General features: G+C 64.9%; 40 protein-coding genes (1 of these 40 cut by a window edge). 21 read left to right on the top strand and 19 right to left on the bottom strand.

Features of this window, described 5'->3' with window-relative positions; all coding sequences use genetic code 11:
• Window positions 1-586: 586 nt before the first annotated feature.
• The 5 genes from EBB56_RS19550 to EBB56_RS19530 all read right to left on the bottom strand — a co-directional run bounded on the left by EBB56_RS19550 (window position 587) and on the right by EBB56_RS19530 (window position 8,628).
• Window positions 587-3,502: an FAD-binding and (Fe-S)-binding domain-containing protein gene (locus EBB56_RS19550; RefSeq protein ID WP_124805098.1), complete on the bottom strand. Its 2,916-nt coding sequence runs from the start codon at window positions 3,500-3,502 to the stop codon at window positions 587-589.
• Between the two features lie 85 nt (window positions 3,503-3,587).
• A complete protein-coding gene (locus EBB56_RS19545; protein WP_124805097.1) occupies window positions 3,588-5,651 on the bottom strand; it encodes a hypothetical protein in 2,064 nt (687 codons plus the stop codon).
• Window positions 5,652-5,792: 141 nt separating this feature from the next.
• Entirely contained in the window at window positions 5,793-6,449 is a 657-nt protein-coding gene (locus EBB56_RS19540) for a lactate utilization protein C (RefSeq protein ID WP_108449986.1), read from the bottom strand.
• On the bottom strand, window positions 6,446-7,876 hold the full coding sequence (locus EBB56_RS19535) for a LutB/LldF family L-lactate oxidation iron-sulfur protein (protein ID WP_108449987.1): 1,431 nt from the start codon (window positions 7,874-7,876) through the stop codon (window positions 6,446-6,448). The genes EBB56_RS19540 and EBB56_RS19535 overlap by 4 nt, the downstream gene beginning before the upstream one ends.
• The gene (locus EBB56_RS19530; protein WP_045992224.1) at window positions 7,873-8,628 is read right to left on the bottom strand and encodes a (Fe-S)-binding protein; all 756 of its coding nucleotides are present in this window, start codon (window positions 8,626-8,628) and stop codon (window positions 7,873-7,875) included. The genes EBB56_RS19535 and EBB56_RS19530 overlap by 4 nt, the downstream gene beginning before the upstream one ends.
• Before the next feature lie 428 nt (window positions 8,629-9,056).
• On the opposite strand from EBB56_RS19530, the gene EBB56_RS19525 reads away from it, so the two are divergent.
• The 3 genes from EBB56_RS19525 to EBB56_RS19515 are packed head-to-tail and all read left to right on the top strand — an operon-like array spanning window position 9,057 to window position 13,117.
• Window positions 9,057-9,833, top strand: a complete 777-nt coding sequence (locus EBB56_RS19525) for a GntR family transcriptional regulator (RefSeq protein WP_045992225.1) — start codon at window positions 9,057-9,059, stop codon at window positions 9,831-9,833.
• 3 nt (window positions 9,834-9,836) lie between these two features.
• Window positions 9,837-11,732, top strand: a complete 1,896-nt coding sequence (locus EBB56_RS19520) for an ATP-binding protein (protein ID WP_124805096.1) — start codon at window positions 9,837-9,839, stop codon at window positions 11,730-11,732.
• Window positions 11,729-13,117, top strand: coding sequence for a sigma-54 dependent transcriptional regulator (locus tag EBB56_RS19515; RefSeq protein ID WP_045992227.1), 1,389 nt, complete (start codon window positions 11,729-11,731; stop codon window positions 13,115-13,117). Before EBB56_RS19520 ends, EBB56_RS19515 begins: the two co-directional genes overlap by 4 nt.
• On the opposite strand, the gene EBB56_RS19510 is transcribed toward EBB56_RS19515, so the two are convergent.
• The 3 genes from EBB56_RS19510 to EBB56_RS19500 form a co-directional block, all read right to left on the bottom strand.
• The gene (locus EBB56_RS19510) at window positions 13,081-13,764 is read right to left on the bottom strand and encodes a metal-dependent hydrolase (protein ID WP_045992228.1); all 684 of its coding nucleotides are present in this window, start codon (window positions 13,762-13,764) and stop codon (window positions 13,081-13,083) included. The genes EBB56_RS19515 and EBB56_RS19510 overlap by 37 nt on opposite strands.
• A gap of 152 nt (window positions 13,765-13,916) precedes the next feature.
• Window positions 13,917-14,504, bottom strand: a complete 588-nt coding sequence (locus tag EBB56_RS19505; protein ID WP_045992229.1) for a gamma carbonic anhydrase family protein — start codon at window positions 14,502-14,504, stop codon at window positions 13,917-13,919.
• A gap of 41 nt (window positions 14,505-14,545) precedes the next feature.
• Complete coding sequence (locus EBB56_RS19500) at window positions 14,546-15,886, bottom strand: sodium-dependent transporter (protein ID WP_045992230.1); 1,341 nt, start codon at window positions 15,884-15,886, stop codon at window positions 14,546-14,548.
• A gap of 111 nt (window positions 15,887-15,997) precedes the next feature.
• Here EBB56_RS19500 and prlC point away from each other — a divergent pair, with 111 nt between their 5' ends.
• From prlC to EBB56_RS19480, 4 genes are all read left to right on the top strand, one after another.
• Window positions 15,998-18,046, top strand: coding sequence for an oligopeptidase A (gene prlC, locus EBB56_RS19495; protein WP_045992231.1), 2,049 nt, complete (start codon window positions 15,998-16,000; stop codon window positions 18,044-18,046).
• A 60-nt stretch (window positions 18,047-18,106) separates the two neighbouring features.
• Window positions 18,107-18,355 (top strand): YheV family putative zinc ribbon protein, encoded by a 249-nt coding sequence (locus tag EBB56_RS19490; protein ID WP_045992232.1) that lies wholly within the window; start codon window positions 18,107-18,109, stop codon window positions 18,353-18,355.
• 277 nt (window positions 18,356-18,632) lie between these two features.
• Window positions 18,633-19,625: a TAXI family TRAP transporter solute-binding subunit gene (locus EBB56_RS19485; RefSeq protein WP_045992233.1), complete on the top strand. Its 993-nt coding sequence runs from the start codon at window positions 18,633-18,635 to the stop codon at window positions 19,623-19,625.
• Between the two features lie 73 nt (window positions 19,626-19,698).
• Window positions 19,699-21,885, top strand: a complete 2,187-nt coding sequence (locus EBB56_RS19480; protein WP_124805095.1) for a TRAP transporter permease — start codon at window positions 19,699-19,701, stop codon at window positions 21,883-21,885.
• Window positions 21,886-22,136: 251 nt separating this feature from the next.
• Here EBB56_RS19480 and metF read toward each other — a convergent pair whose 3' ends face one another.
• On the bottom strand, window positions 22,137-22,985 hold the full coding sequence (gene metF / locus EBB56_RS19475) for a methylenetetrahydrofolate reductase [NAD(P)H] (protein WP_045992235.1): 849 nt from the start codon (window positions 22,983-22,985) through the stop codon (window positions 22,137-22,139).
• Window positions 22,986-23,233: 248 nt separating this feature from the next.
• Between metF and EBB56_RS19470 the strand changes: the two genes are divergently transcribed.
• Window positions 23,234-24,169 carry an AEC family transporter gene (locus EBB56_RS19470; protein ID WP_124805094.1) on the top strand — a complete coding sequence of 312 codons (936 nt, stop codon included), beginning with the start codon at window positions 23,234-23,236 and terminating at the stop codon, window positions 24,167-24,169.
• Window positions 24,170-24,198: 29 nt separating this feature from the next.
• On the opposite strand, the gene EBB56_RS19465 is transcribed toward EBB56_RS19470, so the two are convergent.
• Window positions 24,199-24,852: a glutathione S-transferase family protein gene (locus EBB56_RS19465; RefSeq protein WP_124805093.1), complete on the bottom strand. Its 654-nt coding sequence runs from the start codon at window positions 24,850-24,852 to the stop codon at window positions 24,199-24,201.
• 144 nt (window positions 24,853-24,996) lie between these two features.
• Here EBB56_RS19465 and EBB56_RS19460 point away from each other — a divergent pair, with 144 nt between their 5' ends.
• Window positions 24,997-25,581 (top strand): TetR/AcrR family transcriptional regulator, encoded by a 585-nt coding sequence (locus EBB56_RS19460; protein WP_045992238.1) that lies wholly within the window; start codon window positions 24,997-24,999, stop codon window positions 25,579-25,581.
• Window positions 25,582-25,646: 65 nt separating this feature from the next.
• Here the strand turns inward: EBB56_RS19460 and EBB56_RS19455 are convergent, their stop codons facing one another.
• The 5 genes from EBB56_RS19455 to metK form a co-directional block, all read right to left on the bottom strand.
• Window positions 25,647-26,450, bottom strand: a complete 804-nt coding sequence (locus EBB56_RS19455; protein ID WP_124805092.1) for a UDP-2,3-diacylglucosamine diphosphatase — start codon at window positions 26,448-26,450, stop codon at window positions 25,647-25,649.
• A 194-nt stretch (window positions 26,451-26,644) separates the two neighbouring features.
• Window positions 26,645-28,072 (bottom strand): adenosylhomocysteinase, encoded by a 1,428-nt coding sequence (gene ahcY / locus EBB56_RS19450; RefSeq protein ID WP_124805091.1) that lies wholly within the window; start codon window positions 28,070-28,072, stop codon window positions 26,645-26,647.
• A 42-nt stretch (window positions 28,073-28,114) separates the two neighbouring features.
• On the bottom strand, window positions 28,115-30,037 hold the full coding sequence (ligB, locus tag EBB56_RS19445; RefSeq protein WP_221621213.1) for an NAD-dependent DNA ligase LigB: 1,923 nt from the start codon (window positions 30,035-30,037) through the stop codon (window positions 28,115-28,117).
• Between the two features lie 422 nt (window positions 30,038-30,459).
• A complete protein-coding gene (locus EBB56_RS19440) occupies window positions 30,460-30,927 on the bottom strand; it encodes a hypothetical protein (protein WP_124805089.1) in 468 nt (155 codons plus the stop codon).
• Between the two features lie 902 nt (window positions 30,928-31,829).
• Window positions 31,830-33,050, bottom strand: coding sequence for a methionine adenosyltransferase (gene metK / locus EBB56_RS19435; protein WP_045992242.1), 1,221 nt, complete (start codon window positions 33,048-33,050; stop codon window positions 31,830-31,832).
• A 371-nt stretch (window positions 33,051-33,421) separates the two neighbouring features.
• Between metK and tkt the strand changes: the two genes are divergently transcribed.
• Complete coding sequence (gene tkt, locus EBB56_RS19430) at window positions 33,422-35,413, top strand: transketolase (protein ID WP_045992243.1); 1,992 nt, start codon at window positions 33,422-33,424, stop codon at window positions 35,411-35,413.
• A gap of 165 nt (window positions 35,414-35,578) precedes the next feature.
• On the opposite strand, the gene EBB56_RS19425 is transcribed toward tkt, so the two are convergent.
• Window positions 35,579-36,631: a class I fructose-bisphosphate aldolase gene (locus EBB56_RS19425; protein ID WP_045992244.1), complete on the bottom strand. Its 1,053-nt coding sequence runs from the start codon at window positions 36,629-36,631 to the stop codon at window positions 35,579-35,581.
• Between the two features lie 174 nt (window positions 36,632-36,805).
• Between EBB56_RS19425 and EBB56_RS19420 the strand changes: the two genes are divergently transcribed.
• From EBB56_RS19420 to fba, 5 genes are all read left to right on the top strand, one after another.
• A complete protein-coding gene (locus tag EBB56_RS19420) occupies window positions 36,806-37,189 on the top strand; it encodes a CidA/LrgA family protein (protein WP_045992245.1) in 384 nt (127 codons plus the stop codon).
• Window positions 37,186-37,902 (top strand): LrgB family protein, encoded by a 717-nt coding sequence (locus EBB56_RS19415; RefSeq protein WP_045992246.1) that lies wholly within the window; start codon window positions 37,186-37,188, stop codon window positions 37,900-37,902. The genes EBB56_RS19420 and EBB56_RS19415 overlap by 4 nt, the downstream gene beginning before the upstream one ends.
• A gap of 136 nt (window positions 37,903-38,038) precedes the next feature.
• The gene (locus tag EBB56_RS19410; RefSeq protein ID WP_045992247.1) at window positions 38,039-39,067 is read left to right on the top strand and encodes a type I glyceraldehyde-3-phosphate dehydrogenase; all 1,029 of its coding nucleotides are present in this window, start codon (window positions 38,039-38,041) and stop codon (window positions 39,065-39,067) included.
• Between the two features lie 67 nt (window positions 39,068-39,134).
• Window positions 39,135-40,298, top strand: coding sequence for a phosphoglycerate kinase (locus EBB56_RS19405; protein WP_045992248.1), 1,164 nt, complete (start codon window positions 39,135-39,137; stop codon window positions 40,296-40,298).
• 145 nt (window positions 40,299-40,443) lie between these two features.
• Complete coding sequence (gene fba / locus EBB56_RS19400; RefSeq protein ID WP_045992249.1) at window positions 40,444-41,508, top strand: class II fructose-bisphosphate aldolase; 1,065 nt, start codon at window positions 40,444-40,446, stop codon at window positions 41,506-41,508.
• Window positions 41,509-41,614: 106 nt separating this feature from the next.
• On the opposite strand, the gene EBB56_RS19395 is transcribed toward fba, so the two are convergent.
• A complete protein-coding gene (locus EBB56_RS19395; RefSeq protein WP_045992250.1) occupies window positions 41,615-42,703 on the bottom strand; it encodes a hypothetical protein in 1,089 nt (362 codons plus the stop codon).
• A 268-nt stretch (window positions 42,704-42,971) separates the two neighbouring features.
• The gene (locus EBB56_RS19390; protein ID WP_045992251.1) at window positions 42,972-43,991 is read right to left on the bottom strand and encodes an AraC family transcriptional regulator; all 1,020 of its coding nucleotides are present in this window, start codon (window positions 43,989-43,991) and stop codon (window positions 42,972-42,974) included.
• A gap of 276 nt (window positions 43,992-44,267) precedes the next feature.
• On the opposite strand from EBB56_RS19390, the gene EBB56_RS19385 reads away from it, so the two are divergent.
• The 3 genes from EBB56_RS19385 (at window position 44,268) to EBB56_RS19375 (ending at window position 47,004) form a co-directional block, all read left to right on the top strand.
• The gene (locus EBB56_RS19385; RefSeq protein ID WP_045992252.1) at window positions 44,268-44,807 is read left to right on the top strand and encodes a 2,4'-dihydroxyacetophenone dioxygenase family protein; all 540 of its coding nucleotides are present in this window, start codon (window positions 44,268-44,270) and stop codon (window positions 44,805-44,807) included.
• A gap of 122 nt (window positions 44,808-44,929) precedes the next feature.
• On the top strand, window positions 44,930-46,015 hold the full coding sequence (locus EBB56_RS19380) for a zinc-binding dehydrogenase (RefSeq protein ID WP_045992253.1): 1,086 nt from the start codon (window positions 44,930-44,932) through the stop codon (window positions 46,013-46,015).
• 2 nt (window positions 46,016-46,017) lie between these two features.
• Window positions 46,018-47,004 carry a 3-hydroxyacyl-CoA dehydrogenase gene (locus tag EBB56_RS19375; RefSeq protein WP_124805088.1) on the top strand — a complete coding sequence of 329 codons (987 nt, stop codon included), beginning with the start codon at window positions 46,018-46,020 and terminating at the stop codon, window positions 47,002-47,004.
• Window positions 47,005-47,046: 42 nt separating this feature from the next.
• Here EBB56_RS19375 and EBB56_RS21945 read toward each other — a convergent pair whose 3' ends face one another.
• Window positions 47,047-47,334, bottom strand: a complete 288-nt coding sequence (locus tag EBB56_RS21945) for a DUF4235 domain-containing protein (RefSeq protein WP_052704310.1) — start codon at window positions 47,332-47,334, stop codon at window positions 47,047-47,049.
• Between the two features lie 250 nt (window positions 47,335-47,584).
• Here EBB56_RS21945 and EBB56_RS19365 point away from each other — a divergent pair, with 250 nt between their 5' ends.
• From EBB56_RS19365 to EBB56_RS19355, 3 genes are all read left to right on the top strand, one after another.
• On the top strand, window positions 47,585-48,277 hold the full coding sequence (locus tag EBB56_RS19365; RefSeq protein WP_045992255.1) for an HAD-IA family hydrolase: 693 nt from the start codon (window positions 47,585-47,587) through the stop codon (window positions 48,275-48,277).
• 258 nt (window positions 48,278-48,535) lie between these two features.
• Window positions 48,536-49,621 carry a LacI family DNA-binding transcriptional regulator gene (locus EBB56_RS19360; RefSeq protein ID WP_045992256.1) on the top strand — a complete coding sequence of 362 codons (1,086 nt, stop codon included), beginning with the start codon at window positions 48,536-48,538 and terminating at the stop codon, window positions 49,619-49,621.
• Window positions 49,618-50,353 carry the 5' portion of a sugar kinase gene (locus EBB56_RS19355; protein ID WP_108450004.1) on the top strand. Its footprint extends 227 nt past the window's final position, so the window shows 736 of its 963 coding nt (coding positions 1-736); the start codon lies at window positions 49,618-49,620; the stop codon falls past the right edge of the window. Before EBB56_RS19360 ends, EBB56_RS19355 begins: the two co-directional genes overlap by 4 nt.

The raw sequence follows: 50,353 nt of genomic DNA, 5'->3' as shown, positions 1-50,353 counted from the left end.
CAAGGTTCAAACGTCTCGTTTGACGAGTCGCTTGCCTTGATATTTCAGTGACAGTGTCACTGACTCATCGGCAAGCGCCCACATGAATTACCTGATCAAATTATTAAAGAGCGTGCTCTGGACTCTATAGAGAGCTTAAAGAGCATCTCGCTTTGCTGCGCCGCAGCCCGAAAGCTTGTCGCAGCGCCCTGCGAGGAAGGCGTATTCTACAGAATCGAAGCGCTTCGTCAAGGCTTTCTTTTTTCGCCGTGCAAGCGATGCCTGCATGACCCAAGAGAAAGCGAAGCGAGCCTGACGCGCATCCTGCGATGCCGTCCTGGCGACTCCGATCGAGCGGCGCGCATTTTACCGATTTCTCGTTGCCCGTCAAGTGGAGAATTTTTCGAAGACTTTAAAAAGCCTTTTCAAAACAATCACTTTTACCACCCTTCACCGCCTGTGACGTTTGCTCGTCGCCGGCAGCGGATGCGTACTTTACGCATCCCCTCCGCCCTTGGCAAGACCCTTATGCAAAAAAGTTCATCGAGCTGTCTTCGGGGCGTCATCGACAGCGGTTCAGGCTTCAGTCGCGACCTGGAGCAGGGCCTTACAGCGAGACGGTGCGTTCTTTCGATACGCCCCCTTGAGCAGTCGGCTGACTCGCGCGGTCCAGCAACTCCAGTATGGAGTGATAGGTAAGGCCGGAGTGCTGGGTCATGCCCATCTCGCAGGTTCTCGAATTGGAGACACCAAAGTCACAGCCCGCCACCTGCCCCGACAGATCGCGCAGCGATGAAGCCGTCAGTTCCGGTACGCGCAAGCCCTTGTCGCCGGCAAATCCGCAGCAACTGATACCATCCGGCACCACCACCTCCCTGGCACACGCACGCGCCAGCTCCACGAAGGAGTCGGTCAGCCCCTTGCGATGGCTGGAGCAGGTCACGTGCACCGCCACCTTGCAGTCCAGCGGCGTCACCTCCAGGCGCGGCAACAGGTGGTCATGGGCGAAGGCCACCGGCTCCTGCACCTTCAAGCGCTCATCCAGATGCCCCTCGACCTGCAAGCTGCAAGGACTGGTATCGAACAGCACCGGGAAACGACCGTTCTGGCTCGCGACCAGCAACTCCCGGTTGAGTTCGCGCGCCTTGTGCGTCGCCTCGTTATCCATCCCCTTGGAGGAAAACGCCATCCCGCAACACAGGTGGCCTGGCATTTCGGGAATGATGACGTCATACCCGGCTCTGTCGAGCAGACTCAGTACGATCTCCATCACCGCACGCGCCGAGTCGTCCCGCTTGTCGGCGCCAAACACCCGAGTGGCGCAGGAAGGGAAGTACACCACCGAATCGCGCGGCCCCTCGGTGGACGATGCGCCCGCCGATGGCCGCGACGACTTGAGCACCCGAATCGGGGCGGCGGCGGGTATCGCCGGTATCCACTGTGGGACACGCTTGCCGCTGGCCTTGTGAACACCCTGACTGGCTCGGGCCATCAAAGCGTCGCCGATGATCCCACGCCCCAGGCTGGCCGCACGCAGGCCGCCCCGGGCAATCTTGGTAGCCCCGGAGAAGTGACGCCCGATTCGCCTTGCCAATTCCTGCTTGCCGACATGACGTTCCTGGCGCATGGCGAGCACCATCTCGCCGGTATTGATACCGACCGGGCAGCGCGTCCCGCACATGCCATCGGCGGCGCAGGTGACATCGATATCGTAAAGCGCACTCTGCTCGAAGGCATCGCGACGCTCTCGCTCTTCATCGCTCAACTCATCCAGGGCTGCCAGGCGAGCTCGCTCGCGGGTCAGCACGATGCGCTGGCGAGGCGTCAGCGTCAGCTCGCGTGAAGGACACACGGCTTCGCAGAAGCCACACTCGATGCAGCGATCGACGATGGGGTCGGCCTCGGGCAATGGCTTCAGATTTTCGAGGTGCAGCGTCGGGTTGCGCGTCAGCATCACATCGGGGTTGAGCAGATGGCCCGGATCGAACAACGCCTTGATCTGCCACATCAGAGCATAGGCCTCTTCGCCCCACTCCAGCTCCACAAAGGGTGCCATGTTGCGGCCGGTGCCGTGCTCGGCCTTGAGCGAGCCACCGAAGTCCACGGCTACCAACTGGGCCACGTCGGCCATCAGCGCCTGGTAGCGCTCCTTCTCCCCCGGACGCTCAAAGCCCTGAGGGAAGACGAAGTGCAGATTGCCTTCCAGGGCGTGACCAAACAGCAGGGCGTCGTCGTAGCCATGGCGCTTGAACGCCTCGGTCAGGGCGGCGACACCCTCCTCCAGCCGTTCGATGGGAAAGGCCACGTCCTCGATCACCACGGTAGTTCCGAGATCACGCACAGCACCGACGGCGGGGAACAGTCCCTTGCGTACCTTCCAGTAGAGCGCGTAGCTGACCGGGTCTTCGGTGAAGGCGATGGGCTCGAGGGTGGTGATGCCTTCCAGCGCCTGGCCGACCTCCTCGATACGCGCCTCCAGCCGAGGCCCATCCTCCTCGCGGACATCCACCAGCAATGCCGTGGCGCCGTCCGGTAGCTCACGCAGCTGCTCCGGCATGCCCGGCTGCCGCTCCACCGAACGCAGCCCCGCACGATCCATCAGTTCCACCGCCGCCACGCCGGTGCCACGCAAGGCGATGGTGGCACGGCAGGCGCTGCCGAGATCCGGGAAGAAGATCAGGGCGGCGGCCTTGCGTGGCGGCTCCGGCACCGACTGATAGGTAATCCGCGTGATACAGCCCAGGGTACCCTCGGAGCCGATCATCAGGTGGGCCAGGATGTCCACACCGTCACGGAAATCCACCAGGCTGTTGAGAGCGTAGCCGGTGGTGTTTTTCAGGCGATACTTGTGGCGAATGCGCTTGGCCAGCTCGAGATCGGTGCGCACATTGGTCGACAGTCGCTCCAGCCCATCGAGCAGGGCCGCATGGCTTTGACGAAAGGCTGCCACGCTGTCGGCATCGGCGGTATCCAGTACCGTGCCATCGAGCAGCACCATGCGCAGGCTGTCCAGGGTCCGATAAGTATTCTGGGCGGTGCCACAGCACATGCCCGATGCATTGTTGGCGGCGATGCCGCCGATCATGCAACTGGCGATGGACGCCGGGTCCGGCCCGATCTTGCGCCCAAAGGGCGCCAGCAGCTCGTTGGCCCTGGCGCCGATAACACCGGGCTGCAGGTCAATTCTGGCACCGTCATCGAGCACCCTGGCATCGCGCCAGCCACGTCCCAGCTGGATCAGCACCCCATCGGTGATGGCTTGACCGGACAGCGAGGTACCTGCGGCGCGGAAGGTCATCGGCCAGTTGCCCTCGCGGCAGGCGCCAATGACTTCGACAAGCTCCTGTTCGGTCTCCGGCCTCACCACCAGGCTCGGCACCAGCCGATAGAAGCTGGCATCGGTACCGTAGGCCAGCCGGCGCAGCGGATCCTGGACCAATCGCTCGATGGGCAGGCGTTCGGTCAGCATCGCAGTCAACTCATCGATGGAAATGCTGGGCTTGGTGGTGGTGATGGCCGTCATGGTGCGCTCCCTGTCTGATTATTCGCTATTGCAGCCGTTCAGATACTAAAACGCCACTCCGAAGAGTGGCGTTTGGCGCTAGGGGTTAGCCCCTGACGTCGATCTGGACGATGCCGCCGCCCCCGCCATAGCCGCTGACGGTAACGTCATAGACACCTGGCTCCAGACGGGTTTCGATCAGCGACCCGAGTTGGGTACTGCCACCGTCGTCGTCCTGGAAGAACACGCCCTCACCCTCGAGCTCCAACAGCGTATCCACGGCGTCGGACTGAGTCTCGATGCTGATGACGCCAGCCTCTTCAACCACCAGCTGGTAGTTGAGCCTGCCGCTGGCATCGAGTTGACCGTAAAGGGTCTCGCCGGTGCGAATCTCACCCTCGGAGCGCAGTTCGCCGCTGAAGGGCGTCTGCGACAGGCTCAGCGAGTAGGTGCCGGAGCCACTGAAGCTTCGCGCATCGACACTGTAGGTACCAGCCTCGAGGATCGCGCTGATACGCGAATTGGTACCCGAGCCACCATCGTCATCGCTGGTGTCGATTCCTTCGCCGCGCAGGCCAAGCATGGCGTCGAAAGCGCTGGAGTTCATCTCCAGGGTCACCTCTGCGGCGTCTTCCAGGGTGAAGCTGTATTGATTGACACCGCTGGCCCCCACCATGCCGCGCACCGTGTCTCCCTGCTGCAGCTCACCGCTGTTGCGCATTTCGCCATCGAAGGCAGTGACGTCGGTCTCCAGCCGGAACATGCCGGAAGCGACCCCCGAGTAGCTTGCCACCTCGATGCGATAGCTGCCGGGCTCGAGCACCTCGCTCAGCCGCGAATTGGTACCACCGCCGCCGTCATCGTCGCTGAGCGACACACCGTTGCCCTCGAGATAGAGCTGGGTGTCGAAGGCAGAGGACGACAGTGCAATCGTCACCTCGGAAGGCTGCTCGATGTCCAGGGTGTAGGCATTGGGTTGAAACCCGCCGGCCATGCCCTGCACAGACTCACCTGGCTCGATGGCCCCTTCGTTCTTCAATTCGCCGTCGAAGGGCGAGGTCGAAAGCTCCAGCGAATAGCCGCCGGACTCGCCCCCGTAGCCGCTGACCACCACCCGGTAGTCGCCCGGCATCAGTACGCTGTCGAGATGAGAGTCGGTACCGCTGCCCGAATCATCGACCTCGATATTGGTCTGGCCGCCGCGTACCCGCAGCACGGTGTCGAAATCGCTGGAGGCGAGCGCCAGATTGACGCTGGTGGGCTCGTCGATCTTGAGGCTGTAGGTGTTGCTGGAGGAGGCGTCGGCCAGGGTACCGGTGATGCTGTCACCGGCGCGCAGCGGTCCGGCATTACGCTCGCCGCTGGAAAGATCGGCTTGCTGCATCGACAGACGATAGCCGTCACCGACGCTGACGAAGTCATCCTGGCATTCCACGTCCACGCGTTCCTTGACCGGCTGACCAGGCGTCACACGCACCTCATAGTCACCAGGATCGAGGAACGCCTTCAGGGTCTGCTGGTCATCACCGCAGCGCGCGGCCTTATGCTCGACACCATTGCCACTGAGCACCAGCGATGCGTCAGACGCCCCGGCAAGCACCAGAGAGACCTGGCGAGCCTGCTCCAGCGAGAAGCTGTAGCTCGCCGCCTCGCCTCCCAGCGCCCCGACGACGTCCTGGTCGTCGCCCAGCGTCTCTGACGCCTGGGCCTCAGTCGGCTTCAGCGAGTAGGGGCCGAAGCCTGCCATGTCGTCGCTGCTGACGACCACCAGCGAGCACCCCTCGGCGGAAGACAGCAACAGCGATGCCGGCGCCTCCTGGGTGCTGCTCGCACCTCCCTGCCACTTGCCGTCTTCGGAATACACCGAGAGGCTGGCGGCAAAGGGTGAATCGAGCTGGTACAGCACACCAGATTCGGCCTCGCCGCAGACCCAGCGACGGTCGTGGCGCGAGCCATCCTTGAGGTTGATCCCGCTTTGCGAGGTCAGTTCGCCCTCAATCGCTTCGCCCAGCGCAACATCCGGCGCCTCGACAAACCGCCCGCCCTGGCTACCGCCGTCGTCCTGGCATCCGCTCAGCAAGACCGCCATGGACACCCCGCTGATCACCAGCAAAGGGGAAATGGCCTTGCAAAGTGGGCGTTTCGACCCCGGACACTGCTGCTTGGACATGCCTGCCTCCATCAGTTGAATTTCGCTTCCTGCGCCGACAACAGAACATCGTCGGGAACGCACACTATAGCCAACTTGCATGACGCGCGTCAGGACGCAAACCACTCCGATGTCGCAGGTGTCGCACGCGAGCACGGTGAATCAGGCGTCGCGCAGGATGACCACCAGTTCTCTTGGACCGTGTACGCCGTAAGCCAGCGTCTGCTCGATATCCGAGGTCTTGCTCGGCCCCGAGATCAGCAGCGCATTGGTCGGCATGGCGCTCGCCCAGCCTTGCCCGGTGACGACATCGAAGAAGGTGTCTTCGACGCTGTCGGCATCGAGCACGGCGATATGCAAAGGCGGCACCAGGCTCAGCAGACGCGGTTCATCCGGGGTCGGCCACAGCCACAGACTGCCGGTCTCGGCGATGGCGCCACGGGTGGACGTAAGGCCAGCCTCGACGCCGTCGAACAGCTCACGCTTCCAGCCCTCGATGTCACGGTCGGCGTCGACCAGCTCGACCTCATGATCCGCCAGGGCCTCACGGGCCTGCTGCGCTACCGGATGCTCCCGGCCCAGCGCCAGGCGCTTGACGCCTTTGTCCGCCAGCACCCTGGCGAGGGTCTCGGTCCAGCCGGCAGAGTCACAGTGAATCACCTCGCCATGCACCGAGGAGATCCAGTGCTCGAAGCGCTCGAGTCGTTCGTGGCGCGACCACTGGCGCCCGGTGACCACGCCGAAGTCGCTGTCGGGGGCCGACAGCGGTCCGCCCTGGCGATCGCGCAGGCGACCCAGAATGTTGTCTCTGGCACTCATTCGCCCTTCTCCTTGCGATGACGCTTGATCAGCGTGTGAAGTGACGTCTTGGCCGGCTTCGGGGCGCTGCGGTACTGCGTCCAGGGCCCCAGGTGGGACGGCGCCAGCGCACGGAAGCTGCCGGCGACCAGGGTAGCGCCTCGCCAGGCTCCGGGATGGGTAGCCAGCCACTGCCAGCTCTTCCATGCGGCGACCTCCTTGCGCGAGCGCTTGACCCCGGCACCGGGCACATTGCCGACGCCGTCGCCCACGGCCTCACGCCGCAGACGCACCAGCAGGTCCGGAATCGGGATCTTGACCGGGCACACCTCACCGCAGGCGCCGCACAGGCTCGACGCCGACGGTAGATCCTTGGTCGCTTCAAGCCCCATGAGGTGCGGCATCAGGATGGCGCCGATCGGCCCCGGGTAGGTGGTGCCGTAGGTGTGACCGCCGACCCGGGTGTACACCGGGCAGTGGTTCATGCAGGCGCCGCAACGGATGCAGCGCAGGGTGTCGAGCAGTTCATCGTCCTGGTAGACCCGCGAGCGACCGCTGTCGACCAGCACCAGATGCACCTCTTCGGGACCGTCGTGTTCGTCGGCCTTGCGTGGCGAGCTGATCATGTTGAAGTAGGTGGTCACGTGCTGGCCGGTGGCAGAGCGCGTCAGCAGGGCGTAGAGCGGCGGCACGTCGGCCAGGTGCTCGACCACCTTCTCGATGCCGGTCACGGCGATGTGCACCGGCGGCGCGGTGGTGGTCAGGCGCCCGTTGCCCTCGTTCTCCACCAGGCACAGGGTACCGGTCTCGGCCACCGCGAAATTGACTCCGGACACCCCGACATCCGCCGTCATGAAACGCTCGCGCAGCTGGGCCCTGGCCGCTGCGGTCATCGCGTCCACGTCGGTGGTGCGCTCGGTCCCGGTGCGCTCGTGCATGATGTCGGAGATTTCGCCGGTGTTGAGGTGAATCGCCGGCATGATGATATGAGACGGCGTCTGCTCGTTGAGCTGCACCAGGTACTCGCCCAGATCCGACTCCAGGGCATCGATGCCCGCCTTCTCCAGGTGGGCGTTCAGGTGCATCTCCTCGGACACCATGGACTTGCCCTTGATCACCGAGGATGCGCCATGACGCTGACAGATCTCGGTGATCAGCTCGCAGGCCTGCTCGCCGTTCTCCGCCCAGTGCACGCGGATGCCGTTGGCCTCGCAGTTGGCCTCGAGCTGTTCGAGCAGGTCGGGCAGCTTCGACAGTGCACGCAGCCGGATATTGGCCCCCAGCTCACGCAGGGTCTCCAGGTCCCAGTCGTCGAAGGCCTTGCGACGCTTGCCCATCAGGCCGTCCATCGCCTTGCGGAAGTTGGCACGGATCTGCGGATTCTCCAGCGCCTCGTGGGCCTGACGATGGAACGCCTGGGGGGTAAAGGTCTGAACTGGCTGGCTCATGAGGTCCTCCGCCACAGATAGGAAGCGATGTGCTCGCCTTCGAGCGTGCTGTCGCGGTGGGCCAGACGCCCGGCGATGTTCATCAGACAGCCACAGTCGGAGGTCACGAAACGCTCGGCGCCGGCGGCTTCGATGGCACGACTCTTGTCTTCGACCATGGCACCGGACACCTCCGGATGGCGTACCGCAAAGGTCCCGCCGAATCCACAGCATTCGCTGGCCCGCTCCTGCTCCACCAGCTCGACCTGGCCGAGCTTGGCCAGCAGCGCGGGGCCGGTCTCGGCGAGGCCCATTTCGCGACGGGCGCTGCACGAGGTATGCATGGCGACCTTCTCCGGCGCGCCTCGATCCTCAAGCGTCAGGTGGCAGACGTGCACCAGGAATTCGGTCAGTTCGAACACCCGATCGGCGACCTCCCTGGCCCTTGCCTCCTCGGGGGTGCCGGCAAACAGCGAGGGATAGTGGGTACGCATCATGCCGCCGCAGGAGCCGGACGGCACGATGATCGGCCAGGGCTCGGGGAACAGATCGAGCTGGGCCCTGGCCACCGCCCTGGCCTCGGTGTGATAGCCCGAGGTGTAGGCAGGCTGGCCGCAGCAGGTCTGGTCGTCGGGGAAGATCACCTCGATCCCTTCCCGCTCGAGCAGCCGAACGGCATCGAGGCCAGCCTCGGGATAGAGCATGTCGATCAGACAGGTTCCGAACAGGTAGACCTTGTCGGGGCGAGGGGGATAAAGCTTGACGGCGGTCATCGCGGGGTCCTCAGGGTCAGGCACGGCAGGACGTTGTCGTTGTTCCCGGTATCAATAGCGGCACAACAGAGGCGAGCAGGCTACCGCTGCACGCCTCGTCTGCACCGCCGGAACCGAGGCCCCCGGAGCATCATCGGTCTTGCCAACGACCGCCAGGGATAGAGTTGGAGTAAATTGGTAAAACCAATTGACAACGCCGAATCTAGGCACAGTAGGTTCGCTCTTCCAGAGTGTCAAACCAGACGCCGATTTTTGCTCGGACTTTGCGCTATACTTTGGTCTATGTCTCGACGACCGTGAACGTAACAGGTTGATAATCTGGGAAGAACGAGGATCAGGACAGGCAACAGGACAACCCCGTTTATTGGTAATACCAATTAGTTGTCGTTACACTGGCGGCCTCGTTCCCACGTCGATGATAAACCGCCATGGCCTACCAGCCCGTGCGCCAGCCTCGCCTGGCCGATGTGATCACCGAGCGCCTCGAGGCGCTGATTCTGGAAGGCAGCCTGACCCCCGGCCAGCGCCTGCCCCCCGAACGCGAACTGGCCGAGCGCTTCGGTGTCTCGCGCCCGTCGTTGCGCGAAGCGATCCAGAAACTGGCCGCCCGCGGCCTGCTGGTCAGCCGCCAGGGCGGTGGCACCTATATCACCGAGGCCCTCAACAGCGGCTACAGCGACCCGCTGCTGGAGATGCTGTCTCGCCACGGCGAGTTCCACCTGGACCTGCTCGAATTCCGTGACGCCATGGAAGGCCTGTCAGCCTACTATGCGGCGCTGCGCTCGACACCCACCGACAGGGCGCTGTTGATTCAGCGCTTCGAAGAGCTCGAGACGTCCTTTCTCGGCGAGGACCCCCAGGGTGAGGCCAAGGCCGACGCCGCCTTCCACCTGGCGATCGCCGAGTCCGCCCACAACGTCCTTCTGCTGCACACCATTCGCGGCATCTTCCACCTGCTGGAACGCAGCATCGTCGACAATCTCGCCCATCTGTTCGAGAAGCCGGAGGCACGCCCCCGCCTGATGCAGCAGCACCGGGCACTGCTCGACGCCATCCTCGAGGGGCGCGCCGAAGACGCCCAGGCGCTGGCCCACGAACACCTGGTCTACGTCGAAGAGGGTCTGCTCGAGATGGAGCGCGCCGAGACCCGCTCGCAGCGAGCGCTGCGGCGTGCCCAGGTCATGCCGCCGCGTCGGTCGCGCTAGTCGATGCGACGCTGGTCACGCTGGCTGAATCGCCGCACCCTGGCGCTGGCGCTGGCGCTGGGTCTCGCCCTGGTGCTGTGGCAGAGCGCCACCCTGGCCCGTGAGCAGGCGCTGGCCTCGCTCAAGCGTGATGCCGATACCGAACTCAGGCTTTCCGCCACTGGCCTGACCGGTTACCTGTCACGCCACGAATACCTGCCGGAACTGCTTGCCACCCGGGAAACCGTCAAGCGATACCTGAGCGCCCCGGACGGCCAGGACGTGATGCCGCTCAACCGACTGCTCAACCGTTTCCGCAGTACCACCGGCGTCTCCGATATCTACCTGCTCGACGCCGAGGGCACCACCCTGGCGGCCAGCAACTGGCACCGCCCCGACAACTTCATCGGCCAGAACTATCGTTTTCGCCCCTACTACCAGGACGCCATCGCCGGGCACTACGGCCGCTTCCACGGCCTCGGCGTGGTATCGATGGATCGCGGCTACTACTTCTCGGCTCCGGTCTGGCTCGACGAGGTCAATCCCGACGCCACCCCGGCCGGGGTGATGGTGGTCAAGGTCCGCGTCGATACGCTGGAGGCGAGCTGGCAGAGTCCGGGGACCAGCCTGCTGGTGGTGGATCAGAACGGTATCGTGTTCATGGCCAGCCAACCCGAGCTGCGCCTGACCTCTCTCACCCCGCTGGCGCCACCGCGCCTGGCCGAGCTGCGCGACTCCCGGCGTTACGCCGATGAAGCGCTGAAACCGAGCGGCCTCGAGGTCGTCGATCACCTCGCCGACGACGCCAGACTGGTGGGCTTCGACAGCGGCCCGTTGGCGTCCGGGCACTACCTTGGCGTCACTCGGGACTTTCCCACCCTGGGCTGGCAGATGCATATCCTCAAGCCCATGGCCCCGGTGATCGAGGCCCAGTGGCAGGCGATGCTGATGGGGGGTGGTCTATACGGCCTGCTGGCACTGGCCGGCGGCATCGGCTGGCAGCGCCACCGACTGCGCCGGGAGCGCGAAGCCTTCGCCGAGCGTGAGCGCACCACCCTGGCGCAAGCCCGCGACGAACTCGAGCGCAACGTGGCCAGCCGGACCCGCGACCTGCTCGCCACCAATCGCCGGCTATCCGACGAAATCGAGGAGCGCCGGCGCACCGAGGCGACTCTGCGCCAGACCCGTGACGAGCTGACCCAGGCCGCCAAGCTGGCGGTGCTCGGCCAGCTCGCCGCCGGCATCAACCACGAGCTCAATCAGCCACTGGCGGCCATCCGCGCCTACGCCGAGAACGCCCGGGGCTTTCTCGCCCGACAGCGCCACGACACCGTCGACGCCAACCTCGGCGAGATCATCGAACTCACCGGCCGCATGGCCGAGATCAGCGCCCAGCTACGCCAGTTCTCGCGCAAGAGCGGTGAGCCGCCAAGCCCGGTGTCGACCCGCGCCTGCCTCGACTACGCCCTGCGCCTGTTCAAGGCACGCCTCGGCGAGCAACAGGTCGAGGTGGTGTTCGACACCCCGGAGGAAGCGCCCTGGGTACTGGCCGACCTGGTCAGACTCGAGCAGGTGCTGGTCAACCTGATCGGCAATGCGCTCCAGGCCATGGCACAGACGCCGTCGCCACGCCTGATACTGGGCGTGGCCGCCGCCGATGGCCGCGTCAGGCTGTGGGTCGACGACAACGGCCCCGGCGTCCCCGAGGACCAGCGCCGCCAGGTGTTCGAGCCCTTCTACACCACCAAGGCCCCCGGCGCCGGACTGGGGCTCGGGCTTTCCATCTCCGCACGGATCATCGATGATCTCGGCGGCCGCCTGCAGGCCGGTGTCTCGCCTCTGGGCGGAGCACGCTTTACCATCGAGCTGCCCCAGGCCGAGCACGTCCTCCCGCCCCACGATGAGAGCCACGCCACATGACCGACGAAGCCCCCGTGATGATCATCGACGACGAAGAGCACCTGAGGGTCACCCTGGGCCAGACGCTGGAACTGGCAGGCTATCGACCGCTGCCCTTTCCCAGCGCCGAACAGGCCTTGGCCACCCTGGACCGGGACTTCAGCGGGGTGGTGATCAGCGATATCCGCATGCCCGGCATGGACGGCATGAGCCTGCTCAGAGAGATTCGTCAGCGCGACCCGGACCTGCCGGTGGTACTGATTACCGGTCATGGCGATGTATCCACAGCGGTGGAGGCCATGCGGGAAGGCGCCTGGGACTTTCTCGAGAAGCCGTTTCCCGGTGAACGCCTGGGCGAGGTCGTGCGGCGAGGCGTGGAGAAGCGTCGACTGAGCCTGGAAAACCGCTTCCTCAAGGCCGAGCTCGAGGCCCAGCAGACCGCGCCAGGCCCACGTCTGGTAGGGCGCACCCCGGCGATCAAGCGGCTGTCGTCGATGGTCCAGCGCATCAGCCAGGTCGAGGCCGACGTGCTGCTGTTCGGCGAGACCGGCGCCGGCAAGGACCTGGTGGCCCGCGCGATCCACGAGCGCAGCGCCCGCGGCGGCAAGCCCTTCGTCGCCATCAACTGCGGCGCGGTGCCCGAGAGCACCATCGAATCCGAGCTGTTCGGCCACGAGAAAGGCGCCTTTACCGGCGCGGTGGAGCGGCGCATCGGCAAGTTCGAGCATGCCGCCGGCGGCACCGTCTTCCTCGACGAGATCGAATCCATGCCGCTGGCGCTGCAGGTCAAGCTGCTGCGGGTACTGCAGGAGCGCCAGGTCGAGCGCCTGGGCAGCAATACCCCGGTGACACTCGACATTCGGGTGATCGCCGCCACCAAGATCGACCTCAAGACGGCCGCCGAGGCCGGCGAGTTCCGCGAGGACCTGTACTACCGCCTCAACGTGGTGACCCTGATGATTCCGCCGCTGCGCGAGCGCCGCGAGGACATCCCGCTGCTGTTTCACCACTTCGCCGCGGTGGCCGCCAGCCGCAGCGGCATGGAAGCGCCGCCGCTGGACGCGGCCGGCGTCACCGCGCTGCTGGCCCACGACTGGCCCGGCAACGCCCGTGAACTACGCAACCTGGCAGAGCGCTACGTGCTGCTCGGCAGCACCTGCGACTACCGCCTCGACGCCTTGATGGAAGGCGTCGGCAGCGACGGTGGCGAGCTGCCGCTGCCCCAGCAGGTGGAGCTGTTCGAGAAACAGCTGGTCAGCCAGTCGCTGGCCCGCCACCACGGCCGTATCAACGAGGTCTGCGAGCACCTGGGACTCCCGCGCAAGACCCTCTACGACAAGCTCAAGAAGCACGCCCTCAAGCCCGACGACTATCGCCAGCGCCCCGACACCAGCGCCACGCCCTGATCGACCAGCCCCTGCAGCGCGTCCCAGGACGGCAGCCAGGGCGCCAGACTCAGGGTCACGCACAGCATCGCCAGAGAGTTGCCGGGATCGCCCCAGTCAAACGGTTTGAAGGCGGTGCCGAAGGAACGTTTCAGTCGCGCCCCGTTCAGATCCACGCTGTAGAGCTCATCGAGCAACAGATGGATGGCAAAGCCAAAGGTCAGGGCGCCGCCGTGGGCCCACGCCATGGCGTCCGGTGGTGCGAACAGATGGTGGCTGAGCGCCGCGGTCGCCAGGCCGCACATGGCCGCGGCCAGTAGCGAGTGCCAGAGCCCCCGGTGGACGGTGAAGCGGGCGAAGATCGCGCCGGCCACATAGCGCACCGCCAGATAGATGGCGCCGCACACCAACAGCAAGGTGCCGTCGGAGAACCGCTCCTGCAGCATCACCGCGCCGGCCACCACCGCCGGCACCGCCATCAGATTGAAGATCAGCCGGATCGCCTTGGAGCTGTCGGAGTCGATATCGGGGAGGATGCCGCCCAGGGTCGTCAGCGCCAGCATCGGCAGGCTGTCGAGCGCCGACCACAGCCCCGCCTGCCAGCCGCCATGGGCCAGCACCGCGCCGCCGGCGGCGGCCACGCTGAGGTGGGTGCGGAAGTTGGCCATGCCGGGCGGGCTCCTCGAAAAGGCATATACTGGATAAATGACCAGATTATCGCCCGGCAGTTCAATAGAAACAATTGGTTGGAAACATACTGGATAAAAAAACACGGACCTGCGCGGGCAGATCCGTGTTCTTCACCACTGCGGCTCTGCCGTCAGCCCTCGGCCGAGGCCAGGTACTGATCCTTGAGCTTGACGTAGTTGCCCGCGGTGTAGGGGAAGAAGGCGCGCTCTGCATCCTTCAGCGGGCGCAGCGCCTTGGCCGGGTTGCCGGCGTAGACGTGGCCGCTTTCCAGGCGCTTGCCGGGGGGCACCACCGCACCGGCGGCGATGATCACCTCGTCCTCGACCACCGCCCCGTCCATGACGATGGCGCCCATGCCGACCAGGATCCGGTTGCCCAGGGTGCAGCCATGCAGCACCGCCTTGTGGCCGATGGTGACTTCATCGCCGATGGTCAGCGGCCAGCCGCCTTGATTGAAGTCGCTGGCGTGGGTGATGTGCAGCACGCTGCCGTCCTGCACGCTGGTGCGCGAGCCGATGCGAATCCGATGCATGTCACCGCGAATCACCGCCATCGGCCACACCGAACAGTCGTCTCCCAACTCCACGTCACCCAATACCATGCACTGGGGGTCGATATAGACCCGCGTGCCCAGCCTGGGGCTTACGCCCTGCCAGGAACGGATCACCGGATAACCCGGCGCACCATCGTGCGCTTCCGTTGCCACCCTGTCTGCCATCGCTGTCTCTCCTGAAGGTTGTGCGCCGGTCGGTCGCGGCACTACAGCAGACCGCTGAACAGCACCACCAGTACCAGCGGAATCGATACCCAGCGTACCACGGCGCGCCACACGCGAAAGCCATTGGGCCCCGCATCCAGCGCCCGCAGCGCTTCCTGCTCAGGCATCACCCAGGCGGCAAAGATGGCGATCAACAGACCGCCTAGCGGCAGGAAGATCTCCGGCGGAATGGTGCTGACCACGCCGAAGAAGTTCATCTCCCCGATCAGGTGGACGTCGCTCAGACTCGAGAACGACAGCACGCACAACAGCCCCACCAGCCATACGCACAGGCCCACCGCCAGGGCGGCCATGCGCCGCGACAGCCCCCAGCCCACCAGGGTCGAGACCATCGGTTCGGCCAGGTTGATCGATGAAGTCCAAGTCGCCAGCAGCAGCAGCAGGAAGAAAAGTCCCAGCCAGAAGGGACCACCGGGCAGCTCGGCGAAGGCCACCGGCAGGGTCACGAATACCAGTCCTGGACCCTCCCCCGGATCCATGCCCTGGGTGAACACCACCGAGAAGATCGCAATACCGGCCAGCAGCGCCACCAGCACATCAAGCACCGCCACCGCGCCGGCGGCGCCAGGCAGGCTCTGGTGGTCGGGCATATAGGCGCCGTAGGCCATCAGCGCGCAGGCCCCCACCGCCAGGGTGAAGAAGGCATGTCCCATGGCGTGCACCAGCACCATCGGCGTCAGCGCCGAGAAATCCGGGGTGAACAGCCAGGCCATGGCCGGACCGAAGCCGTCCATGGTCACGGCGTGGCCGGCCAGCACGATCAGCAGCAGGTAGAGCGCCGGCATCAGCAGGTTATTGAGGCGCTCCAAGCCCTTGGCCACGCCGGCGGCGACCACCACCATGGTCATCACCAGAAACAGCGTATGGTTGAGCGTCATCCGCAGCGGGTCAGCCAGGAAGGCGTCGAAGCCTGCGCCGATTTGCGGCGCGCTCTGGCCAGCGAAGCCTCCGCTGAAGGCCTTGACCATAAAGTCGATGGACCAGCCGGACACCACCGAGTAAAACGACAGGATACAGAACACCGTAAAGGCGCCGAACAGCCCCAGCCACTTCCAGTGGCTCGAGGTGCCGCGCTGACGCGCAAGCTCAGCGAGCGACTGCATCGGGCTGCGCCGACCGGCCCGGCCGATCATGATCTCTGCCATCATCACCGGCAGGCCCAGCACCACCACGAAGCCTACATAGAGCAGCAGGAAGGCGGCGCCCCCGTTCTCCCCGGTGATGTAGGGGAAGCGCCAGATATTGCCAAGACCGACGGCGGCCCCGGTCACGGCCAGGATAAAGGCGCGGCGCGAACTCCAGCGTTCCAGCGTTTGGTTCATGGTCTTTCGGTGTCCAGATCGAGAAAAACGAAGGCCGCAAGACTAGCACATTGAAACCGCCGGCAGTCGCCCGCATTTACTGAACCATTGTCGAATTCCCGAGAGGTGCCCATGTCCCGCAATCCGCTGCTAGAACGCCACACCCTGCCGCCCTTCGGCGAAATTCGCCCGGAGCACGTCGCCCCTGCGGTGGAAGCACTGCTCGAGGAGCTGCGCGAAGGCGTCGAGAAGCTGGTGGCCGAAGCCGAGCGCGACACCCCCAGCTGGGACAGCCTGGCGGCGCCGCTGGAAGAGATGAGCGATCGCCTGGCCCAGGCCTGGTCGCCGGTATCGCACCTCAACTCGACCATGAGCACACCGGAGCTGCGCGAGGCCCACGACGGCTGCCTCGAGAAGCTCTCCGCCTACAGCACCTGGATCGGCCAGCACGAAGGCCTGTTCCGCGCCTGGCAGGCGCTCAAGGACAGCCCGGCCTTCGCCGAGCTCGACGAGGCTCGCCAGCGCTCGGTGGACAACGCCCTGCGTGACTTCCGCCTGGCCGGCGTCGACCTGCCGGCAGACAAGAAACAGCGCTCGGCGGAAATCCGCACGCGCCTGTCGAGTCTGTCGAGCACCTTCTCCAACCAGCTGCTTGACGCGACCCAGGCCTGGGCGCTGGAACTCGACGATGACAGCCGTCTGGCCGGCCTGCCCCAGAGCGCCCTGGACACCCTGGCGGCCAACGCCGAGGCCAAGGGCAACAAGGGCTATCGCATCACCCTGGACTTCCCCAGCTTCTTCCCGGTGCTGAGCTACGCCGAAGACCGCGAACTGCGCCGTGAGGTCTACACCGCCTTCGTCACCCGGGCCTCCGAGAAGGGCCCCAACGCAGGCGAGTACGACAACGCCCCGATCATGGAAGAGACCCTGGCGCTGCGCCGCGAGATGGCCGAGCTGCTGGGCTTCTCCAGCTACGCCGACTACTCGCTGGCGACCAAGATGGCCGACAGCCCCAGCGAGGTCATCGGCTTCCTCGACGACCTGGCCAGACGGGCCCTGCCCCAGGGCCAACAGGAATTCAGCGAGCTCGAGGCCTTTGCCCGTGACGAGCTGGGGCTCGAGGAACTCGCCCCCTGGGATGTGGGCTACGCCAGCGAGAAACTGCGCGAGGCCCGCTACGCCATCTCCCAGGAGCAGCTGCGCCCCTACTTCCCTGCGCCCAAGGCGGTCGCCGGGCTGTTCAGCGTGGTCGAGCGCCTCTACGGCGTGCAGGTCGAGCAGGACCCCGATGCCCCCAGCTACCACGAGGATGTCAGCTTCTACCGGGTGCTCGAGAACGGCCAGCCCATCGCTGGCTTCTATCTCGATCTCTACGCCCGTGAAGGCAAGCGCGGCGGCGCCTGGATGGACGAGTGCCGGGTGCGTCGCCGCCACGGCGTCGAGCTGCAGCTGCCGGTGGCCTACCTGACCTGCAACTTCACCCGCCCGGTGGGCGACAAGCCGGCGCTGTTGACCCACGACGAGGTCACCACCCTGTTCCACGAGTTCGGCCACGGCCTGCACCATATGCTCACCCGCCAGGAGGTGGCCGACGTGTCGGGCATCAACGGGGTGGCCTGGGACGCGGTGGAGCTGCCGAGCCAGTTCATGGAGAACTTCTGCTGGGAGCGTGAAGGGCTGGACCTGATCTCCGGCCACGTCGACACCGGCGAGCCGCTGCCCGACGAGCTGTTCGACAAGCTCACCGCGGCCAAGAACTTCCAGTCCGCCATGGGCATGCTGCGCCAGGTCGAGCTGTCGCTGTTCGACTTCCGCCTGCATCTGGAGCCAGCAGCGCCGTCTGCCGCCGACATCCAGTCGCTGCTGGACGATGTCCGCGCCAAGGTCTCGGTGGTACCGCGAGTCGAATTCAACCGCTTCCAGAACAGCTTCGGCCACATCTTCGCCGGCGGCTATGCGGCGGGCTACTACAGCTACAAGTGGGCCGAGGTGCTGTCCGCCGACGCCTGGAGTGCCTTCGAGGAGGCCGGCACCTTCGACGCCGAGACCGGCACTCGCTTCCGCCGCGAGATCCTCGAGCAAGGCGGTGCCAGGGATGCCGCCGAACTGTTCAAGGCCTTCCGCGGCCGCGAGCCGAGCATCGAACCGCTGCTGCGCCACAGCGGCATCCGCGCCGCCTGACCATCCGTCTCGTCGACGCCCCCGCCGCCAGCGGGGGCGTTGCCATTTGTGGAGACCGACATGACCGTCAAGAAACGCTTTATCGCCGGCGTCGTCTGCCCCCGCTGCGCCGCCATGGACCGTATCCGCGCCTGGGAGCAGAACGGCGTGCGCTACCGTGAGTGCGTCAGCTGCGACTTCTTCGAACAGCTACCGATCGAGGACGACGTGGTCGAAGAGCTCGCCACCCGGGTCAACCAGGACTCCGAAGCCCCCGCCACTGAAGAGATCCAGCCGGTTCGCATTCTCGACCCCGGCAAACGCCACTGATCCAGCGCGCGACGCTTTTACGCCCAAGGGTGTGCGGATATCCGCACACTCTAATTCGGCAAACGTGCGAAACTTCGGACAAAGGCCGTGTCGACATTTTCGACCAATGTCTAAAGCGACTTTTATAACCAACTGATTTACAGATAAATCCTTGGGTCGGGCACACCCCTTGCGATACCTCTTGCGTTGACCGACGTCCGGTCAGGCTCGGTCTTGGCGTCTAGGCTTGAGACCGCAGCACGATAACCACAACGTCCATCGCATTGGGAGACATTGCATGAGCACCTCTACCCGGCTCCTCACCGGCGTCCTCGCCACCACCTTCGCCGGCACCCTGCTGGTGTCCGCTGCCGCCCAGGCAGACCGTGAAGACTGGCCCGAAAGCTTCACCGTGGGCACCGCGAGCCAGGGCGGCACCTACTTCGTCTACGGCTCCGGCTGGGCCAACCTGGTCGCCGACCAGCTCGGTCTATCCGGCGGCGGCGAAGTCACCGGTGGTCCGACCCAGAACCTGGCGCTGGTGCACGGCGGCGACGTGGCCTTCGGCCTGACCACCATGGGTCCCGCCTCCGACGCGGTGAACGGCAAGAGCCCGCTGGCCCCCGGCGTGAAGATGGACAACGTCTGCGCCATGTTCCCGATGTACGAGACCCCGTTCTCCATCACCGCCCTGTCCGACAGCGGCATCACCTCGATCTCCGAGATTCCCGACGGCGCTCGTATCGGCTTCGGCCCGGCAGCCTCCACCTCCGACACCTACTTCCCGGCCATCCTCGAAGAGCTGGGCGTCAACTTCGATCGCCGCAACGGCGGCTGGTCTGACCTGGGCGGGCAGCTGCAGGACGGCCTGCTCGACGTGATCGCCTTCGCCGCCGGCATTCCGATCCCCGCGGTCAGCCAGCTCGAGGTGCAGACCGACGTCAACATCGTCGAATTCACCGAGGAAGAGCAGCAGCAGGTCCTCGACAAGTTCCCGGTCTCGGCCTTCCAGATCCCGGCCAGCACCTACACCACCCTCGAGGAAGACGCCCGTGCGGTGTCCATGTGGAACTTCGCCATCGCCGGCTGTGACCTGCCCGAGGACTTCGTCTACGAGGTCACCAAGCTGACCATGGAAAACAACGACAAGATGCTCGACGTGCACCGCAGTGCCGCGACCACCATTCCCGAGAACATTCAGTACAACACCGTGCTGCCGTTCCACCCCGGCGCCGCGCGCTGGTACGAGGAAAACGGCTACGAGATCGATCCGTCCATGATCAAGCAGTAATCAGGATCACCCGCCCGCGGCCAGTCCGCGGGCGGGCACCCGGCCGGTCGTCCGTTTCTCAAGGTATCGCTCCATGACCCACACCCCAGATTCTCCCCGCGACGAGGATGCGACCGACGCTTCGGTCGAACCCATCGTCGCCTCGGGCGTCGACGACGAAGCCGTCGAACCCAATCGCCGTGTCTTCCAGGGCGGCAAGTGGTGGCTGTTCGGCGTACTCGCCGTGGCCTACACCGTCTTTCACCTGGTCTCGCTCAATATCTACCCCATCGAGACCTGGTCGTTTCGCATCATCCATATCGCCGGCGCGCTGATCCTCGGCTTCGGCCTCTACACCGGCTCGCGCTTCGTCGAGGACGGCCAGGACGGTGCGCCGCGCTGGGCCAGCGTGATCGCCCTGGCGTTGCTGCTGCCCGCAGGCTACGCCCTGATCCAGGTGGTGCTGATGCAGCAGACCATGGCCGGCGGCGCCATGCGCATCGAGCCGGCCATCGAAAACTGGCACTACGGCGCGCCGCTGATCCTGGCCACCGTCGGTGCCATTGCGCTTTCCTGGTTTCCCCGTCAGGCCCGCCACCAGTTGCTGTTGGCCGACGTCGTGTTGATGGTCTGCGCCGCCGCCGTGGCCGGCTACCTGCTGGTGGTTTTCAACAGTCCGCTGCGCGCCTCCACCGGCACCTCCTTCGCGCCCATGGGCATCAGCTGGGCCGCCATCTCCGGCTCGCTGCTGATCCTCGAGTTGACCCGCCGCGTCGCCGGTCTGGCGCTGGTGGTGATCTCCGCCATCTTCCTGGCCTACGTCTTCATGGGCCCCTGGCTGCCAGGCTTCCTCGGCTACCCGGGACTGTCGCTGGGGCGCTTCTTCAGCCAGGTCTACACCGACGCCGGCATCCTCGGCCCGACCACGGCGGTGTCCTCCACCTATATCATCCTGTTCATCATCTTCGCGGCCTTCCTGCAGGCCTCCAAGGTCGGTGACTACTTCGTCAACTTCGCCTTCGCCGGCGCCGGTCGCGCCCGTGGCGGCCCCGCCAAGGTCTCGATCTTCGCCTCCGGCCTTATGGGCATGATCAACGGCACCAGCGCAGGTAACGTAGTGTCCACCGGCTCGCTCACCATCCCGCTGATGAAGAAGGTCGGCTATCCGGCCAGAAGCGCAGGCGCCATCGAGGCGGCCGCCTCCACCGGTGGCCAGATCATGCCGCCGATCATGGGTGCCGGCGCCTTCATCATGGCCGAGATCACCGGTATTCCTTATACCGAGATCGCGGTGGCCGCGCTGATCCCGGCGATCCTGTACTTCGCCTCTGTCTACTTCATGGTCGACTTCGAGGCGGCCCGCAAGGGCATGCGCGGCATGCGCAAGGAAGAGATTCCGCAGTTCTCCAAGCTGATCAAGCAGGTCTACCTGTTCGCCCCGATCATCATCCTGATCACAGCACTGTTCATGGGCTACTCGGTGATTCGCGCCGGCACGCTGGCGACCGCCTCCGCCGCTGTGGTGAGCTGGCTGTCACCCCACAAGATGGGCATTCGCTCCATCCTGCGGGCCCTCAGCCTGGCTGGCACCATGTCGATCCAGATCATCGCGGTATGTGCCTGTGCCGGCCTGATCGTCGGCGTCATCGCCCTGACCGGCGTCGGCGCGCGCTTCTCGTCGCTGCTGCTGGGCCTGGCCGGTGTCAGCCAGCTGCTGGCGCTGTTCTTCGCCATGTGCATCTCGATCCTCTTGGGCATGGGCATGCCCACCACCGCCGCCTACGCGGTAGCCGCCTCGGTGGTCGCCCCAGGCCTGATCGACATCGGCATCCAGCCGCTGGTGGCTCACTTCTTCGTGTTCTACTTCGCGGTGGTCTCGGCGATCACCCCGCCGGTGGCGCTGGCCTCCTACGCGGCGGCGGGTATCTCCGGCGACAACGCCATGGGCACCTCGGTGGCCTCGTTCAAGATCGGCCTGGCAGCCTTCATCGTGCCGTTCATGTTCTTCTACAGCCCGGCCATGCTGATGGAAGGCGACTGGCCCCAGATCCTGCGGGTCGGCACCACAGCCACCATCGGCATCGTGCTGCTGGCGGCCACCGTCCAGGCCTGGTTCTTCGGACCGGTGAAGGCCTGGCAGCGGCTGGTGATGCTGATCGGCGCCCTGTGCCTGATCTACGGCGGCATCGTCACCGACCTGGCAGGGCTGGCCATCGCCATCGGCCTGTTCGTGATGCAGCGCGCCAGCGGCGGCGGCACCCGCAGCGCCACCGCAGGCTGAACCCCGCCCCCCTTTAACCCCGCACCTTGAGCCCCGCCCTCTGGCCCCGCCCCATGGCGGGGCTTTTTGGTACCAGAGACACCCCTCATGACGACGACGGCCGCCCGCCGTTGGCCAGCCCCCAACCGCCAGTCTTCTTCGTCTTTCTACCCTCCCCCAGAACGACGACGGCCCCGCACAGGGCGGGGCCGACGTTCTTGTTATTGTGGTCGCGACTGGCTAGCGCGACCCGTCCAGCGTTGTTGTTGGTGTCATGAGCGGCCGGTGATGTTGTCGACGATCTTCAGCGTCGGCTCGGCCTGGTTGAGGGTGTAGAAGTGCAGCCCCGGGGCGCCACCGTCGAGCAGACGCTGGGCCAGACGCGAGATCACCTCTTCGCCGAAGTCGGCGATGGCGGCGCTGTCATCACCGTACGCCTCGAGCTGCTTGCGAATCCAGCGCGGGATCTCGGCACCGCAGGCGTCGGAGAAGCGCGCCAGCTTGGAGTAGTTGGTGATCGGCATGATGCCGGGGATGATCGGTGCTTCCACACCAAGCTGGCGAGCCCGCTCGACGAAGTGGAAGTAGGCGTCGGCGGTGAAGAAGTACTGGGTGATCGCCAGGTTGGCACCGGCATTCATCTTGCGGGCAAAGTTCTGAAGATCCGCCTCGAAGCTCGCCGCCTGGGGGTGAGACTCCGGATAGGCCGCCACCGCGATCTCGAAGTGATCACCGGTCTCCTCGCGGATGAACTCCACCAGCTCATTGGCGTAGCGCAGCTCGCCGATGCCGCCCATGCCGGAAGGCAGGTCACCGCGCAGGGCCACCAGGCTGTTGATGCCCTGGGCCTTGTAGTCGGTCAGCAGCTCGCGCAGCTGGGCCTTCTCACTGCCGACGCAGGACAGGTGCGGCGCGGTGGTGATGCCGCACTCGCGCACCGCGTTGACGGTGGTGATGGTGCGATTCTGGGTGGAACCGCCGGCACCGTAGGTGACGGAGAAGAACCGCGGATTGCGCTCGGCCAAGAGGTCCCGGTTGCGCATCAGCTTCTCCCGCCCGGCGTCGGTATTCGGGGGGAAGAATTCGAAGCTGATGCCCAGCGGGTGCTCTTGTGCGCTCATCTCGGGGTCCTCGTGAAGCGTGTCGGGCTACCGCAAATCGGCGGCCGTAAAGGTGATGGGTGCCATTGTGACGACTCGGCCTCACCCCGACCAATGAAAGTTTCGCGGGTAAACTTCAATTCTCTTCATATAAGAAAAGAGAGACTCATAACCATCTGTTCTAAAAAATGACCTCGGCAGCCGGCCCGGGCTGACACCGGCGCGCCCAGACGGCATGATACGGGGCCTGGCACCCAAGGATGATGAACATGGCCGTCGACCCGACCTCGCTGATGGGCCCCCTGTGGACCCTGCTCGCCTTTGTCGCCCTCGGCGTCCTGTCCGCCAGGCGGCTCAAGGTCGACCCTCGTCCCATCGCCACCCTGCTGATCTACCTGATCGCTCCGCTGACCTTCTTCCGCGCGCTGGTACTGGGCGGTCCGACGCCGGTCTACCTCGCTCTGACCGCCGCCCTGTTCGTGATCGCAAGCCTGGTGGCCGTGCTCATCAATCGGCTGGGAAAGCGCTGGCTGGGGGATGAGGAAGGCTCGGTGCTGGCGTTTTCTGCCGGTACCGGCAACACCGGCTACTTTGGTTTGCCGGTGGCGCTGGTGTTGCTGCCCCCGTCCGGCGTCACCCTGTACCTGTTCTGTGCACTCGGCGTCACCCTTTACGAGTTCACCGTCGGCTTCTATCTGAGCGCCCGCGGCCGCTTTACGGTGCGCGACAGCCTGCTCAAGATCGCCAGGCTGCCGCTGATCTACGCCTTTCTGGCGGCGCTTTTGGTGGAAGGGGTCGGCGTGACGGTGCCAGCGGCGGTGACCGATGCCATGTCGGTATTTCCAGCGACCTACACCCTGCTCGGCATGATGATCATCGGCATGACCCTGGGTCGTGTTTCTGTGCGCTCGCTGGATGGGCGCTTTATCGGCGCCTGCGTGGCGGTGCGTTATGCCCTGTGGCCACTGCTGATGCTCGGCGCCGTCCTGTTGCTCAAGGCCACCACCGGGCTGTCACAGGACATGGCGCTGGCGCTGCTGTTGATCGGGGTGGTGCCCATGGCCGCCAACGTGGTGGTGGTGGCCATGGAACTCGGCATCGCGCCCGAGAAGGGCGCCCTGGCGGTGTTGATCACCACCCTGGCCGCGCCGCTGGTGATCCCGCTGTACCTGAGCGGGATGCTGGGACTGGTGCAGGGAGGCTGAGAGGCGAAAGTCGCTAGCGCCGAGAGTGACTAGCGGGGAAACACGGGCGCGACCAATACCGCCTTGCCGGAAGGCCGCGATCTCAGACGCTCCACGTAGGCTCGGACATTTGGCGCCTCCTCCATCAGCGAGGCAGCGGGCGGCGTGGCCTCCAGATAGTCGAGCATCGGCGCCGCCAGGGCATCGGCCAGGGTGAAGCCATCACCGACGAGAAAGTCTCTCCCCGCCAACTGGTGTTCCAGGATGGCCAGTATCCGTGCCACCTCCGGGGCCGCCTCGCGTACCCGGTCTTCCCTCACCTCGCCATTGGGCCCCTTGGGAAAGACCAGTTCCAGCAGGTAGCGCCGCACGATGGCCTGGTCGGCCTGGGTGGCCAGCGCAGCACACCACTGATCCACCTGGGCCCGCGTCCAGTCGTCCCTGGGTAGCAGGTCGGGCCCATCGAAGGCGCCCTCCAGGTAGCGGCAGATGGCAACGCTCTCGTACAGGCGTCGTTCGCCGTGAATCAGCACGGGGATCTTGTCGAAGGGATTGAGCGCCTTGAACTCCGGTGAATGCAGCTCGACCCGACGTCCTTCGACCTCCATCCCGACACTGTGCTCGATACCCTTCTCGTGACACACCAGCATCACGCTGCGCACGAAGTTCGAGAACGCGGGACCCACGATATGTACGCTTGCCATGCCAACCTCCTGGTTACCAGACGAAAAACCGCCGGCGCTTGCCGATATATACGCCGACGTGTGCGCGAGTCGTGCTCGCTCGTCTTGCAGCATGGCCGCTGACACCATATGTTCAATAACATATTCTGCCATCGGAGACGGCCCATGCCCTGGAGCCGCGAACGCAAGCACGAGACTCGAACCCGCATCCTCGACGCAGCTGCCCGCTGCTTTACCCGAAAAGGCTACGATGCCGTCAGTATCGACGAGGTGATGGCCGCCGCCGGTCTGACCCGGGGCGCCTTCTACGCCCACTTCGACAGCAAGTCGACGCTCTACGCCAATGCCATCCGTCATGCTGCCAGGCGCGGGGCCACCGCGCTCGATCACCTCGAAAGTCGAGAAGCCCGTATCGAGGCCTACTTGAGCCAATCTCTCGCCAAGGACGAGGCAACCTGCCCACTGGCCTGTCTGGTCAGCGATGTGGCGCAGCGCGACGAGCAGGTGCGCACCACCTATACCGCCCTGCTGGAAGGCTTCCTGACGCGCTTTGTCGACACCTCTGACATGGACACCGACACGCGAAAGCGCGCGCTCGGCCAGACGATTGCGATGATCGGCAGTCTGGCCATGGCGCGTACGGTAAATGACCCGCAGCTGGCGGAAGAATTACTGGAGGCTGGCAGAACACTGGCAAAGGCCAATGCGCTACCCGTCAGTCGGAGCGGCGTTGTCGGCCAGGAAGCCTGAAGAAAACGACTGAGCAAGGCCGCGGTAAAGCGAACGGATACAACACGGGCGAAGGGGGAGGCCTCTCAGGCCCCCGCCAGGGCGCCCTCGGGGCAGGCGCGGGGCATCGAAGGCTCGGCCTCGATCACCTGCCCTTCCCAGTCGATCAGCGCCAGGCTGCCGTCGGGACGCTCGATCAGCGCCGTGCAGTGCTCCACCCAGTCGCCGTCGTTGCAGTAGAGCACGCCGTCCTGGGCACGAAATCCGGCCTTGTGGATATGCCCGCCGACGTAGCCATCGAGTCCTTCCCGGGCCGCCTGATGGATGGCCGCCTGCTCGAACTGTTCGACATAGCGCTGGGCCGCGCCGATGCGCCCCTTGACCGCCGCCGCCAGCGACCAGTAAGGCAGGCCCAGCAGGCTGCGCGCTTTGTTGCACCAGCGATTGAGCGACAGCACAAACTGATGCATGCCATCACCCAGCGCCATCAGCCAGGGGGCCAGGCGCACATGGGTATCGAACTCGTCGCCGTGGCTCACCAGCAGACGGCGACCATCGGCGGTCTCGTGGATCGCCCGGCGCTCGATGCGCACCCGGTGCATACGGATGCCACACAGCTGACGCAAGGCCGCGTCGTGGTTGCCGGGAATATAGATGATCTCGCAACCGCCCTTGGCCAGGCGCAAGAGACGCCCCACCAGGCGCTGCTGCACCGCCGGCAGCGACGCCCGCCGATGCATGGCGATAAGGTCGATCACATCCCCTACCAGATACAGGCGCTCCGGGCGCACGCGGCGCAGCAGCCGCGACAGCAAGGCGGCCTGGCAATCCCGGGTGCCGAGGTGAAGATCGGAAATGAACAGGGTACGAGCGGTCAGTGATGTGGCCATGGGCAGTCTCCTGTGACGCCCACCCAGCCTGTCCTGTCCCGGTGACACTGCCGTGGCGCGACCATGACGAAACGATGACCGGTGCCGCCCCCTGCCCCGCTATTCCCCAGGCTCGCCCCAGGCTGACTACCCAGCCCTGATTCCCTGCCCCCGATCAAGGCTGGCGCGGCGCACAGCCCCCTATCCGGCAAGCCTCAGTAACGATAGTGGTCTGGCTTGTATGGCCCCTCCACCGGCACTCCGACGTACTCCGACTGAGCCTCGGTCAGCTGAGTGATCACGCCGCCAAAGCCCTCCACCATGTAGCGTGCCACCTCCTCGTCGAGATGGCGTGGCAGCACCGTGACATCGATCATGCCGTCGCGTTCGTCGGGGCCCAGCTCGGCAAAACGCCGGGCATACAGATGCATCTGCGCCAGCACCTGATTGGCGAAGGAGCCGTCCATCACCCGCGAGGGATGACCGGTGGCGTTACCCAGGTTGACCAGACGCCCCTCGGCCAGCAGGTAGATCACATTGCGGCTGTCGGGATCGTACGTCTGCCCCGGCCCGGCGTCTCGGTAGATCTTGTGCACCTGGGGCTTGACCTCCTCCCAGAGCCATTGCTTGCGCATGTAGGCGGTATCGATCTCGCTGTCGAAGTGGCCGATATTACAGACCACCGCGCCATTCTTGAGAGCGCCCAGCATGGCGGCGTCACAGGCGCCGATATTGCCGGTGCAGGTCACCACCAGGTCGGTCTTGCCGAGCAGTTCGAGATCGAGACTGTCGACGCCACGATTGATACCGCCACGATAGGGAGAAACCACCTCGTAACCGTCCATGCAGGCCTGCATGGCACAGATCGGGTCGATCTCGGCGACGCGCACGATCATGCCTTCCTGACGCAGCGAGGCCGCCGACCCCTTGCCCACGTCCCCATAGCCCACCACCAGTGCCTGCTTGCCCGCCAGCAGGTGATCCAGCCCACGCTTGATGGCGTCATTCAAACTGTGACGGCAGCCGTACTTGTTGTCATTCTTCGACTTGGTGACGGCGTCGTTGACGTTGATGGCCGGCACCTTCAAGGTGCCTGCCCTGAGCATCTCGAGCAGTCGATGGACACCGGTGGTGGTCTCTTCACTGATGCCGTGGATGGCGTCAAGCTTGTCCGGATGTCGCTCGTGCAACAGCAGCGTCAGGTCACCGCCATCATCCAGCACCAGATTGGGGGTCCAGCCGTCGGCGCCATCCACCGTCTGCTCGATACACCACCAGAACTCGTCCTCGTTCTCGCCCTTCCAGGCAAATACAGGGATGCCTGCTGCGGCGATGGCGGCGGCGGCGTGGTCCTGGGTGGAAAAGATATTGCAGGACGACCAGCGTACGCTCGCACCAAGGTCGACCAGGGTCTCGATCAACACCGCGGTCTGAATCGTCATGTGGATACAGCCGGCGATACGTGCGCCCTTGAGCGGCTGAACCTCACGGTACCGGGCCCTGAGGGACATCAAGGCCGGCATCTCGCTTTCGGCGATGCGAATCTCGCGGCGCCCCCAGTCGGCCAGGCCGATATCGGCGACCCGGTAGTCATCCTGACGCTGAGCCCACTGCGCCCTTTGCGAAGCCTCGGTCGGAGTCATGCTCGCCTCCTGCTGGTTATCCAGCCTTCACTATAGGAGTCACTATGGCGGACTCGCCAACCAGGGCGCTGCGTCGATCTCTAGCCGGGCGCCAGCATCACTTTTCAGTCGAGTCGCTGAGGGGGAAGCTGGTGCGCGGTGTAAGGGACTAGCTGGAGAGCGGTTCGAAGGGCTATGCGAAAGGCTATGAGAAGGGCTAGCTGAGCCCAGCGTGGCAATCGAACGTGTCGCGTCATCGTCGAAGGCCCCGACGAAGCCAGCAATACCGGCGTCGGCCAGTTGCCTCGCCAGGGCGTCGACCTCGGGATGCGAAAGAAACGCTCGCCAGCGCCTGGCGCCAACATCACCGACGCCGGGGCGGCGGCGCCAGCCGGCTGCGTCCAACGCCGACAGCGTGCGCCAGGAGTCGTGCTCGGAGATACCCCCAGCCGAGGGCGCTCCCAGGGCGCTTAGCCACTGCGTGAAGCCGCGATGGCTGGTCTCGGAGAGGGCAACACCAAGACGCTCTGCGGTGACCTTGCCGATGCCGCTTGCCTGGGCCAGTCGCTCTGGCGACAGTTCCCGCCAGTCCAGCAACCCCGCCACCAGGCCGGCGTCCACCAGCGCCTTCCAGGTGCCTTCCCCGACACCGTCGAGATCCAGCGCCGATGAATCACTGAGCCAGGCCAGGCGAGCCAGAAACTGCTGCCGACAGCCCGGGGTCGGGTGCCAGCAACTCAGCAGGTGAAAGTCCGATTCCGCGGGAACCTCGAGGTCAACCCTCTCGGCTGCGCGCCAGGCCACCCCCTTTAGCTGAGGGATGATCAGCCCGGCCAACTCGATGATCGCCTGATCGCCGGGCCGCAGGTCCCACTCGCGCCAGCGTGACAGACTCCCCAGGCTGACCTGGCTCAGCCTGCGTCCATCCACCTCCACCGGCACAAGCCGGGCCACCGGGGTGATGCGACCGCTGCGACCAATGCGGAACGCTATGTCGGCTACCTCCGCCAGGGCCTCTCGCGGTGGATACTTCCACGCCAGTGCCCAGTGCGGCGGCTCGGCCTGCCAGACCGTACCATCCGGCCTGCGCCCACGCCGTAGTACCACGCCATCGGTGGCGAAGGGCAGCGGCGAGCGATACCAGCGCTCGCGCCAGGCGGCGGCGTCCTCCTGGGATTCAACAGGGTGGGTGTATCGCGATATTTGACCCAGGCCCAGGCGCTCGAGCCCTGACAGTCGATCCTCAAGCGTCCGCGGCCCCATCGGCCAGGACCAGACGAACAGACCGATACGCTGGCCCAGCGCAGGGGACAACTCATCGCGGGCAAGCCAGCCGGCCACATGGGAGCGTGCCCCTGCCCCGCCATCCCGCTGCTGGACATGATCTTCAAGGCGCTCATACAGCTCACCCTGAAACACCAGACCATCGCCGTCGGCAAGCGACTGCCAATCACCTGCCAGGCGCTGGGGAATCGACGGGATGACCGCGGCATGGCGTGTCCAGTCCTGGCCGGTCCGCCCGTCCCCACGACTGTACACGCCCGCCAGGCGGCCTCTGTGATAGACAAGGCTGACCGCCACACCATCCACCTTGGGCTGAATCCAGATATCGGTAGCGCGGTCGGCCGGTGCTATCGTCGCCTGCTGTGGGTCCTGTCTCTGTGGCGACGAAGCTTGCGGCGCCGGCGAGTCTGGAACACCGGTCGAAAGCCAACGCTGCACCTCGGCAGCGTCCTGCGCCTTGCGCAGCCCGGTATGCGCCACAGGGTGGCGCTGCCAAGGGGTGGCACTATCCACTGTCGGCGCGGAAGCCCTATCCTTGAAGTCCGCCACCTCGAGCTCGGGAAAACAGCGCTGGAGTTCGCGCCACCGACGTTCGGTCTGGTCGAACACATCATCGCTGACCGGCGAGCTGCCGTCCTTGCGGTAGGCCTGCTCCCACTGCCGCAGGTGGCTGGTCAACTCGGTGATGCGACTGGACGCCATGCTCGCCGTCCAGTCAGGACAGCTGGCGTTGGCCCACGACGGCAGGACCAGCGACACCACGAACAGCAGGCATCGCCAGCTGGCTGAGGAACGGTGAGACGAGAGGGTGGTGCTTTTCTGACAAGATACGAAACTCTGACAAGATACGAGACGCCCGGCCATCTGGCCCTCCTTGGTCACGACCGAAGGTGATCATCGAAGGCCACGTCCTGACATGACGGCCAAACGCCTCCACCGATCGGCACGCTCGAACGGCGTGCTCAGACGACATACCTGAACGGCGCAGCTGTACGGAGAGCCCGTATGCTGAGGTTACTGGCGACGCTTTCTCAGGTGGCGATCGGTACGTCGCACCGACCACCATGTCAGCACCAACAACGGCGAGGTAATAGCGACGCCGAGCAGCACCTGTTGACCGATGCTCATAATCGAATATCTCCCAAGGGTTCGCTCTCGAACATCGTTGCATCATGCCCCAGGCACGAAAGGCGCTGCGTCGACAGCACAAAGGCGGGCACGCTCAGTGCAATGACGATGACGGCGGTCAAGAGTCCCTGGTGCTGAAGCAGAATCATCATGATGGCGGCGGCAGTCACCAGAAACGTTGCCAGTGCGGCGGTAGCCTCCAGCGCCAACTTGGTCATGAATAGCTCACGATACTGGAGATAATCATCGTCACAGTCCGGCGATACCACGTCATGGGAGTATCGCCATCCAGCCTCGGTGGTCCCGTCATCGCCAGCCCCCTTACGCGACGGCAACTCCTTGCGCCAGAGTTCCTGCTGTGACGCCAGCCTGGTTCGCGAGCAGGTCGGGTCCGCGTGAAGACGCTGAAAGTGCCCCTGATGATGGCGCTGATAGAAGTGATAGTGGTGCCTTGCTTCGCCCATCTTCTGATCCCCCTGTCGTTGCTACCGTCTTGGCGCAGCGCTCATGTCCCTGATCCTGTCTCACCCGCACATCGGCTCTTCTTCGTGCCGCCCGGGGCACCAGCCAGTATTCCTGTCACGGGCGCTATGGCCTCTTTCCATCGTGCCGACCACACCATCGTGCCGGCCACACTTCAATCGCGGCCAAGGCATGTCCTTCCACGAACCGCCTTCTGTCCAGCGCCCCAAATGCCAAGGACATGGATATATACCGACGTCCAACTCACACAGGCCATATATGCCTGTCGCCGAAAGCGCCTCTTTCCTGACATCTTTCAGGCGGCTCGCCAGCGTTTTTTATCGCTAATCATTCTCACGTTCTGGCCGCCTTCCAACCGCTTTCTAACCGTTTGTCCGGCGACGTGGGCGTCACTTTCCCGTGCAGGCCACTTGGCCGCCGATGGTTTCTCGAACAGCGGTTTCTCGACAGTGGTTTCTCGACAACGATCTGGCGATGGACAACGACACATCGAACCTTTGACTACCGAGAACCAACGACCATCACTGGCTGCCTGACAGATGATGACGCGCTGATGCGATACCGCGCTGCCGACTAAGCGGCATCTGCATCCTGTCTCCATCTAATATTAGCCGTGAGCCAAAGGCTTCTCCGCCCGCATGCGCGGATATGAAAAGGAATGAGATGATGTCGCCGTTTGACGCATAACCCGGCGACAAAGAGGTAGGCAAAGACGCACAATCACCACCAGGTCACCAGAAGACTTGCGACCGCTCTGCCAACGTCTCTTCGCACATTCGCGGCCCCCCCGCCGCCACAATGCGACAAGGCCCGCCTGGCGAACCAGGCGGGCCTTGTCATGTCGGCAGGCGCGGACACCGTGCCGATACTGTCGGATGAGGGCTCAGATACCGGCGGCGGCGCGCAGAGCGTCGGCCCGGTCGACCTTCTCCCACGGGAAGGCGGTAAAAGTCTCGGTGTGGATCTCGCCTTCGGTATCGGTCCAGCTATAGCTGGTCTCGAAGGGCTCACGGCCAAAGTGACCGTAGGCTGCGGTCAGCTGATACATGGGATGCAGCAGATCCAGCATGCGAGTAATGGCATTGGGGCGCAGGTCGAAGTGATCGCGCACCAGCTCGACGATACGTTCGTCATCGATACGACCGGTGCCGAAGGTGTTGATCGACACCGAGGTCGGCTCGGCGACACCGATGGCGTAGGACACCTGGATCTCGCAACGCTCGGCCAGTCCCGCCGCCACCACGTTCTTGGCCACGTAGCGGCCGGCGTAGGCAGCGCTGCGGTCGACCTTGGACGGGTCCTTGCCGGAGAAGGCGCCACCACCATGTCGCGCCATGCCGCCGTAGGTGTCGACGATGATCTTGCGCCCGGTCAGACCACAGTCACCCACCGGGCCGCCGATGACGAACTTGCCGGTCGGGTTGATGTGATAACGCGTGCTGTCGGACAGCCACTCCGCCGGCAGTACCTGCTCGATGATCTCGCGCTGGACCATCTGGCGAAGCTGCTCCTGGTCGATGTCCGGATCATGCTGGGTGGACAGCACCACGGCATCGACCGCGCAGGGCTTGCCGGCATCGTCGTAACGGAAGGTCAGCTGGCTCTTGGCATCGGGACGCAGCCAGGGCAGCAGGCCACGCTTACGCAGCTCGGCCTGGCGCTCCACCAGCCGATGGCTGTAGTGGATCGGTGCCGGCATGTAAGAGTCGGTTTCGTTGGTGGCATAGCCGAACATCAGGCCCTGATCACCGGCGCCCTGATCCTCGGGCTTTTCGCGATCGACGCCCTGGGCGATTTCGACACTTTGCTTGCCGATCAGGTTGAGCACCCCGCAGGTCTCGCCGTCGAAACCGACGTCGGAGGAGGTATAGCCGATATCCATGATCACCTTGCGCACCAGCTCCTCGAGATCCACCCAGGCGGAGGTGGTGATCTCGCCGGCCACGATGGCGACACCGGTCTTGACCAGGGTCTCGCAGGCCACACGGGCATTCTTGTCCCGCGCGATCAGGGCATCGAGCACGGCATCGGAAATCTGATCGGCAATCTTGTCCGGGTGTCCTTCGGACACGGACTCGGAGGTAAACAGGGAGTATTCGCTCATGGCGTCCTCGACCCTCTGTAGGATAATCGGCAGGCGGGCCTGGCAAGATGGAAACGGGAGCGACCGTGATCGACGATCGCACTATGCAGATTCCGCGTGGACCTGGCGGGACGAAATTCTACACGCTCGACCGTCCGGTTCCTAGCGACAGGCCGGGCCATGGCAGACCCTGCCAGGCATGGATCAAGTCCCCGGCATTTGATGGATCTGTCATTTCCGGCGACAATATGTCCCCGATCGATCCGCGCCGCCCCTCCCGCCCTCGTTGTCCACAGGCACGACAGGCGGCGCCTATCCTTGACGCCGCTGCGCCGCCCCCACCGGGCAGGCCAACGTCAGATTGCCACTTTGCCCCAGGCGAGGAGCCCTCAATGCCGTCCCGTTTCGAACTGGCCAACGCCATTCGCGCCCTTTCCATGGATGCCGTCCAGAAGGCCAACTCCGGCCACCCCGGAGCCCCGATGGGTATGGCCGATATCGCCGAGGTGCTGTGGAACGACTACCTCGTTCACAACCCTGACGATCCCAAGTGGGCCGATCGCGACCGTTTCGTGCTGTCCAACGGCCACGGCTCCATGCTGCTGTACTCCCTGCTGCACCTGTCAGGCTACGACCTGGGTCTGGAAGAACTGCAGAACTTCCGCCAGCTCCACGCCAAGACCGCTGGTCACCCCGAGTACGGCTACGCTCCCGGCGTCGAGACCACCACCGGCCCCCTCGGCCAGGGCCTGGCCAACGCCGTCGGCATGGCCATGGCAGAGCGCACCCTGGCGGGTCAGTTCAACCGCCCGGGCCACGAGATCGTCGACCACTACACCTACTGCTTCCTCGGCGACGGCTGCCTGATGGAAGGCATCTCCCATGAGGTCGCCTCGCTTGCCGGCACCCACCAGCTCGGCAAGCTGATCGCCTTCTACGATGACAACGGCATCTCCATCGACGGCGAGGTCGAAGGCTGGTTCACCGACGATACCGCCAAGCGCTTCGAAGCCTACGGCTGGCACGTGGTACCGGCGGTGGACGGGCACAAGCCCGAGGAGATCAAAGCCGCCATCGAGATGGCCCGCACCCAGCAGGATCGCCCGACCCTGATCATCTGCAAGACCGTCATCGGCTTCGGCGCCCCCAACAAGCAGGGCAAGGAAGAATGCCACGGCGCGGCACTCGGCGAAGAGGAAGTCGCAGCGGCGCGCAAGCAACTCGACTGGCCCCACGCGCCCTTCCATATCCCCGAGGATATCTACCAGGGCTGGGACGCCTGCGAGCGTGGCCAGAAGCACCAGGCTGACTGGCAGGCTCGCTTCGAGCGCTACCAGCAGGAGCACCCGGAGCTGGCCCGCGAATTCCTGCGTCGCCAGAAGGGTGAATTGCCGAGCGAGCTCAACAGCGAAGCGCTGGTCGAGGCCGCCCAGCAGAAGGGCGAGTCCGTGGCCTCACGCAAGGCCTCGCTGAACTGCCTCAACGAGCTCGGCCCACAGCTGCCGGAGCTGCTGGGTGGCAGCGCCGACCTGGCGCCTTCCAACCTGACCTTCTGGAAGGGTGCCGAGGCCATCAGCGCCGAAGCAGCCGGCGGCAACTACCTGCACTACGGGGTACGCGAGTTCGGCATGGGCGCCATCATGAACGGTATCGCCCTGCACGGCGGCTTCGTGCCCTACGGCGCCACCTTCCTGATCTTCATGGAATACATGCGCAACGCCGTGCGCATGGCGGCGCTGATGAACCAGCGCGCCATCTTCGTCTACACCCATGACTCCATCGGTCTGGGCGAGGACGGCCCGACCCACCAGCCGATCGAGCAGCTGACCAGTCTGCGTACCACCCCGAACCTGTGCACCTGGCGCCCCTGCGATGCGGTCGAGACCGCTGCCGCCTGGGCCCACGCGGTCAAGCGCAGCGCCGGCCCCACCGCGCTGGTACTGTCCCGTCAGGGCCTGCCCCACCAAGAGCGCAACAAGAGCCAGCTGGCCAACATCCAGCGTGGTGGCTACGTACTCAAGGACAGCGAAGGCACCCCTGAGCTGATCCTGATCGCCACCGGCTCCGAGGTGACACTGGCCATGCAGGCCGCCGAAACCCTGGAAGCCGAAGGCAAGCAGGTGCGCGTGGTATCGATGCCGGCCACCGACGTCTTCGACAGCCAGGACGCCGACTACCGTGAGTCCGTCCTGCCGCGCAGTGTTCGCGCCCGTCTGGCCATCGAGGCAGGCCATCGCGACTACTGGAGCAAGTACGTGGGCCTCGACGGCGACACCATCGGCATGTCCAGCTTTGGCGAGTCGGCCCCGGCGGGCGACCTGTTCAAGCACTTCGGTTTCACCGTGGACAACCTGGTGGAACGCGCCAAGGCGCTGCTGGGTTAAGTCCAGCGCGGGCCGGCACGCCCGGCCTGTTGCGACCGAAAGCGTGACCAGCAGAAACGAGCAGGGGCACGGCTTACGCCGTGCCCCTGCTGTATCTAGCGACCTTGATGGTCGGCCTAGGCGGTCTGATCCTCTATCCTGCGCGGTTGTTGAGGCAGGCTTGGATCAGGCGATGGTGACATCCGGCGCCAGATAGACGTCCTGAATGGCGTTGAGCAGGCTTACCCCGTCACGCATCGGCTTCTGGAAGGCCTTGCGACCGGAGATCAGGCCCATGCCACCGGCCCGCTTGTTGATCACCGCGGTACGCACCGCCTGGGTCAGATCGCCTTCTCCGGTGGAGGCACCGCCGGAGTTGATCAGCCCGGCACGGCCCATGTAGGCGTTGGCCACCTGATAGCGGGCCAGATCGATCGGGTGATCGCTGGTCAACTCGCTGTAGACCTTCTCGTGGGTGTTGCCGAAGCCGATGGTGCGATAGCCATCGTTGTTCTCGGGCAGCTTCTGCTTGACGATGTCCGCCTTGAGCGTCGCCGCCAGGTGGACCGCCTGACTGGTGAGGTCGGAGGCCACATGATAGTCGGTGCCCTCATGCTTGAAGGCCGGGTTACGCAGATAGGCCCACAGCACCGTCACCATGCCCAGCTCGTGGGCGCGCTCGAAGGCCGCGCTGATCTCTTCGATCTGGCGACGGCTCTCGGGGGAACCGAAGTAGATGGTCGCACCCACGGCGACGCACCCCATGTCGAAGGCCTGGTCGACCTCGGCGAACAGGGTCTGATCGTAGATCGCCGGATAGGTCAGCGTCTCGTTGTGGTTCAACTTGAGCATCATCGGGATGCGGTGGGCATAGCGGCGCGCCACCGACGACAGGCCACCCAGGGTAGAAGCCACGGCGTTGCAGCCGCCCTCGATCGCCAGCTCCACAATGTTGGCCGGATCGAAGTAGATCGGGTTGGGTGCGAAGGAGGCGCCAGCGGAGTGTTCGATCCCCTGATCCACCGGCAGGATGCTGAGGTAACCGGTGCCCCCCAGACGGCCATGGTTGAACATCGTCTGCATGCTGCGCAGCACCGCCGGCGAGCGGTCGGAGTCCATCATCACCCGGTCGACGAAGTCCGATCCCGGCAGGTGGAGTTGCTCCTTGGCGATACCGCGACATTCATGAGTCAAAAGGTCCTCTGCCTCGGCACCCAGCCAGCTGGCAATATCACTCATCATCAATCTCCCTGTCATGCCCGACCCAGTCGGGCGGTAGGCGAATAGTCAGTCTACACAGGGTAGCGGATGACGCGCTGCAACGAGAGCCCCTGCTGACCAAGGCACCATGAGTCGGCACAATGGCTCAATTCCCCTGGCCCCGGCCAGTGACAATGACCCAAGAGGATTGCAATGTCCGTGTTACGAGGCTTTTTATGGCTTTCGCTGCTGTGGCTGGTCGGCGACCTGGTGGTCAGCCTGGGTGAACTGCCGCTGTCCCCCGGCGTCGTCGGACTGATGCTATTGACTGGTGTCTTCGTACTACGAGGCCGCATGCACGAAGACGTGGCAGCGGCGGCACAGCCGCTGATCATGCTGCTGGCGATGCTGATCATGCCCGGCGTGGTCGGGGTGTTCTGGGTGCTCGACCAGATCTCGGGGCACTGGCTCGCCGTAGGGCTGGCGCTGACCCTGGGCACCCTGCTGAGCGTTGCCAGCACCCTGTGGCTGATGCGCCGCCTGCTGCCGGCGACGCCCTCCGAGGCGACCACCACCGCCCAAGGAAAGACCTCATGAACCTCGCCGTGGTCGATCACCTCGATACCCCAATGCTGGCCATCGCCCTGTCCATCGGCGCCTACTTGGCCGGCATGGCGCTGTTTCGGCGGCTCGGCTCTCCCGGCTGGTGCCCGCCGGTACTGCTGGCCTCGTTGCTGCTCGCCGCGACGCTCAAGGCGGCCGGCATCGCCTACGTCGACTATCGCCAGGGCGCCCAGTGGCTGATGCTGTTGCTGGGCCCGGCCACGGTGGCCCTGGCGGTACCGCTCTACCAGCAGATGCACCACATACGCGCGCTGTGGAGGCCGCTGCTGGTCTGCCTACCGGTGTCGACGGTGCTGGCCGCCTGCTATGCGTTGCTGATCGCCTGGGCACTGGGGGCGCCGCCGGAACTGCTGGCCTCGCTGGCACCCAAATCGGTGACCGCTCCCATCGCCATGGGCATCACCGAGCGCCTGGGCGGCTCCGTGCCGATCCTGATGGGGGGATTGTTGATCACCGGCGTCGCGGCCACCGCCTGCGTCAGCCTGTTCGGCCGGCTCTTGAAGATCACCGATCAGCGCCTGCTGGGGCTGGCACTGGGCATCAACGGCCACGCCATCGGTACTGTGCGCGCCTTCGAGCTGGGCCCCACCGCCGGTGCCTTCGCTTCTCTCGGCATGACGCTGACCGGGGTGCTGACGGCACTGATGATGCCGCTGGCCTGGCGCCTGGCCGGCATGCTCGGCTGAACCGATTCAGCTTTATTTTTATGCTACCTGCGCGGTTTTATGCCCAGTGTGACGCCGCTGGAGCCGCGACGCGCGGGGCGATTTGAGATAGACTTTCGCGCCTGTGTCCATCCCTCCGTGGAGAGTATCGAGCCCCATGGCCCAGCGTATTGCCATCAATGGCTACGGCCGCATCGGCCAGTGCGTCCTGCGAGCCCTCATCGAACGCAACGACCCCAGCTTCGAGGTGGTGGCGATCAATGAGCTCTCGGGACTCGATACCATTACCTACCTGACTCGCTACGACACCACCCACGGGCGCTTCCCCGGCCGGGTGGAAAGCAGCGACGGCCACCTGATCATCAACGGGCATGCGATCCGGGTGCTGTCCGAAGAGGACCCTGACCTTCTGCCCTGGCGGTCACTCGGCATCGACCTGGTGCTGGAGTGCTCCGGCAGCTTCAAGGATCGCGCCACCGCCGAGCGCCATCTCGCGGCAGGGGCCGGCCGGCTGTTGTTCTCCCAGCCGGCAGAAAGCGACGTCGACGCCACCATCGTCAGCGGCATCAATGACGACGACCTGACGCCCGACGTCCGGGTGGTCTCGGCAGCGTCCTGCACCACCAACTGCCTGGTGCCGATCCTGACCGTGCTCGACGAGGCGCTGGGCATCGAGCACGGTGTGACCACGACCATTCACTCGGCCATGAACGACCAGCCGGTGATCGATGCCTACCACCAGACCGATCTGCGCCTGACCCGCTCGGCGATGCAATCCATCGTGCCGGTGGACACCGGCCTGGCCCGAGGCATCAATCGCCTGATGCCGCACCTGGCGGAGCGCTTCGAGTGCCTCCATGTACGGGTGCCGACGATCAACGTCTCGGCCATGGACATGTCCATCTGCGTCAAGCGCGATACCTCGGCCAGCGAGGTCAATCGACTGCTGCGCGAGGCCAGCGAGTCACGGCTTCCTGACCTGCTGGGGTATACCGAGGAGCCCATGGCGTCCATCGACTTCAACCACGATCCCCGCTCCGGTATCGTAGACGCCACTCAGACGCGGGTGGCCGGTGGCCGCCTGCTCAAGCTGCTTTGCTGGTTCGACAACGAATGGGGCTTCGCCAACCGCATGCTGGACGTGGCCGGGCGCCTCGCCAGCCTTCCCCGGGTTCCCGAGCGATGACACTTCCACTGACCAGCCGTTGCCATTCGCTGTCTCCCTCAGACTTTCCAGACGAGGATCTGCCGACATGAACGTGCGCAAGATGACCGATCTCGACCTCAAGGGTCAGCGGGTACTGATTCGCGAAGACCTCAACGTACCTGTCAAACACGGCCAGGTGACCAGCGATGCCCGTCTGCGCGCCAGCTTGCCGACCATCAAGGCAGCTCGCGACGCAGGTGCCAAGGTGCTGCTGATGAGCCACCTGGGCCGCCCCACCGAAGGAGAGCCCGCCGATGAGTTCACCCTGGCACCGGTGGCGGCCTACCTCGGTGACCTGCTGGACTGCCCCGTGCGCCTGGTGACCGACTATCTCGAGCAGGAACCGAGCCTGGAAGACGGCGACGTGGTACTGCTCGAGAACGTGCGCTTCAACCAGGGCGAGAAGAAGGACGACGAAGCCCTGGCCAAGCGCTACGCCGAGCTGTGTGACGTCTTTGTGATGGACGCCTTCGGTACCGCCCACCGTGCCCAGGCCTCAACCCACGGGGTGGCCCGCTTCGCACCGACCGCCTGCGCGGGCCCCTTGCTGGCCGCCGAACTCGATGCCCTGGAAAAGGCGCTGGCGACTCCCAGGCGCCCGATGACCGCCATCGTCGGCGGCTCCAAGGTCTCGACCAAGCTCGAGGTGCTCAACGCCCTGTCCGAGAAGTGCGACCAGCTGATCGTCGGCGGCGGTATCGCCAACACCTTCATCGCCGCGGCGGGTCACAACGTCGGCAAGTCGCTTTACGAGGCCGACCTGGTGGACAAGGCCAAGGCGCTGATGGCCAGGGTCGAGATTCCGCTGCCCACCGATGTGGTCGTGGCCACCGAGTTCTCCGACTCCGCCGAAGCCGTCACCAAGCCGGTGGACCAGGTCGCCGACAACGAAATGATCCTCGACATCGGCCCGGATACCGCCGCCCGCCTGGGCGACATGCTCAAGAGCGCCGGCACCATCCTGTGGAACGGCCCCGTCGGGGTGTTCGAGATCGACCAGTTCGGTGGCGGCACCGAGGCCCTGTCCAAGGCCATCGCCGAAAGCGACGGCTTCTCCATCGCCGGCGGCGGTGACACCCTGGCAGCCATCGACAAGTACGGCATCGCCGAGCAGGTGTCCTACATCTCCACCGGAGGCGGCGCCTTCCTCGAGTACGTCGAGGGCAAGGAACTGCCGGCGGTCAGCGCCCTCGAGGCGGCCGCTCGCTGAGGTTTGCCGAAAAAGCAGCGGCGCTCGCCGGTGCTTTCTACCAAGCCTAAGCCCCGGGGCCGGCCATCGCCGGCCCTTTGACAACCCAAGCGACATGGGCGCGACAGCATCGCGCTCTCGACCTCTTCAAGAATCAGGTACCTCCATGGCACTCGTCAGTATGCGCCAATTGCTGGACCACGCCGCCGAACATGGCTACGGCGTGCCGGCCTTCAACGTCAATAACCTCGAGCAGGTTCGCGCCATCATGGAAGCCGCGGACGCCACCGATTCCCCGGTGATTCTGCAGGCCTCCGCCGGCGCCCGTAAATACGCCGGCGCCCCCTTCCTGCGCCACCTGATCCTGGCCGCCGTGGAAGAGTTTCCGCATATTCCGGTGGTCATGCACCAGGACCACGGCACCAGCCCCGCTGTGTGCCAGCGCTCGATCCAGCTCGGCTTCTCCTCGGTGATGATGGACGGCTCCCTGGGCGAGGACGGCAAGACTCCGGCAGACTACGACTACAACGTCGACGTCACCCGCCGCACCGTCGAGATGGCCCACGCCTGTGGCGTCTCGGTAGAAGGTGAGCTCGGCTGCCTGGGCAGCCTGGAAACCGGCATGGCCGGTGAGGAAGACGGCATCGGCGCCGAGGGCAAGCTGAGCCACGACCAGCTGCTGACCGACCCGGAAGAGGCCGCCGACTTCGTCAAGGCCACCGGCGTCGACGCCCTGGCCATCGCCATCGGCACCAGCCACGGCGCCTACAAGTTCACCCGTCCGCCCACCGGCGACACCCTGTCGATCCAGCGTATCAAGGAAATCCACGAGCGCATCCCGGACACCCACCTGGTCATGCACGGCTCCTCCAGCGTGCCCCAGGAGTGGCTCGAGGTGATCAACGCCAACGGTGGTGCCATCCCCGAGACCTACGGCGTCCCGGTGGAAGAAATCGTCGAGGGCATCAAGCACGGCGTGCGCAAGGTCAACATCGACACCGACCTGCGTCTGGCCTCGACCGGTGCGGTACGTCGCTTCCTGGCCGAGAACCCGGCAGAGTTCGACCCGCGCAAGTTCCTCAAGCTTACCGTCAGCGCCATGAAGGACATCTGCATCGCCCGCTACGAAGCCTTCGGCACCGCCGGCAACGCCAGCAGGATCAAGCCGATCAGCCTGGAAGGCATGTTCGAGCGCTACGCCCGAGGTGAACTTGATCCAAAGGTGAAGTAAGCGTCGATCAGGTTCCCGCAGCGGTAACGCAAAACGCCCCATGCCGGCAAGGCTTGGGGCGTTTCGTTGTGCGCCGCTGGTACAACACCAAACCGCTCGTCAGGTGTCAGCAGGTAGACTCTTCCAGCCGTCGCCGCAACGGAATATTGGCCTCCGTGCGGGCCGAGGACACCGGTAGCTCGGCGCGAATGTCCTCGATGGCATTGAGCAGCGGCTCCAGCGCGGTGAGATGGCGCGGAGCACGCAGTCGCCTTTCAAGCGCCCGATAGACCTCATCGGGGTCTTCCCCCGGCGCCTGGCTCGAGGTAAAGGGTGCCCGCCGCGCAGCAGGCGCCACCGAGACAGGCTCGAATAACCGCGCGTAGGGGTCTTCGCCGGACCAGGTCAGACACAGCAGATGATCCCGGGTGACCTGAACGTTCAGTTCCGGATAACTGCGGGCAAGACGCACGAGACAGTCAACGACATCATCGGTAAGAAACGCCGCCAGGGCGTCATGTTCCGCCGTGCAGGCGACGAAATAGCGAGAAAAGGCGCCCTCTCCCCAGCGTTCGCCGGTGGAACCGTGGTGCAACAGTCGCCACTTGCCCTCTCGCGGGTTGCAAAGATCCACCGCCGCCACCTCGAAGAGATCGCAGATCAGGCCGTTGCGATGGTAGGTCCGGCGGTCCTTGTCCATGCCCTCGTCATAGGCGAAGCGATAGACCCAGTATTCGCCACCGACGCGCTCATCGGCCGCCCTGCGGCAGTACTCAAGCTCACCATTGTCCGCATAGGTACGCTGAAAGTCGGTGATCTTTCGCCGGAGCGTCGTCAGCATCGCATCAAGATCGACATCGGGCTCGGCCAGTCGAAAGTCGAGCTCCGCCGCACGCCGCACCAACAGTCGCAGGAAGGCGGCCACCCGCTCGGTGGCGTGCCAGTCGAAACCCAGCAAGGCAGCCCCGACCAGCGCCAGCGGAATCAGCCACGGCCAGGAGAGCCCTCCCGCCAGGGTGATGATAAAGCCGAGCGTGCCCAGCAACAGGCAGAGAAGCCCCAGCGCCAGAATCGTGGAGGAAGGACGCGGATTGAGCGACACGTCCTCGTCCCGGGCGCGATCCAGGATCTGGATCAGCGACTCCCGTGATCTGGCCGCTTCCGCGGCATGCTGCTCGCGGCGCGTAAACCGATATGCCTTCCATAGCGGCGTCATCGTCGCGCCTCTCCTTCGCTCATGGTGATAGCTCTCTTGATGGCAACCTTGATGACAGTGATGTCAGCAGCAACAAGTCTAGTGTCCACCAAGACCTGGGCGCCCCTTGGCATGGCCACATCAGGGGTACACGGGCCGTCCCCATGGAGAGTGAAACACATCCTTCGGACCACACCCGGCTGCAGCTGTGCTGAAGCGATAACCTAAGCGCACTTCAGCGCAATCGCCTCGCGCCCACCACCCGGGCTGCCGACTCGAAGACCAGCGCCTAACCTGCGCCGTTCGATCTCCGCCGCTGGTGCTGGCGCCAGCGACTCGGCGCAACCCCAAACCAGCGGCGACAACCTCGCGTCAGCGCGCTCAACTCGGAGTAGCCCAGCAGATTCGCGATATCGGTCAACGGCAGCGACGTTTCCCGAAGATAATGAATCGCCAACTGCCTGCGGACCTCATCGACCAGATCCTGGAAACATCGCCCCCTGGTGGCCAGACGTCGCTGCAGCGTTCTCGGGTTCAGCGCCAGTCGCCTGGCGATGTCATCGAGTCCAGCGCCCCCCTGCCCCAGCTGCTGACGGATTTGCCACGACACTTCATCGACCAGATCTTGAGGGAGTTGTTCCGGCCGATAGGTCAGATACTGCTCCATCAAGCGATGCAGACGTCCGTCGGCGGTCACCAGAGGACGCTCGAGGTCGGAACATTCCAGCAGCCAGCCATCGGAAGGGCTGTTGAAGGTCGGCACCACCCCCAGCAAACGTTGATACAGGAGCGCAGGCACGCTGGGGGACGTCGCCAGATAGATGGCCCTGGGACGCCACTGCGGCCCCAGCAGCAACGACAGCAGGCGCTGGCCGACGCCTACCGGCAACTCGCTGATCTGGCGACCGGGAGCCGCCCCGCCCCCCACCATGGTGTAGCTGAGAAAGGCCTGGCGGGGGCCACGTTCGATGTCGATGACCGCACTGCTCGAGTGGGCGGAAAAGTGATGTGCCAGCGCCTCCAGCGCCAGGCCGACCGTAGCGGCATTCTGAATCAGGTAGAGCAAGGGTCCGAAGATATCGACTCCCTGGTACTGGCCGAACTTCAGGCCGAACAGCGAATCTCCGGATGCTTCGGCACAGTTTTCGAGCAGCATCGCCAGACTCGAGAACTCGATGATGCTTTCCGGCGACTCCAGCAACGAGAGCGATAGTCCCACCCTGGCAAGCTGGGCCTCGGGGTCGATGCCCTGCTGGCGCGCGAAGTTGGCGAAACCGTGCAGTGACGACGCTCGCGAATAGTCGGCCATGCTCTCTCCCTCAGCCTGACTTCCTTACCACCTACGTTGCTCGGATGCTGATTCTCTCTTCAATTTTCGAAGCGGTTCATCGTTTTCGAGGCGGTTGATCCTGGGGCTCTTGCCTCCAGCGCGCTTGGCCTGGCCCTCTCCATCTAAGGTCTAGCCCTGAGTGTCGTGCAAGGTCAAATCCTTGTCATCAAATGTCAAATCGGAGGATGTCTTGCAGACGAGGATGATGCTTCGAAGACGTTTCTTTGATCCATCCACGACAAGAGCGACAACAAGATGCCATTTCCTTTCCAGATTTCGACCCATGATGCCCTGTTGACCCTGGATACCCAGGAACTCCCCATCTATGAAGACGCGCTGCCAGGCATCCCCGGCGTCGACGTCCAGCCGCTGTTTCTCGACCCGCACAACGGCGTCTGGGTGCTGCGGGTGAAGTTCAAACCCGGTGTGGTGCTGCCCAAGCACTACCACACCGGTACGGTGCACTTCTTCACCCTGTCGGGACGCTGGCACTATCTCGAGTATCCCGATCAACCCCAGACCGCCGGCTGCTACCTGTACGAGCCCGGCGGCTCCATCCATACCTTCGCCACTCCCGCCGACAATGACGGGATCACCGACACCTTCATGGTCGTCGAGGGCGCCAACGTCAACTTCGATCAGCAAGGCAACTATCTGGGGCTGATGGACGCCAGCAGCATCATGGGGCTCATCGATGCGCTGATCACCGAGCGTGGCCTCGACCCGGCGCGCTATGTCACGCCTCCCCAACCGCACTACACCGACGCGCCGCACCACACCGACGCGCCGCGCTAGCCCGCCAAGATCACGCCTCCACGCGGCGTCAATCGACAAGACTCCCTACAACAATTGCGCTCGGTATGTGTCCCGCCAGGCAGGTGCCGCGGGGCCCGTCATCGACGCCAAGGAGATTCCCCATGCGCGCGATCGTCCTGCGCAACGAGCGACTCGGCCTCGAGTCACTGCCCGACCCGACGCCGGAAGCGGGAGAAGTGCTGGTCAAGACCCTGGCCTGCGGTATCTGCGGCAGCGATCTGCACATGGCAGATCACTGTCACGATGCGCTGGCGGGGCTTCGCAAGGGCCGCGTTCCGGTGGCCTTCGAACCGGACCAGGGCGTGGTCTTCGGCCACGAATTCTGTGCCGAGATCCTCGACCACGGCCCCGGCTGCGACAAGCGATACAAGGCCGGAACCCGCGTCTGCTCGGTGCCCTACGCGGTCAACGCCCAAGGCTTTCATCACATCGGCTATGCCAACGCCTACCCCGGCGGCTTCGGTGAGCTGATGCGCCTTCAGGAACACAGTCTGCTGGAGGTGCCCGGCGATTTGCCCAGCGAACTGGCGGCACTGACCGAGCCACTGGCCATCGGCCGCCACGCCGTCGCCAGAGCCCGGCTCGCCGGAGGCGAGGTGCCGATCGTGATCGGCTGCGGTCCGGTCGGCCTGTCGGTGGTGATGGCACTGAAGGCGGCCGGCTTTGGCCCGGTGGTGGCCACCGACTTCTCCCCCCATCGGCGCCAACTGGCCGAGTGCCTGGGTGCCGATATCGTTGTCGATCCGGCCGAACGTGCCCCCTTCGATTGCTGGCTCGAGGCCGCAGAAGCGCCACAGGGCTTCGACATGTACGGCCCCATGGCAATGCTGTCGATCGGCGCTCAGCCCAGGCCTTGCGTGGCCTTCGAGTGTGTCGGCGTGCCCGGTCTGATCGCCCGGACCATGCTCGACCTGCCACCAAGAAGTCGGCTGGTGGTGGTCGGCGTCTGCATGCAGACCGACCAGATCGAGCCGATCGTCGGTATTGGCAAGGAGCTGGACCTCAGCTTCTCGTTCGGCTACCGCCCCGAGGAGTTCGCTGCCACCCTCACCGACCTCGCCGACGGCCGCCTCGATGCCGCCCCCTTGATCACCGACCGCGTCACCCTCGACGGGGTCCCTGCGGCCTTCGAGACGCTTCGCCATCCCGGTGAGCACGCCAAGATTCTGATCCAGCACGGAAACTGAACATGACCCCGAGCCTTTCCTCTTCTCTCGAAAATGGACCACACAGGCTGTGCGTGCTGGGTGGCGGCGTCCTGGGTGGCCAGATCGCCTGGCACAGCGCCTTCAAGGGCAAGAGTGTCATCGTCTATGACATCGACGACACGGCGCTGGAGCGCTGCCGCGCAAGCCATGACCACTACGCCGGCATCTATCAGGCCGACGTGGGCGCCAAGCCCGAAGCCATCGCCGCCACCCGCGCGCGGCTCGCCTACACCAGCGACCTGGCCGAAGCGGTGGCCGACGCCGAACTGGTGATCGAAGCCGTACCCGAGGATCCCGAGATCAAGCGCCAGCTGTACCGGACCATGGCACCGCTGCTCGGCCCCGAGACCCTGGTGGCAACCAACTCCTCGACCCTGCTGCCCGCCGACTTCGCCGATGACAGCGGACGCCCGGAGCGCTACTGCGCGCTGCACTTCGCCAACCTGGTGTGGATCATGAATGTGGCCGAGGTGATGGCTCACCCACGCACATCACGCACTACCCTGGAGTCGGTTACGCGCTTCGCCATCGACATCGGCATGATCCCCATTCCGGTCGAAAAGCCGCGCAACGGCTATCTGATCAACAGCTGGCTGGTGCCACTGCTGACAGCTTCCCTGACCCTGCTGCGTGAGGGCATCGGCAGCGCCGAGATGATCGACCGCACCTTCATGAAGATGTGGAGCTCTGCAGCGGGGCCCTGCGGCATGATGGACATCATCGGCATGAAGACGTGCTTCGACGTCAGCCACCACTGGGGCGAGGTCGACGACAACGACGAAATGCGGGCCAACGCCGACTTCCTCCATCAACATTTCCTTGCCAACGGAAAGCTCGGTCTGCCCAGTGGCGAAGGCTTCTACCGCTATCCCGACCCCGCCTATTCCCAGAGCACCTTCATGGCGGTCCCCGACCACAGCGAAGCAGGTCACATCGCGGCCCAGGTGCTCAAGGGCATGGCGGGTTGACCCAGGAAGGGGCGGTGGGCGACGCCCCTTCCTGTACTGTGATCAACGCTTGCCGGGCAGCAGCCTGGCAGAACGCCCGCCCTTGCGGGTCTTGTCCAGCGCCTTGCGCCCGGCGCTACGGCCCACTACGCGGGCCACGCCGACCATCACGCCGGTGGCGGCTCCCCACAGGATCGCCTCGCGCCACTCGACGTCGTCGCGATCCGGATTTTCCGGCGGTTCCTTGTCCGATACCTTTTGATAGGCACGCTTGGCGGCCTTGCGTGACATCACGCTGGCCCCCACCGCGGCCGCGGATCCCACGATGGACCACAGTGTCTCTTCTTTCATGAGTACCTCCTTGAACCATGGCCGGGGCCATCCCGCCCCGAGAATGTGGTGTTTCGAACACCGCAGTGTTTCAGCATAGCGAAGAGGTCCTCGCCGCCTCAAATTCCCCTTTTCCGCACCGCAATAGTGCGGACTGCGCAGCGTGAAAAAACAGTGTTCAAAAATTGTGGTTTTCGACTTCGAACACAGGCAGACTCCGCAGAAATCTGCAACACTGTTCGATAACGCAACGAATCGCGAGGTCGCCTCCATGGCTCGCCCCCTCTGCCTGCTGTTCGACTGTGACGGTACCCTGGTGGACAGTGAACCCCTGCTGGCCGCCGAGATGGCCGTCAGCCTCTCCGCCGCCGGACTGCCGTTCCGGGCCGAGGACTATATGGGCGACTTTCGCGGCGCGCGCTTTCGCAATATCGTCGCCACCCTCGAGGCACAACATGGTCAGGTCGACCCTGACCACCTCGAGGTGCTGGAAGCGAGCATGCGCGCCAACCTCAACCGCCGCCTGGCCACCGACCTGACCCCCATCGCCGGTGCCACCGAGGCCCTCGCCGCGCTGTCGCACTACCCCATGGGCGTGGTTTCCAACGGCCCCGAAAACAAGGTGCGCACCTCGCTTGCCACCGTGGGCCTGACCGAGGTGTTCGGCAATCGCCTGTTCAGCGGCTACACGGCCAACTGCTGGAAGCCGGACCCCTGCCTGTACCTGCATGCCGCCAGCATCATGGGCTTCGCCGCCGAGGACTGCATCGCCATCGATGACGCCATCGTCGGCGTCAACGCGGCCCTGGCCGCAGGCATGACCGTGGTCCACCTCAATCGCTTCGCCGATGCCGAAGAAACGCCCGAAGGCGCCCACATGATCACCAGCATGTTCCAGCTGCCGACGGTCATCTCACGGCTGCAGAAGGATCGCGACAGACACGCCATGCTCTCCAGCGGCTAAATTCCGCTGCATATACCCTGAGGCCCGGCAATTGTCGGGCCTTTTCATTGCTCTACATCACCTCAAGACCTTTGTCTAAGGCACGCCTTGTTGCTGGCTTCGGCCTTTAGCGCCTAAGCTTGTCAGCCAATGGGAACGTTCCCATACGGACTTCTCGACGTCCTGCCGTTGTCGCATCACCTGGCCTGCTCACCTCGACAGGGCTCGCCAGCGTCGCCCTTGTAAACGGACGATGCCATCTTATCCAAGAGCCGCCCCATGAATGACCGCCGTCGACCCGCCACCATCCTCGAAGTCGCCCGCCAGGCTGGCGTCTCCAAGACCAGCGTCTCGCGCTACTACAGCGGTGAACGAGAACGGCTGTCCGGGGCCATGCGCGAGCGTATCGTCGCTGCCGCCACTGCGCTGGGCTACCAGCCCAATCCCATGGCCCGGGGCCTCAAGGGAGGCCCCTCCGGCCTGGTCGGCATGCTGGTGGCCGATATCCGCAATCCTTTTTCGGTGGCGATCATGCATGGCGTCGAACAGGCCTGTCGTCAGGCGGGACTGTCTTTGATGGTGTGCAACAGCGATAACGACCTCGAGCAGGAGCGCCAGCAGCTGGCGCTGCTGTCGTCCTACCGTATCGAGGGCCTGGTGGTAAACGCGACCGGCCGCCACAGCGACGCCCTCGCCCAGCTGGCCGACAGCGGCACGCCGCTGGTACTGCTCGATCGCAGCCTCGCCGACGTCCATGCCGACGAGGTAGGGCTCGACAACGACGCCGCCATCGACATGGCCATCGCGCACTTGCGCGAACAGGGCTACGGGCGCCTGTTGTTCATTACCGAACCGCCGGCCCAGGCCAGCTCTCGTCAAGCTCGTCTGGAGCGCTTCAACCAGCGCTGTCGTGACGGCTCGCTATCCGGCGACACCCTGGTCATCGAGCTTGGCGATCGCCAACGCCTGGACCAGGCATTGGCTCGATTTGTCGATAGCGCAGGCGATTCCCGCCCGGCGATCCTCTGCGCCAATGGCCAGGTAACCCTGGCACTGACCCGACGCATGAAGGCCCTCGGCTACCTCCTGGGAGAGATCGGGCTGATGGGCATCGACGAGCTAGAGTGGTGTGACCTGACCGAACCGGGCATCACCACCCTTGCCCAGCCCACCGGTGCCATCGGTCAGGCCGCCGTCGACTGCCTGCGCGCCCGTGCCGTCGGGCCTCGGCAGGCGCCGCAGCGTGCGACCTTCGCCCCGACGCTGACGGCAAGGGGCTCCACCCAGCCCGCTGCCACCCCTTCCGTCACTGCGGAGCCTTCCTCAGTGTCCTCTTCGTCTTCCACCTCAGAGACCTCCTCATGAACCAGAACACTCCTGACATCCTTACCTTCGGCGAGGCCATGACGCTGTTCGCCGCCGACGCCCCGGGCGACCTGGCCGAGGTCGAGCGCTTTTCGCGCAGCTGTGCCGGCGCCGACACCAACGTGGCCATCGGCCTGTCACGGCTGGGCTTCAAGGTGGGCTGGCTCAGTCGGGTCGGCGAAGACTGTTTTGGCCGCTACCTGCGTGCGAGCCTGGAGCGCGAAGGCCTCGACTGTCGCCACCTGATCACCGACGCCGAGCACGCCACCGGTCTGGTGTTCAAGGAGCGCGCGGTGGGTGGCGCGGACCCCAGAGTCGAGTACCGTCGCCACAACAGCGCCGCCAGCAAGCTGTCGCCGGCCGACGCCCAGGACGTCGACTTCAGCACCCTGCGCCATCTGCACGCTACCGGCATTCCGCCGGCGTTGTCCGCCAGCTGCCGTGAACTCTCGCAGTTTTTGCTCGAAAAGGCCCGCCAGCATGGCACCAGCGTGTCCTTCGATCCCAACCTGCGCCCGACCCTGTGGGCCAGCGAAAGCGAGATGCGCGACACCCTCAACGGCCTGGCCGCCCAGGCCAACTGGGTGCTGCCCGGTCTGTCCGAGGGCCAGTTGCTGACCGGCCAGACCAGCGCCCACGATATCGCCGGCTTCTACCTGGATCAGGGTGCAGATGCCGTGGTGATCAAGCTAGGTCCGGAGGGCAGCTACTATCGCGGCACCCTGACAGGGC

It is taken from the genome of Halomonas sp. YLB-10 (assembly GCF_003856855.1).
Taxonomy (GTDB): Bacteria; Pseudomonadota; Gammaproteobacteria; order Pseudomonadales; family Halomonadaceae; genus Halomonas; species Halomonas litopenaei.
Note: the sequence above shows the minus strand (reverse complement) of the source record. Positions and strands in the feature narration are given on the sequence as shown.

What these genes read in the sequence shown, in the direction of transcription:
- EBB56_RS19375 (WP_124805088.1), top strand. Translation starts at nt 46,018, where the DNA reads ATGACCCCGAGCCTTTCCTCTTCTCTCGAAAATGGACCACACAGGCTG.
- EBB56_RS19485 (WP_045992233.1), top strand. Translation starts at nt 18,633, where the DNA reads ATGAGCACCTCTACCCGGCTCCTCACCGGCGTCCTCGCCACCACCTTC.
- EBB56_RS19440 (WP_124805089.1), bottom strand. Translation starts at nt 30,927, where the DNA reads ATGGGCGAAGCAAGGCACCACTATCACTTCTATCAGCGCCATCATCAG.
- EBB56_RS19410 (WP_045992247.1), top strand. Translation starts at nt 38,039, where the DNA reads ATGGCCCAGCGTATTGCCATCAATGGCTACGGCCGCATCGGCCAGTGC.
- metK (WP_045992242.1), bottom strand. Translation starts at nt 33,050, where the DNA reads ATGAGCGAATACTCCCTGTTTACCTCCGAGTCCGTGTCCGAAGGACAC.
- EBB56_RS19405 (WP_045992248.1), top strand. Translation starts at nt 39,135, where the DNA reads ATGAACGTGCGCAAGATGACCGATCTCGACCTCAAGGGTCAGCGGGTA.
- prlC (WP_045992231.1), top strand. Translation starts at nt 15,998, where the DNA reads ATGTCCCGCAATCCGCTGCTAGAACGCCACACCCTGCCGCCCTTCGGC.
- tkt (WP_045992243.1), top strand. Translation starts at nt 33,422, where the DNA reads ATGCCGTCCCGTTTCGAACTGGCCAACGCCATTCGCGCCCTTTCCATG.
- EBB56_RS19515 (WP_045992227.1), top strand. Translation starts at nt 11,729, where the DNA reads ATGACCGACGAAGCCCCCGTGATGATCATCGACGACGAAGAGCACCTG.
- EBB56_RS19530 (WP_045992224.1), bottom strand. Translation starts at nt 8,628, where the DNA reads ATGACCGCCGTCAAGCTTTATCCCCCTCGCCCCGACAAGGTCTACCTG.
- EBB56_RS19470 (WP_124805094.1), top strand. Translation starts at nt 23,234, where the DNA reads ATGGCCGTCGACCCGACCTCGCTGATGGGCCCCCTGTGGACCCTGCTC.
- EBB56_RS19525 (WP_045992225.1), top strand. Translation starts at nt 9,057, where the DNA reads ATGGCCTACCAGCCCGTGCGCCAGCCTCGCCTGGCCGATGTGATCACC.
- EBB56_RS19395 (WP_045992250.1), bottom strand. Translation starts at nt 42,703, where the DNA reads ATGACGCCGCTATGGAAGGCATATCGGTTTACGCGCCGCGAGCAGCAT.
- EBB56_RS19540 (WP_108449986.1), bottom strand. Translation starts at nt 6,449, where the DNA reads ATGAGTGCCAGAGACAACATTCTGGGTCGCCTGCGCGATCGCCAGGGC.
- fba (WP_045992249.1), top strand. Translation starts at nt 40,444, where the DNA reads ATGGCACTCGTCAGTATGCGCCAATTGCTGGACCACGCCGCCGAACAT.
- EBB56_RS19390 (WP_045992251.1), bottom strand. Translation starts at nt 43,991, where the DNA reads ATGGCCGACTATTCGCGAGCGTCGTCACTGCACGGTTTCGCCAACTTC.
- metF (WP_045992235.1), bottom strand. Translation starts at nt 22,985, where the DNA reads ATGAGCGCACAAGAGCACCCGCTGGGCATCAGCTTCGAATTCTTCCCC.
- EBB56_RS19535 (WP_108449987.1), bottom strand. Translation starts at nt 7,876, where the DNA reads ATGAGCCAGCCAGTTCAGACCTTTACCCCCCAGGCGTTCCATCGTCAG.
- EBB56_RS19380 (WP_045992253.1), top strand. Translation starts at nt 44,930, where the DNA reads ATGCGCGCGATCGTCCTGCGCAACGAGCGACTCGGCCTCGAGTCACTG.
- EBB56_RS19365 (WP_045992255.1), top strand. Translation starts at nt 47,585, where the DNA reads ATGGCTCGCCCCCTCTGCCTGCTGTTCGACTGTGACGGTACCCTGGTG.
- ligB (WP_221621213.1), bottom strand. Translation starts at nt 30,037, where the DNA reads ATGGCGTCCAGTCGCATCACCGAGTTGACCAGCCACCTGCGGCAGTGG.
- EBB56_RS19415 (WP_045992246.1), top strand. Translation starts at nt 37,186, where the DNA reads ATGAACCTCGCCGTGGTCGATCACCTCGATACCCCAATGCTGGCCATC.
- EBB56_RS19480 (WP_124805095.1), top strand. Translation starts at nt 19,699, where the DNA reads ATGACCCACACCCCAGATTCTCCCCGCGACGAGGATGCGACCGACGCT.
- EBB56_RS19420 (WP_045992245.1), top strand. Translation starts at nt 36,806, where the DNA reads ATGTCCGTGTTACGAGGCTTTTTATGGCTTTCGCTGCTGTGGCTGGTC.
- EBB56_RS19505 (WP_045992229.1), bottom strand. Translation starts at nt 14,504, where the DNA reads ATGGCAGACAGGGTGGCAACGGAAGCGCACGATGGTGCGCCGGGTTAT.
- EBB56_RS21945 (WP_052704310.1), bottom strand. Translation starts at nt 47,334, where the DNA reads ATGAAAGAAGAGACACTGTGGTCCATCGTGGGATCCGCGGCCGCGGTG.
- EBB56_RS19455 (WP_124805092.1), bottom strand. Translation starts at nt 26,450, where the DNA reads ATGGCCACATCACTGACCGCTCGTACCCTGTTCATTTCCGATCTTCAC.
- EBB56_RS19425 (WP_045992244.1), bottom strand. Translation starts at nt 36,631, where the DNA reads ATGAGTGATATTGCCAGCTGGCTGGGTGCCGAGGCAGAGGACCTTTTG.
- EBB56_RS19520 (WP_124805096.1), top strand. Translation starts at nt 9,837, where the DNA reads ATGCGACGCTGGTCACGCTGGCTGAATCGCCGCACCCTGGCGCTGGCG.
- EBB56_RS19490 (WP_045992232.1), top strand. Translation starts at nt 18,107, where the DNA reads ATGACCGTCAAGAAACGCTTTATCGCCGGCGTCGTCTGCCCCCGCTGC.
- EBB56_RS19385 (WP_045992252.1), top strand. Translation starts at nt 44,268, where the DNA reads ATGCCATTTCCTTTCCAGATTTCGACCCATGATGCCCTGTTGACCCTG.
- EBB56_RS19460 (WP_045992238.1), top strand. Translation starts at nt 24,997, where the DNA reads ATGCCCTGGAGCCGCGAACGCAAGCACGAGACTCGAACCCGCATCCTC.
- EBB56_RS19545 (WP_124805097.1), bottom strand. Translation starts at nt 5,651, where the DNA reads ATGTCCAAGCAGCAGTGTCCGGGGTCGAAACGCCCACTTTGCAAGGCC.
- EBB56_RS19510 (WP_045992228.1), bottom strand. Translation starts at nt 13,764, where the DNA reads ATGGCCAACTTCCGCACCCACCTCAGCGTGGCCGCCGCCGGCGGCGCG.
- EBB56_RS19360 (WP_045992256.1), top strand. Translation starts at nt 48,536, where the DNA reads ATGAATGACCGCCGTCGACCCGCCACCATCCTCGAAGTCGCCCGCCAG.
- ahcY (WP_124805091.1), bottom strand. Translation starts at nt 28,072, where the DNA reads ATGACTCCGACCGAGGCTTCGCAAAGGGCGCAGTGGGCTCAGCGTCAG.
- EBB56_RS19550 (WP_124805098.1), bottom strand. Translation starts at nt 3,502, where the DNA reads ATGACGGCCATCACCACCACCAAGCCCAGCATTTCCATCGATGAGTTG.
- EBB56_RS19500 (WP_045992230.1), bottom strand. Translation starts at nt 15,886, where the DNA reads ATGAACCAAACGCTGGAACGCTGGAGTTCGCGCCGCGCCTTTATCCTG.
- EBB56_RS19465 (WP_124805093.1), bottom strand. Translation starts at nt 24,852, where the DNA reads ATGGCAAGCGTACATATCGTGGGTCCCGCGTTCTCGAACTTCGTGCGC.